Origin of the sequence: Brevundimonas sp. TWP2-1, assembly GCF_049897645.1 — a bacterium.
Classification (GTDB): Bacteria; Pseudomonadota; Alphaproteobacteria; order Caulobacterales; family Caulobacteraceae; genus Brevundimonas.
In genome coordinates, this window is the sequence record NZ_JAFCWR010000001.1 from 1 (window position 1) to 56,502 (window position 56,502).

At 67.1% G+C, this 56,502-nt stretch carries 50 protein-coding genes, 1 tRNA gene, 1 rRNA gene and 1 pseudogene (1 of these 53 only partly in view); 27 read left to right on the plus strand and 26 right to left on the minus strand.

Going from position 1 to position 56,502, the window contains the following annotated elements:
* The first annotated feature begins 144 nt into the window (after positions 1-144).
* The 12 genes and pseudogenes from rrf to ACP7BH_RS00060 all read left to right on the plus strand — a co-directional run bounded on the left by rrf (position 145) and on the right by ACP7BH_RS00060 (position 11,827).
* Positions 145-259 (plus strand): 5S ribosomal RNA (rrf, locus tag ACP7BH_RS00005).
* 87 nt (positions 260-346) lie between these two features.
* A tRNA-Met gene (locus ACP7BH_RS00010) sits at positions 347-423 on the plus strand.
* A 152-nt stretch (positions 424-575) separates the two neighbouring features.
* A pseudogene (locus ACP7BH_RS00015) lies at positions 576-1,516 on the plus strand (IS3 family transposase); the annotation flags it as partial.
* A 207-nt stretch (positions 1,517-1,723) separates the two neighbouring features.
* Positions 1,724-2,995: a cation:proton antiporter gene (locus ACP7BH_RS00020; protein WP_425984754.1), complete on the plus strand. Its 1,272-nt coding sequence runs from the start codon at positions 1,724-1,726 to the stop codon at positions 2,993-2,995.
* A 104-nt stretch (positions 2,996-3,099) separates the two neighbouring features.
* The gene (locus tag ACP7BH_RS00025) at positions 3,100-3,222 is read left to right on the plus strand and encodes a hypothetical protein (protein WP_409719776.1); all 123 of its coding nucleotides are present in this window, start codon (positions 3,100-3,102) and stop codon (positions 3,220-3,222) included.
* On the plus strand, positions 3,219-3,308 hold the full coding sequence (locus ACP7BH_RS00030) for a potassium-transporting ATPase subunit F (RefSeq protein ID WP_346495235.1): 90 nt from the start codon (positions 3,219-3,221) through the stop codon (positions 3,306-3,308). The genes ACP7BH_RS00025 and ACP7BH_RS00030 overlap by 4 nt, the downstream gene beginning before the upstream one ends.
* A gap of 18 nt (positions 3,309-3,326) precedes the next feature.
* On the plus strand, positions 3,327-5,036 hold the full coding sequence (kdpA, locus tag ACP7BH_RS00035) for a potassium-transporting ATPase subunit KdpA (RefSeq protein WP_425984752.1): 1,710 nt from the start codon (positions 3,327-3,329) through the stop codon (positions 5,034-5,036).
* A gap of 18 nt (positions 5,037-5,054) precedes the next feature.
* Positions 5,055-7,121, plus strand: a complete 2,067-nt coding sequence (gene kdpB, locus ACP7BH_RS00040) for a potassium-transporting ATPase subunit KdpB (RefSeq protein ID WP_425984750.1) — start codon at positions 5,055-5,057, stop codon at positions 7,119-7,121.
* 23 nt (positions 7,122-7,144) lie between these two features.
* Positions 7,145-7,861, plus strand: coding sequence for a TorF family putative porin (locus ACP7BH_RS00045; RefSeq protein WP_425984747.1), 717 nt, complete (start codon positions 7,145-7,147; stop codon positions 7,859-7,861).
* A 10-nt stretch (positions 7,862-7,871) separates the two neighbouring features.
* Positions 7,872-8,450, plus strand: a complete 579-nt coding sequence (gene kdpC, locus ACP7BH_RS00050) for a K(+)-transporting ATPase subunit C (protein WP_409719766.1) — start codon at positions 7,872-7,874, stop codon at positions 8,448-8,450.
* Positions 8,451-11,138 carry a DUF4118 domain-containing protein gene (locus tag ACP7BH_RS00055; RefSeq protein ID WP_425984745.1) on the plus strand — a complete coding sequence of 896 codons (2,688 nt, stop codon included), beginning with the start codon at positions 8,451-8,453 and terminating at the stop codon, positions 11,136-11,138.
* Positions 11,138-11,827: a response regulator gene (locus ACP7BH_RS00060; RefSeq protein ID WP_425984743.1), complete on the plus strand. Its 690-nt coding sequence runs from the start codon at positions 11,138-11,140 to the stop codon at positions 11,825-11,827. Before ACP7BH_RS00055 ends, ACP7BH_RS00060 begins: the two co-directional genes overlap by 1 nt.
* Positions 11,828-11,902: 75 nt before the next feature.
* On the opposite strand, the gene ACP7BH_RS00065 is transcribed toward ACP7BH_RS00060, so the two are convergent.
* From ACP7BH_RS00065 to ACP7BH_RS00080, 4 genes are all read right to left on the minus strand, one after another.
* The gene (locus ACP7BH_RS00065; RefSeq protein WP_425984741.1) at positions 11,903-13,990 is read right to left on the minus strand and encodes a catalase; all 2,088 of its coding nucleotides are present in this window, start codon (positions 13,988-13,990) and stop codon (positions 11,903-11,905) included.
* A gap of 200 nt (positions 13,991-14,190) precedes the next feature.
* The gene (locus ACP7BH_RS00070; protein ID WP_425984739.1) at positions 14,191-16,122 is read right to left on the minus strand and encodes a methyl-accepting chemotaxis protein; all 1,932 of its coding nucleotides are present in this window, start codon (positions 16,120-16,122) and stop codon (positions 14,191-14,193) included.
* Positions 16,123-16,187: 65 nt separating this feature from the next.
* Positions 16,188-17,588, minus strand: coding sequence for an OprO/OprP family phosphate-selective porin (locus ACP7BH_RS00075; RefSeq protein ID WP_425984737.1), 1,401 nt, complete (start codon positions 17,586-17,588; stop codon positions 16,188-16,190).
* 156 nt (positions 17,589-17,744) lie between these two features.
* On the minus strand, positions 17,745-19,154 hold the full coding sequence (locus ACP7BH_RS00080) for an SLC13 family permease (protein ID WP_425984735.1): 1,410 nt from the start codon (positions 19,152-19,154) through the stop codon (positions 17,745-17,747).
* Positions 19,155-19,243: 89 nt separating this feature from the next.
* On the opposite strand from ACP7BH_RS00080, the gene ACP7BH_RS00085 reads away from it, so the two are divergent.
* On the plus strand, positions 19,244-20,083 hold the full coding sequence (locus ACP7BH_RS00085; RefSeq protein ID WP_425984733.1) for a hypothetical protein: 840 nt from the start codon (positions 19,244-19,246) through the stop codon (positions 20,081-20,083).
* A 36-nt stretch (positions 20,084-20,119) separates the two neighbouring features.
* Here ACP7BH_RS00085 and ACP7BH_RS00090 read toward each other — a convergent pair whose 3' ends face one another.
* The 5 genes from ACP7BH_RS00090 to ACP7BH_RS00110 form a co-directional block, all read right to left on the minus strand.
* The gene (locus ACP7BH_RS00090; protein WP_425984731.1) at positions 20,120-22,315 is read right to left on the minus strand and encodes a GumC family protein; all 2,196 of its coding nucleotides are present in this window, start codon (positions 22,313-22,315) and stop codon (positions 20,120-20,122) included.
* 79 nt (positions 22,316-22,394) lie between these two features.
* Entirely contained in the window at positions 22,395-23,678 is a 1,284-nt protein-coding gene (locus tag ACP7BH_RS00095; RefSeq protein ID WP_425984729.1) for an outer membrane beta-barrel protein, read from the minus strand.
* A gap of 18 nt (positions 23,679-23,696) precedes the next feature.
* Positions 23,697-24,671: an SDR family NAD(P)-dependent oxidoreductase gene (locus ACP7BH_RS00100; RefSeq protein WP_425984727.1), complete on the minus strand. Its 975-nt coding sequence runs from the start codon at positions 24,669-24,671 to the stop codon at positions 23,697-23,699.
* Positions 24,671-25,993 carry a UDP-glucose dehydrogenase family protein gene (locus ACP7BH_RS00105; protein ID WP_425984724.1) on the minus strand — a complete coding sequence of 441 codons (1,323 nt, stop codon included), beginning with the start codon at positions 25,991-25,993 and terminating at the stop codon, positions 24,671-24,673. The genes ACP7BH_RS00100 and ACP7BH_RS00105 overlap by 1 nt, the downstream gene beginning before the upstream one ends.
* Positions 25,994-26,118: 125 nt before the next feature.
* Positions 26,119-26,910, minus strand: coding sequence for a PhoH family protein (locus ACP7BH_RS00110; protein WP_425984831.1), 792 nt, complete (start codon positions 26,908-26,910; stop codon positions 26,119-26,121).
* A 311-nt stretch (positions 26,911-27,221) separates the two neighbouring features.
* Here ACP7BH_RS00110 and ACP7BH_RS00115 point away from each other — a divergent pair, with 311 nt between their 5' ends.
* A complete protein-coding gene (locus ACP7BH_RS00115; RefSeq protein ID WP_425984722.1) occupies positions 27,222-27,749 on the plus strand; it encodes a gamma carbonic anhydrase family protein in 528 nt (175 codons plus the stop codon).
* 3 nt (positions 27,750-27,752) lie between these two features.
* Here the strand turns inward: ACP7BH_RS00115 and ACP7BH_RS00120 are convergent, their stop codons facing one another.
* The 5 genes from ACP7BH_RS00120 to ACP7BH_RS00140 all read right to left on the minus strand — a co-directional run bounded on the left by ACP7BH_RS00120 (position 27,753) and on the right by ACP7BH_RS00140 (position 33,454).
* Positions 27,753-28,682 carry a bifunctional riboflavin kinase/FAD synthetase gene (locus ACP7BH_RS00120; protein WP_425984720.1) on the minus strand — a complete coding sequence of 310 codons (930 nt, stop codon included), beginning with the start codon at positions 28,680-28,682 and terminating at the stop codon, positions 27,753-27,755.
* Positions 28,682-29,143, minus strand: a complete 462-nt coding sequence (locus ACP7BH_RS00125) for a MaoC family dehydratase (RefSeq protein WP_425984718.1) — start codon at positions 29,141-29,143, stop codon at positions 28,682-28,684. Before ACP7BH_RS00125 ends, ACP7BH_RS00120 begins: the two co-directional genes overlap by 1 nt.
* A gap of 39 nt (positions 29,144-29,182) precedes the next feature.
* Positions 29,183-30,052 carry a TIGR01459 family HAD-type hydrolase gene (locus ACP7BH_RS00130; protein WP_425984716.1) on the minus strand — a complete coding sequence of 290 codons (870 nt, stop codon included), beginning with the start codon at positions 30,050-30,052 and terminating at the stop codon, positions 29,183-29,185.
* 71 nt (positions 30,053-30,123) lie between these two features.
* A complete protein-coding gene (locus ACP7BH_RS00135; RefSeq protein ID WP_425984714.1) occupies positions 30,124-31,575 on the minus strand; it encodes a sigma-54-dependent transcriptional regulator in 1,452 nt (483 codons plus the stop codon).
* Between the two features lie 106 nt (positions 31,576-31,681).
* Positions 31,682-33,454, minus strand: a complete 1,773-nt coding sequence (locus ACP7BH_RS00140) for a DUF4153 domain-containing protein (RefSeq protein WP_425984711.1) — start codon at positions 33,452-33,454, stop codon at positions 31,682-31,684.
* A 97-nt stretch (positions 33,455-33,551) separates the two neighbouring features.
* Here ACP7BH_RS00140 and ACP7BH_RS00145 point away from each other — a divergent pair, with 97 nt between their 5' ends.
* The 7 genes from ACP7BH_RS00145 (at position 33,552) to ACP7BH_RS00175 (ending at position 39,451) form a co-directional block, all read left to right on the plus strand.
* Entirely contained in the window at positions 33,552-35,345 is a 1,794-nt protein-coding gene (locus ACP7BH_RS00145) for a M3 family oligoendopeptidase (RefSeq protein WP_425984709.1), read from the plus strand.
* A gap of 76 nt (positions 35,346-35,421) precedes the next feature.
* On the plus strand, positions 35,422-35,694 hold the full coding sequence (locus ACP7BH_RS00150) for an aa3-type cytochrome c oxidase subunit IV (protein ID WP_425984707.1): 273 nt from the start codon (positions 35,422-35,424) through the stop codon (positions 35,692-35,694).
* 139 nt (positions 35,695-35,833) lie between these two features.
* Positions 35,834-36,973 carry a Re/Si-specific NAD(P)(+) transhydrogenase subunit alpha gene (locus tag ACP7BH_RS00155; RefSeq protein ID WP_425984705.1) on the plus strand — a complete coding sequence of 380 codons (1,140 nt, stop codon included), beginning with the start codon at positions 35,834-35,836 and terminating at the stop codon, positions 36,971-36,973.
* Complete coding sequence (locus ACP7BH_RS00160; protein ID WP_135195131.1) at positions 36,973-37,332, plus strand: NAD(P) transhydrogenase subunit alpha; 360 nt, start codon at positions 36,973-36,975, stop codon at positions 37,330-37,332. Before ACP7BH_RS00155 ends, ACP7BH_RS00160 begins: the two co-directional genes overlap by 1 nt.
* Positions 37,329-37,595 carry a hypothetical protein gene (locus tag ACP7BH_RS00165; protein WP_159850074.1) on the plus strand — a complete coding sequence of 89 codons (267 nt, stop codon included), beginning with the start codon at positions 37,329-37,331 and terminating at the stop codon, positions 37,593-37,595. Before ACP7BH_RS00160 ends, ACP7BH_RS00165 begins: the two co-directional genes overlap by 4 nt.
* A 13-nt stretch (positions 37,596-37,608) precedes the next feature.
* Positions 37,609-39,030 carry an NAD(P)(+) transhydrogenase (Re/Si-specific) subunit beta gene (locus tag ACP7BH_RS00170; protein WP_425984703.1) on the plus strand — a complete coding sequence of 474 codons (1,422 nt, stop codon included), beginning with the start codon at positions 37,609-37,611 and terminating at the stop codon, positions 39,028-39,030.
* A gap of 1 nt (position 39,031) precedes the next feature.
* The gene (locus ACP7BH_RS00175; protein ID WP_425984701.1) at positions 39,032-39,451 is read left to right on the plus strand and encodes a hypothetical protein; all 420 of its coding nucleotides are present in this window, start codon (positions 39,032-39,034) and stop codon (positions 39,449-39,451) included.
* Here the strand turns inward: ACP7BH_RS00175 and ACP7BH_RS00180 are convergent.
* Both ACP7BH_RS00180 and ACP7BH_RS00185 read right to left on the minus strand, forming a co-directional pair.
* Positions 39,448-39,729, minus strand: a complete 282-nt coding sequence (locus tag ACP7BH_RS00180; protein ID WP_425984699.1) for a DUF2442 domain-containing protein — start codon at positions 39,727-39,729, stop codon at positions 39,448-39,450. The two genes, ACP7BH_RS00175 and ACP7BH_RS00180, sit on opposite strands and share 4 nt — an antisense overlap.
* On the minus strand, positions 39,722-39,988 hold the full coding sequence (locus ACP7BH_RS00185; RefSeq protein WP_425984697.1) for a DUF4160 domain-containing protein: 267 nt from the start codon (positions 39,986-39,988) through the stop codon (positions 39,722-39,724). The genes ACP7BH_RS00180 and ACP7BH_RS00185 overlap by 8 nt, the downstream gene beginning before the upstream one ends.
* Positions 39,989-40,070: 82 nt before the next feature.
* Between ACP7BH_RS00185 and ACP7BH_RS00190 the strand changes: the two genes are divergently transcribed.
* Positions 40,071-41,177: an acyltransferase family protein gene (locus tag ACP7BH_RS00190; RefSeq protein ID WP_425984695.1), complete on the plus strand. Its 1,107-nt coding sequence runs from the start codon at positions 40,071-40,073 to the stop codon at positions 41,175-41,177.
* A gap of 4 nt (positions 41,178-41,181) precedes the next feature.
* Here ACP7BH_RS00190 and ACP7BH_RS00195 read toward each other — a convergent pair whose 3' ends face one another.
* Complete coding sequence (locus ACP7BH_RS00195; RefSeq protein WP_425984693.1) at positions 41,182-41,418, minus strand: hypothetical protein; 237 nt, start codon at positions 41,416-41,418, stop codon at positions 41,182-41,184.
* 91 nt (positions 41,419-41,509) lie between these two features.
* On the opposite strand from ACP7BH_RS00195, the gene ACP7BH_RS00200 reads away from it, so the two are divergent.
* Both ACP7BH_RS00200 and ACP7BH_RS00205 read left to right on the plus strand, forming a co-directional pair.
* Positions 41,510-42,499: a helix-turn-helix transcriptional regulator gene (locus ACP7BH_RS00200; protein WP_201304418.1), complete on the plus strand. Its 990-nt coding sequence runs from the start codon at positions 41,510-41,512 to the stop codon at positions 42,497-42,499.
* Between the two features lie 72 nt (positions 42,500-42,571).
* A complete protein-coding gene (locus ACP7BH_RS00205; protein WP_425984691.1) occupies positions 42,572-44,005 on the plus strand; it encodes a hypothetical protein in 1,434 nt (477 codons plus the stop codon).
* A gap of 59 nt (positions 44,006-44,064) precedes the next feature.
* Here the strand turns inward: ACP7BH_RS00205 and ACP7BH_RS00210 are convergent, their stop codons facing one another.
* Positions 44,065-44,286: a hypothetical protein gene (locus tag ACP7BH_RS00210; protein ID WP_425984688.1), complete on the minus strand. Its 222-nt coding sequence runs from the start codon at positions 44,284-44,286 to the stop codon at positions 44,065-44,067.
* A gap of 110 nt (positions 44,287-44,396) precedes the next feature.
* Here ACP7BH_RS00210 and ACP7BH_RS00215 point away from each other — a divergent pair, with 110 nt between their 5' ends.
* Complete coding sequence (locus tag ACP7BH_RS00215; RefSeq protein WP_425984686.1) at positions 44,397-44,936, plus strand: hypothetical protein; 540 nt, start codon at positions 44,397-44,399, stop codon at positions 44,934-44,936.
* On the opposite strand, the gene ychF is transcribed toward ACP7BH_RS00215, so the two are convergent.
* From ychF to ACP7BH_RS00255, 8 genes are all read right to left on the minus strand, one after another.
* Positions 44,929-46,023 carry a redox-regulated ATPase YchF gene (gene ychF, locus ACP7BH_RS00220; protein ID WP_135195140.1) on the minus strand — a complete coding sequence of 365 codons (1,095 nt, stop codon included), beginning with the start codon at positions 46,021-46,023 and terminating at the stop codon, positions 44,929-44,931. The genes ACP7BH_RS00215 and ychF overlap by 8 nt on opposite strands.
* A 70-nt stretch (positions 46,024-46,093) precedes the next feature.
* Positions 46,094-46,594: a copper chaperone PCu(A)C gene (locus ACP7BH_RS00225; protein ID WP_425984684.1), complete on the minus strand. Its 501-nt coding sequence runs from the start codon at positions 46,592-46,594 to the stop codon at positions 46,094-46,096.
* A 13-nt stretch (positions 46,595-46,607) separates the two neighbouring features.
* Positions 46,608-47,951: a PepSY-associated TM helix domain-containing protein gene (locus ACP7BH_RS00230; protein ID WP_425984682.1), complete on the minus strand. Its 1,344-nt coding sequence runs from the start codon at positions 47,949-47,951 to the stop codon at positions 46,608-46,610.
* A complete protein-coding gene (locus ACP7BH_RS00235) occupies positions 47,941-50,010 on the minus strand; it encodes a TonB-dependent receptor family protein (protein WP_425984680.1) in 2,070 nt (689 codons plus the stop codon). The genes ACP7BH_RS00230 and ACP7BH_RS00235 overlap by 11 nt, the downstream gene beginning before the upstream one ends.
* A gap of 67 nt (positions 50,011-50,077) precedes the next feature.
* Positions 50,078-50,464: a hypothetical protein gene (locus ACP7BH_RS00240; protein ID WP_425984678.1), complete on the minus strand. Its 387-nt coding sequence runs from the start codon at positions 50,462-50,464 to the stop codon at positions 50,078-50,080.
* Between the two features lie 49 nt (positions 50,465-50,513).
* Positions 50,514-51,134: an aminoacyl-tRNA hydrolase gene (gene pth / locus ACP7BH_RS00245; RefSeq protein ID WP_425984676.1), complete on the minus strand. Its 621-nt coding sequence runs from the start codon at positions 51,132-51,134 to the stop codon at positions 50,514-50,516.
* A gap of 87 nt (positions 51,135-51,221) precedes the next feature.
* Positions 51,222-51,863 carry a 50S ribosomal protein L25/general stress protein Ctc gene (locus tag ACP7BH_RS00250; RefSeq protein ID WP_425984674.1) on the minus strand — a complete coding sequence of 214 codons (642 nt, stop codon included), beginning with the start codon at positions 51,861-51,863 and terminating at the stop codon, positions 51,222-51,224.
* 133 nt (positions 51,864-51,996) lie between these two features.
* Positions 51,997-54,285, minus strand: coding sequence for an ATP-binding protein (locus ACP7BH_RS00255; protein WP_425984672.1), 2,289 nt, complete (start codon positions 54,283-54,285; stop codon positions 51,997-51,999).
* 147 nt (positions 54,286-54,432) lie between these two features.
* Here ACP7BH_RS00255 and ACP7BH_RS00260 point away from each other — a divergent pair, with 147 nt between their 5' ends.
* A complete protein-coding gene (locus tag ACP7BH_RS00260; protein ID WP_425984670.1) occupies positions 54,433-55,830 on the plus strand; it encodes an ATP-binding protein in 1,398 nt (465 codons plus the stop codon).
* Positions 55,831-55,969: 139 nt separating this feature from the next.
* On the plus strand, positions 55,970-56,502 hold the 5' portion of the coding sequence (gene pstC, locus ACP7BH_RS00265) for a phosphate ABC transporter permease subunit PstC (protein WP_425984668.1). Its footprint extends 898 nt past the window's final position; the window shows 533 of its 1,431 coding nt (coding positions 1-533); its start codon is at positions 55,970-55,972; its stop codon lies beyond the right edge, outside the window.

Consider the following 56,502-nt stretch of genomic DNA (forward strand, 5'->3'; position numbering starts at 1 on the left):
GGAAGTGGGGCGACCCATGAAGCTTACTGGTACTAATAATCCGATCGGTTTGATCGTTTCTCAGCAAAACTCATTCGATGATTGCTCCTTGACCGAAGCAATCTCAGACAATGTCTTCTCATCATCCGCTGTCCGCCTGGTTGACCTGGTGGCTATGTCGGAGGTTCCCCACCCGATCCCATTCCGAACTCGGTCGTTAAGCCCTCCAGAGCCAATGGTACTTCGTCTCAAGGCGCGGGAGAGTAGGTCGCCGCCGGGTCTACCAGGCGGACAGCAGATGATGATAAAAAACACCGCAAACGCGGTCCTTCTCGAACCGTTCTTCCTTCACGACACTACCGCTTGCCGCGGGATGGAGCAGCCCGGTAGCTCGTCAGGCTCATAACCTGAAGGTCGTAGGTTCAAATCCTACTCCCGCACCCAAGAATACCTCACATTCCGGCGTGAGACTCTGATCTGAAGAAACCCCACGCGCTACGGCCGTGGGGTTTTTCTGCGTCATGGGCGCTCCCCAAACCAACAGGACGGCGGCTGTGACGTGACACCCTGAAACTCCTCCAGCAATAGCTGGAGGGCGCGTAGGCAGCAGGGACGTGTCGGAGGCCAGGCGTCTGAAGGCGCTGGAGGGTGGAGAACGCCAAGCTCAAGCGGATGCTGGCGGACTCGATGCTGGACAACGTCGCGCTGAAAGATCTGCTGGGGGAAAAGTGGTTACGCCCGCTGCGCATCGAGCGGCGGCGGCGCACCTCCAGTCGGTCTATGCGATGAGCTAACGTCGGGCCTGCCGGGTGCTGGGCGCTGATCGGACGAGCGTGCGCTATCAGGCGACGCGACCGAACGACGGCGTCCTGCGGGATCGACTGAAGGCTCTGGCTCGGGAGCGTCGGCGGTTGGGCTATCGCCGCGTGCACGTGATTCTTCGGCGCGAGGGCCATGCGGTCAAGAAGCGGGTCCAGCGGATCTACCTCGAGCAGAAGTTGACCGCGCGTCGGCGCGGCGGGCGCAAACGGGCCATGGGAACTCGGCGTCCGCTGGCGATTCCTCTGGCCGCGAACCAGCGCTGGTCGCTCCACTTCGTATCGGATCAGATGACTGACGGGCGGCGCTTCCGCATCCTGATGGTGATCGAACCGAAGGCCGGCGTAGCCACAACTGCACGCGGGAATACCTCGGCCTCGTCGCCGACACCTCGCTGTCGGGCCGACGGGTAGCGCCCGAGCAGGACGCCATTATCCTTCGACGAGGGCGACCTGAGACGATCATCGGCGACAACGGCACGGAGTATAGGTCCAAAGTCATCCTGGCCTGGGTCGACGACGTCGGCGTGGGCTGGCACTGCATGGCCCGGGCAAACCCTGGCAGAACGGCTTCAACGAGAGCTTCAACGGCCGGCTGCGCGACGAGCCGCTTCCGATCCCTGCCGCACGCCCGTGGCGTGCTTGAGGCCTGGCGGCGCGACGGCAACGAAACCCGGCCGCACTCGAAGCTAGGATGGCTGACGACCAAGGCCTACGCACAGGCGCTCACAGGACAGAGCGGCCGGTCTGGTGCGCTGGTTAATAGCTGCTCAGACCAGCCTATTGCCAACCCCGCCAACACCAGTTCAGATCACCAAAGGACCCTCATTATGGCTGGATGAGAAACGGGGGTCACGTCACTTCTTCACCCGTTTTGACGGAAAGTTGCTCCGCGCGCACCGTGCTTCCAAGGGGAGGAAAAAGGCATGACGAATGCGGAACTGAGCGTGGCCTTCTTCCTGCAGATGGCCGTGATCATCGCTGTCTGCCGCATCGTCGGCTGGCTGGCCAAACGTTACCTCGGCCAGCCGCAGGTGGTGGGCGAGATGATCGCCGGGGTGATCCTGGGTCCGTCGCTGTTCGGCCTTCTGGCGCCCGATCTTCAGGCGGCCCTGTTTCCCAAGGAATCGAAATCCATCCTGTTCGTCGGCGCCCAGTTGGGCGTGGGCCTCTATATGTTCCTGGTCGGGCTGGGCTTCCGGCGCGATCACTTCAAGGCCAATGCGAAAAGCGCGGCGGCCGTGTCGTTGGCGGGGATGGCGGCGCCCTTTCTGATCGCGGTGGCTATTGCGCCCTGGCTGGTCAGCCAAGGCCTGTTAGGTCAGGGCATCCAGACCTGGCAGGCCATGCTCTTCATGGGCGCGGCCATCTCGATCACCGCCTTCCCCATGCTGGCGCGCATCATCCATGAGCGGGGTCTGAGCGGTACGCGGCTGGGTTCGCTGTCGCTGGCAGCCGGGGCCATCGACGACGCCGGCGCCTGGTGCGTTCTGGCCATCGTCCTGGCCAGCTTCGGCGCAGGGCCGATGGTGGCGGTGATGGCCATCGCGGGCGGCGGCGCGTTCGCACTGTTCATGCTGACGGTCGGACCGAAACTGCTGGCGCCGCTGGGCCGCATCGTCGAGCGTGAAGGGCGGTTGAGCCCCACGGTGCTGGGGATCGTGCTGATCCTGTTCATGCTCAGCGCCTGGGCCATGGACGCGGTCGGCATCCACGCCGTCTTCGGCGGCTTCATCCTGGGCGTCGCCATGCCGCGCGGCCTGCTGAGCCAGGAGGTCAAGCTTCAGTTGGAGCCGTTCGCGGTGCTGGTTCTGTTGCCGATGTTCTTCACCTTCTCAGGCCTGAACACCCAACTGACCATGGTCAACAGCCTGGGCCTGCTGGCCGTGACCGCCGTCATCCTGCTGGGTTCCATACTGGCCAAGGGCGGGGCCTGCTGGGCCGCCGCGCGCCTGACGGGCCAGGACAACGCCACGGCCATGGGCATCGGCGCCCTGATGAACGCCCGGGGCCTGATGGAGCTGATCATCATCAACATCGGCCTGCAGCGCGGCATCATCGGCCCGGCTCTGTTCTCGATCCTCGTGCTGATGGCCATCATCACCACCCTGATGGCCTCGCCCCTGTTCGAATGGGTTTACGGCAGGAAGGCGCGCCGGCGAGGGGAACTGTGCCAGGTGGCCGACGAGGAATCCTGAGGCGATAGGACCACGCCGGCCTTCGATTTCCGTCCAGGCGCCCTCAATTTTATGAATCCTTTAGGCGCACGGCGAGGACTCACATCGCGCCATTACGTGGCTCCATGGTCCTGTCCCGCTCCAACTTGAGCGAGGAGGCCGGATTGGCCGACGTGATCTTTCTGGCGGTGGGGGCAGGGGCGTTCGCCGCCTTCGCCCTGCTCGCCACAGCATTGAAACGGGTATGACGATGATCGCCATGCTCTGGGGAGCGGGGGCGGTCGCCGTCGCCGTTTACATGGTCGCGGCGCTGCTGCGGCCCGAGCGGTTCTGAAGAACCGGGACGGAATTCATGAACATTCAAGGATGGGGCGAGATCGCCCTGACCCTTGGGCTGGCCGTAATGCTCGGCTGGCCCATCGGCATTTATATGTCGCGCGTCTGGAACGGCGAACGGACCTGGCTGGACCCGGTGCTGAAGCCGGTGGAGGCCGTCTTCTATGGCGCGGCCGGCGTCGATCCCAAGCGCAGCCAGGGGTGGCTGGGCTATGCCGGCGCCCTGCTGGCCTTCAACCTGGCGGGCTTCGTCCTGCTGTATGCCATCCTGCGTTTGCAGGGCGTGCTGCCGATGAACCCGCAGGGGTTTGAGGGCGTGTCGCCGCACCTGGCCTTCAACACCGCCGTCAGCTTCGTGACCAACACCAACTGGCAGAGCTATGGCGGGGAGACGACCCTGTCGACCTTCAGCCAGATGGTGGGCCTGACGGTGCAGAACTTCGTTTCGGCCGCAACCGGCGCGACCATTGCGGCCGCCCTGGCGCGGGCCTTCGTCGCCAATCGGGGCGAGGGCGTCGGCAACTTCTGGGCCGATCTGACTCGGACCACCCTCTATGTGCTGCTGCCCGCCGCCCTGATCCTGGCCGTGACCCTGGCGGGTCTCGGCATCGTCCAGAGCCTGGCGGCCAACGTCCATGCGACCGGCGTCGAGGGCGGGTCGCAGACCCTGCCGCTGTTCCCGGCGGCCAGCCAGGTCGCCATCAAACAGTTGGGCATCAACGGCGGCGGCGTGTTCAACGTCAACGGCGCCCATCCGTTCGAGAACCCGAGCGCCATCACCAATCTGCTGAGCGCCGTCGCGATCAACGTCATGGGCTGGGCTGCCTTCTTCGCCTTCGGCCGCACGGCCCTGGCGGGACGCGACATCAAGGCCTTGGCTGCGGCGGCCCTGATCATCCTGACCGTCTCAAGCGCGGCCATGTATGTGATCGAGACCCAGCCGGCCCCGTCCCTTGTCGCAGCCCAGGTGGACGCCTCGGTGAACATGGAGGGCAAGGAGGTCCGCTTCGGCGCGCCGGCCTCCACCGTCTGGTCCGTCGTCACGACCGGCGCCTCGAACGGCTCGGTCAACTCAATGCACGCCAGCTACATGCCGCTGGGCGGGGCCTTGCAGATGTTCCTGATGCAGCTTGGCGAGATCCTGCCGGGCGGGATCGGTTCGGGCATCGCCATCATGGTGGTCATGGCCCTGCTGTCGGTCTTCGTCGCCGGCCTCATGGTCGGGCGGACGCCGGAATATCTGGGCAAGAAGATCGAGGCGCGCGAGATCCAGTTCGCCATGATCGCGGTGCTGATCCTGCCGCTTTCGGTGCTGGGGTTCTCGGCGATCTCCGCCGTTTTCCCGACGGCGCTGGCGGGCCTGCTGAACAAGGGGCCGCATGGGTTGTCCGAGATCCTGTACGCCTACACCTCGGCGGCGGCGAACAACGGTTCGGCCTTTGCGGGCCTGACCGCCAACGCCCCCTGGTGGAACACGACCCTGGGGCTGGGGATGCTGTTCGGACGGTTCGTTCCGGCCGTCGCCGTCCTGGCCATCGCCGGCAGCCTGGTGGTCAAGCCCAAGCTGGCGCCCTCCACCGGCACCCTGCCCACCGACAACGGCCTGTTCATCGGCCTTCTGATCGGCGTGATCCTCATCCTCGGCGGCCTGCAGTTCCTGCCCGCCCTCGCCCTGGGACCGATCGTCGAGCACTTCCAGGTGCTCGCGGCGGTCGCCGGCGCCTGATTCCCCGGACATAGAGACATGACACAACTCACATTGGACCCACGCGAGGGCGGCCGTTCGTCGCCCCTCGCGGGCGGGCTATCGGGACAGATGATCGGCCGGGCCGTGGGCGACGCCTTCGTCAAGCTGAACCCCGTCAAACTGATCAAGAACCCGGTCATCTTCACCACCTGGATCGTGGCGCTTCTGTCCACGATCTCGGCTGCGGCGGCCATCGCGGGCGGTCAGTCGGCGGGCTTTGCGGTGCAACTGGCCGTATGGCTGTGGGCCACGGTCCTGTTCGCCAACGTCGCCGAAAGCATCGCCGAAGGGCGGGGCAAGGCGGCCGCCGACAGCCTTCGCGCCACCCGCGTCACGACAAAGGCCAAGCTGATCGTCGATCCCAAGACCGGCACGGTGGTCCCGACCAACGCCTCCGAGCTTGAGGTCGGGTCGATCATCCTGGTCGAGGCCGGCGACGTGATCGCCTCGGACGGCGAGATCATCGAGGGCGTGGCCTCGGTCAACGAGGCCGCCATCACCGGCGAAAGCGCCCCGGTGATCCGCGAAAGCGGCGGTGACCGGTCCGCCGTGACCGGCGGCACCACCGTCGTCTCAGACTGGATCAAGGTCCGCATCACCGCCAAGCCCGGCTCGACCTTCCTTGACCGGATGATCGCCATGGTCGAGGGCGCGGACCGCAGGAAGACGCCGAACGAACTGGCCCTGGCCGTGCTTCTGGCCGGTCTGACCCTGATCTTCCTGATCGCGGTCGTGACCCTGGTGGGCCTTGGCGCCTATTCCGGCGTCGATCTGGATCCCATCGTCCTGGGCGCCCTGTTCATCACCCTGATTCCGACGACGATCGGCGGCCTGATGTCCGCCGTCGGCATCGCCGGCATGGATCGGCTGCTGAAGGTCAATGTGCTGGCCACCTCGGGCCGCGCGGTGGAGGCGGCGGGCGACGTCGATACCTTGCTGCTCGACAAGACCGGCACCATCACCTTCGGCAACCGTATGGCGACCGAGATCATCCCGGTTCCCGGCATGCGTCCGGAAGCCGCTCTGGCCGCCGCCGTCATGGCGTCCCTGGCCGACGAGACGCCGGAAGGCCGGTCCATCGTCGAACTGGGCCGCAACGCCGGCGTCTCGGTCGATCAACCGGCCGGCGCCGTCGCCATCCCCTTCACCGCCGTCACCCGCCAGTCAGGCCTGGACGTCGGCAAGGACAGCTGGCGCAAGGGCGCGGTCGATGCCGTGCTTAAAGACCTGAACCTGACCGACGGTTCGGCGCCGGCCGAGTTCCGCCAGGCCGTAGACCGGATCGCCCGCTCGGGCGGCACGCCCCTGGCCGTCACCCAGAACGGCGCCCTGGTCGGCGTCATCCACCTGAAGGACGTGGTCAAGCCGGGCGTGAAGGCGCGCTTCGCCGACCTGCGCCGCATGGGCCTGCGCACCGTCATGATCACCGGCGACAATCCGGTCACGGCGGCGGCTATCGCCTCGGAAGCCGGGGTCGACGACTACCTCGCCGAGGCGACGCCCGAGGACAAGATGCGCCTGATCAAGGCCGAACAGGCCAAGGGCCGGCTGGTCGCCATGTGCGGAGACGGCGCCAATGATGCGCCTGCCCTGGCTCAGGCCGACGTCGGTGTGGCCATGCAGACCGGCGCCCAGGCCGCCCGCGAGGCGGGCAATATGGTCGATCTCGACAGCGACCCGACCAAGGTCATCGAGATCGTCGAGGTCGGCAAGCAGTTGCTGATCACGCGGGGCGCCCTGACGACCTTCTCGGTCGCCAACGACGTGGCCAAGTATTTCGCCATCATCCCGGCGATGTTCGTGGTCGCCCTGCCGTCGCTGGGCGCGCTGAACGTTATGCGTTTGCACAGCCCCGAGAGCGCCATCCTGTCGGCGGTGATCTTCAACGCCCTGGTCATCGTCGCCCTGATCCCGCTGGCGCTGAAGGGCGTCAAATACCGGGCCATCGGTGCGGGCGCTCTCCTGGGTCGCAACCTGCTGATCTACGGCCTGGGCGGCCTGATCGCCCCGTTCGTCGGCATCAAGCTGATCGATCTCATCATTTCCACGCTCGGCCTGGCCTGATGCGTGTGTCCAAGGACATCTCCATGCGTAAACCTCTCTCCAAAGCTTCCGGCCGCAACGACGCCTGGTTCGCCGCCGCCTGCATCCTGGGCATTGCGGGCCTGGGTCTGTGCAGCGAGGCCAAGGCTCAGGACGTCTCGGCGAACGTCGCCCTGACTTCCGACTATGTCTTCCGCGGCGTCAGCCAGACCCAGGAAAACCCGGCCATTTCGGCCGGGGTCGATCTGACCAAGAACGGCTTCTACGCCGGCGGCTGGGCCTCCAACGTCGATTTCGGCGACGACACCGACGCGGAGGTCGATCTCTACGCCGGCTATCGGCCCGAGGTGGCGGGCTATGCCCTGGACTTCGGCGTGGTCGGTTACCTCTACGCCGGCCAGCCGGACGGCGCCGACTATGACTATGTCGAGCTGAAAGCCGCCGCCTCGCGCGCCGTCGGTCCCGCCATCGTGGGCGCGGCGATCTATTATTCGCCCGACTTCTTCGGCGCGTCGGAAGACGAAGCGACCTATGCCGAAATCAACGGCGCCATCAGCCCGGCCGACAAATGGACACTCTCGGGCGCCGTCGGGCGTCAGTGGGTCTCGTGGGACCTGGACTACACCACCTGGAACCTGGGCGCGGCCTATCAGCTGACCAGCAATCTGGCCTTGGACGTCCGCTATCACGACACCGATCAACATGACTTCGGCGACATCTACGGCGAACGCGCCGTGGCGACGCTGAAGGCCAGTTTCTGAGGCGACGACCATGGTCAACCAACTTCGCCCGGCCCTCGTCATGACGGCCCTGTTCACCCTGCTGCTGGGGCTGGCCTATCCGCTCGCCGTCACGGGCGTGGCACAGGTCGCCTTCCCGGATCAGGCCAACGGCAGCCTGGTGCGCGACGCCGGCGGTCAGGTGGTCGGTTCCTCGTTGATCGGGCAGCCGTTCGCGGGCGCGACCTATCTGCATCCGCGCCCCTCGGCGGCGGGCGACGGCTATGACGCCGCCGCCTCGTCCGGCTCGAACCTGGGGCCGCTGAATCCGGACCTGACGACGCGGGTCGCCGAAACCGCCCAGGCCATTCGCGCCGAGGACGGTCCGGGCGTCATCCCCGCCGATGCGGTGACGACCTCGGGTTCGGGCCTCGACCCGGACGTGTCTCCGGCCTACGCTCGGCTTCAGGCCGCGCGGATCGCCCGCGCCAGAGGCGTTCCCGTGCAGCAGGTCCAGAGTATCATCGACGAGCGGACCGAGGGAGCCTTCCTCGGCTTTATCGGCCAGCCGCACGTCAATGTCCTGATGACCAATCGCGCGCTGGACGCCCGCTTCGGCGCGGAGGGCTGATTGCCCGAGACCGAGGCCGAAACGCCCGCGATTTCAGCCGTTCCGCGCCGCAAGCGCGGGCGGCTGAAGGTGTTTCTGGGCATGTCGCCCGGCGTGGGCAAGACCTACGAAATGCTGCGCGCCGCGCGCCGGCGAAAGGCCGAGGGGCTGGATGTCGTCGTCGGCGTGGTTGAGACCCACGGCCGCAAGGAGACGATGAGCCTGCTGCGCGGCCTGGACGTCATGCCGCGCGCGCCGATCGATCACCGCGACCGCGCACTGATGGAGTTCGACCTGGACGGCGCCTTGGCGCGGCGACCCGAACTGCTGCTGGTCGACGAATACGCCCACTCCAATGCGCCGGGGTCGCGCCATCCGAAACGGTGGCAGGACGTGGAGGAGTTGCGCGACGCCGGGATCGACATCTGGACGACGCTGAACATCCAGCATCTGGAGAGCCTATCCGACGTCGTCCTGCGCATCACCGGGGTGCGCCAGCGCGAAGCGGTGCCCGACAGCGCCCTGAGCGAGGCCGACGACATCGAGGTGGTGGACATCACCCCCGAGGATCTGCGGGCGCGTCTGGCCGAGGGCAAGGTCTATGTGCCCGAGACGGCGCGGGTCGCGTCCGAGAACTTCTTCAAGATCGAGAACCTGACGGCCCTGCGCGAACTGGCCCTGCGCCGCGCGGCCCAGACAGTGGACGATCAGTTGCTGTCGCATCTGCGCGAGCGCGGCGTATCGGGGCCGTGGGCGGCGAACGAGCGAATCCTGGTCCTGGTCGGCGGCGACGCCATGACCGCCTCGCTGGTGCGGACCGGGCGGCGGATGTCGGACATGATGATGGACGCCCCCTGGTCGGTCGCTCATGTCGAACGGCCCAGCGGATCGCGCGCCGACGCCCGCTCGGCAGGCCGCCTGTCCGAGGCCTTCAAGCTGGCCGAGCAGTTGGGCGGACGGCCGGTGACGATCAGCGGCGACGACGTGGTGCGCGCCGTCCTGGATCACGCCCACCGCAACAACGTAACCCAGATCGTCATCGGCAAGACGCGCGGCGGGCGGTTCGCCGAGTGGACCGGTCGGGCGCTGGCGACCGAACTGTTGCGCAAGGCCCAGGGCGTGGCCGTCCACGTCGTGACCGAAGGCGATCTGACGGCGCCCGAAGCCGCGCTCAAGCCCGGTCCCCGAGCGGCGCTGGAATGGCGCGCCTATACGACCGGCGCGGGCTTCGTCGGGGCCGCGACCGGCGTCGCCCTGTTGCTGGACACGCGGTTCGAGCGGGTCGATCTGGGCGTCATCTATCTGGCGGCCGTGGTGGCGGCGGGGGTTCTGAACGGCTTGCGGCCTGCGCTGGCGGCGGCGACCCTGGCCTTCCTGACCTACAACTTCCTCTTCCTTCAGCCGCTCTACAGCTTCCTGATCGGCTCGCCGACGGACGTGCTGACCCTGATCCTGTTCTGGGCCGTGGCCCTGGGGACCGGCGCCCTGGCGGGAAGGGTGCGCGAACAGGCCAGGGCGGCCCAACGTCGCGCCGCCGCCGTCTCGGCACTTCTGGCGGCCAGCCAGACCCTGTCGGCGGGCCAGGATCGCGCGACCACAGCCCGAACCCTGGCTGAACAGGCCTCGGCCGCCGCCGGCGCCGGGGCGGTGGTGCTTCTGCCGGACGAGGACGACCTGGTCCTGACGGCCGCCAGCCCCGAAGGCGTCACCCTGGCCCCCGACGCCATGGCCGCCGCCCGCTGGGCCTGGACCCATGGCGAGGTCACGGGACATGGCACCGGCACCCTGCCGCAGACCCATTGGCGGTTTCAGCCTTTACAGGGCGTGAGCGGCCGGGCCGGCGTGGCGGGCATCGACGCCTCGGCCGTGGCGGCGGGCTCGGACGAGGAACGCCTGGCCATGGCCCTTCTGGATCAGGGCGCGGTGGCGTTGGAGCGGGCCGACCTGGCGGGTCAGGCGCTGGAGACCGAGACCCTGCGTCGCGCCGACCGTTTTCGCGCCGCCCTGATGAACTCGGTCAGCCACGACCTGCGCACGCCCCTGTCCACCGTCCTGGGCTCGGCGACGACCCTGATCGACTATGGCGCGACCCTGAAGCCCGAGGTGCGCGACGACCTGTTGCTCAGCATCCGCGAGGAGGCCGAACGCCTGTCGCGCTATGTCGGCGACCTCTTGGACATGACCCGGCTGGAGGGCGGGGGGCTGAACGTCCGCACCGACTGGAGCGATGTGCGCGACATCCTCAACGCCGCCGCCGACCGGGTGTCGCGCCGCCTGGGCCAGCGCCGCATCACCCGCGACTTCCCGGCCCAGCTCAGCATGGTCGAGGCCGATCCGGGCCTGCTGGAACAGGCGGTGGTCAACATCCTGGAAAACGCCATCGCCTACAGCCCCGACGGCACGACCATCGAACTGGCGGCCTATGAGGATCGCGGCGCCGTCGTCATCTCCATCGAAGACGAGGGGCGCGGCATTCCCACGGCCGAACTGGAACGGGTGTTCGACAAGTTTCGCCGCATGGAAGAGTCCACCGACCGCGCAAAAGGCGCCGGCCTGGGCCTGGCCATCGCCAAGGGCTTCGTCGAGGCCATGCGCGGCCGCATCGCCGCCGCCAGCCCGATCCAGGATGGACCGGACGGCGGCAAGCTGGGCACCCGAATCCTGATCAGCCTGCCCAAGTCCATCGCCACCCACCCGGATCTGCTCTGATGTCCGCCGTTCGCCCCCAGGTTCTGGTCATCGACGACGAGCCCCAGATCCACCGCTTCCTGGCCCCCGCCCTGGACGCCGCCGGCTATGAGCCCCGCCGCGCCGACAGCGGTCAGGAGGGCCTGCGTGCCATCGCCCTGTGGAGCCCCGACGCGGTGGTGCTGGACCTCGGCCTGCCCGACATGGACGGCAAGGACGTGCTGACGCGGGCGCGCGACTTCTACCAGGGACCGATCATCGTCCTGTCGGCGCGAGACCGTGAGGCCGAGAAGATCACGGCCCTGGACCTGGGCGCCAACGACTATGTGGAAAAGCCGTTCGGCGTCGGCGAACTACTGGCCCGCATCCGCGCGGGTCTGCGTCAGGGCGCGCTGACGCCGGTCGCGGGCGGCGTGGTCACGGCCGGCGATGTCGTGATCGACCTGGACCGCCGCATCGTCACCCGCGCCGGCGAGCGGGTGAAGCTGCGGCCCAAGGAATACGACGTCCTGGCCTATCTGGCGCGCAACGCCGGCAAGGTGCTGGGCCATGTCGATCTGCTCAAGACCGTCTGGGGCGCCGGCCATGCCGACGACGTCCAGTATCTGCGTGTGGTCGTGGGCCAACTGCGGCACAAGCTGGAGGCAGACCCCGCACAGCCCGCTCTGCTCGTGACAGAGCCGGGCGTGGGTTACCGGCTAATGAGCTGAATTCACCCAAGACTGCATTCAGTCTGACCCAGACGCCGTCATGAAACAGGCGTCCGGGTCAGGATGTGCAACTCATCAGGCCAGCATGCGCACCTTGGGCTCGCGATCCCACTGGCGGGTGCGGGCGGGGGCGAGGAAGGCCTCGGCGTCCTTGGACAGATCGATTACGCCTGCGTCCGGCTCGACGCCCGCCTTGTCCAGCAGGGGCTGGGCCTCGGGGGTGTGGCCGACAGCCTTGAGGTGACCGAAGGCGTCTTTGGCGAAATCCACCGCGGCGCCTTCCTTCAGCAACTGGGCGCAACCGACGTCGGACAGGACGATGGCGACCGCGTCGAACAAGACAGAAGGGCTGCCGGCCAGCTGACCGTCGGCGGCCAGGGTCTTGCCGCCCTTGAGCTTGGCACCGCCGATCTTGGGCGCGACGATGAAGACCGAGCCGCCGTCGCCCTCGACAGTCGCACGCACGGCGTCGATGACCGCGCCGTCCGAGCCGTCGGCGACCAGGATGGCGACCTTTCGCCCCTTCAGGGTGTCGGGATATTTGCCGACGATGCGAAGCGCAGGTGAGGCGTCCAGATCGATGGGGGCGACGGCTGGTTCCGACGCCTTGGGCAGAGGCAGATTCAGGCCGTCGGCGACGCGCTGGGCCAGCGTCTCGTCGACGTTCTGCAGATTGGCCAGAACGCGCTCACGGACGTGGGACAGAGACACCTTGGACAGTTCGAACACGATGGCGCTGGCCAAGTGGGCCTGTTCGATCTCGGTCTGCGAGCGGAAGAACAGCCGAGCCTGGCTGTAGTGGTCGGCGAAGGTTTCGGCGCGCAGCCGGACCTTTTCGCCTTCGACCGGAACGGGCGCGGTGCGGAAGCCGCCCTTGGGGTCTTCGCGCGGTCCGCCGTCCTCGCCCGCCTCGGCCAGGCTGTTTGGTTCATAGTTGGCGCGGCCCTTGGGGACGGCCATCTGCATATGGCCGTCGCGCTGGAAGTTCTGGAAGGGGCAGCCCTTGGCCTGGTTGATAGGGATCTGGTGGAAGTTGACCGTGCCCAGGCGCGACAGCTGGGTGTCCTGATAGGAGAACAGCCGGCCCTGCAGCAGCGGGTCCTCCGAGAAATCGATGCCCGGCACGATATTGGTCGGCAGGAAGGCGACCTGTTCCGTTTCGGCGAAGAAGTTGTCGGGGTTGCGGTTTAGGACCATGCGACCGATCACGCGGATCGGATGATCCTCCTCCGGCACCAGTTTGGTGGCGTCCAGGATATCGAAGGGCAGGGCGTCGGCCTGTTCCTGGGTGAACAGCTGAACCCCGAACTCCCATTCCGGGAAGTCGCCCTGGTCGATGGCTTCATAGAGGTCGCGGCGGTGATAGTCGGGATCGGCGCCCGCGATCTTGACCGCCTCGTCCCAGCAGGTGGATTGCGTGCCCAGCTTGGGCCTCCAGTGGAACTTCACCAGGGTGGCGACGCCCTCGGCGTTCAACAGGCGGAAGGTGTTGACGCCGAAGCCTTCCATCATGCGCAGGCTGCGCGGGATGCCGCGATCAGACATGGCCCACATGACCATGTGCATGCTCTCGGGCATCAGCCCGATGAAGTCCCAGAAGGTGTCGTGGGCGCTGGCCGCCTGGGGATAGCCCTTGTCGGCCTCCATCTTCACCGAATGGATCAGGTCCGGGAACTTGATCGCGTCCTGGATGAAGAAGACGGGGATGTTGTTGCCGACCAAATCCCAATTGCCCTCGGTCGTATAGAATTTGACTGCAAAGCCGCGCACGTCGCGCGGCGTGTCCACCGAGCCCGCGCCGCCGGCCACGGTTGAGAAGCGTGTGAACAGCTCGGTCTTCTTGCCGACCTCGGTCAGAATCTTGGCCGTGGTGAAGTCCGACAGGCTGTCGGTCAGTTCGAAGAAGCCGTGCGCGGCTGATCCGCGAGCATGAACAATCCGTTCGGGGATACGCTCATGGTCGAAATGCTGGATCTTCTCGCGAAGAATGAAATCCTCCAGCAGGGTCGAGCCGCGCGGTCCGGCCTTCAGCGAGTTCTGGTTGTCGCTGATCGGCACGCCGTGATTGGTGGTGGTGCGGGTCTGCGGCGTGGCGGCGGTCTGGTGAAGCTCGCCGGCGTTGCCGAGCGAGGACGCACCGGCGGGGGTGGGGGTCTTGGCCATCTGGAAACCTTGGGGCGACGGCGTCCACAAAGCGCGGCGCGCATCGTGACCGTAACGTCCCTCAGGGTCGATGGTTCTGCGCGGCATCGTTCATAACGATCGATGCCGCAGAGAGATGTCACTCAAGCCTTCTGACCGTCAGTGTTAGCGTGATCGGTTTCACCTCTGGCAGCAGCGGCTAAATCGCGGCGCTCACCGTGTCAGAACTCTTCCCAGCCATCGCTGTTCGCGCCGACCGCGATGTCCCGGCCGCCGGCGACCTTGATCACGCGCTGTTCGATGCGAGGCGAGGGGCGCGTCATGCTGCGGCTTGACGCCGCGGCGGGCGCATTGCGCGCGGCGCCTTTTCCAGCGGAGACCTGGAAGAAGGCGACCTCGGATGACAGTTCGGCGGTTTCCTGACGCAGGGCGGTGCTGGCGGCGGTGGCCTGTTCGACCATGGCGGCGTTCTGCTGGGTCACCTGATCCATCTGGTTCACGGCGACATTGATCTCCTGAAGGCCGGTCGCCTGTTCCTTGGCGGAGGCGGCGATCTCGACGACCAGGGCGCTGATGTCGTCGACCTGCGAGGCGATGGCCTGCAGGGCCGAACCGGCCTGGCTGACCAGGCGCACGCCGTTCTCGACTTCGGAGCTGGACTTGGAGATCAGGGTCTTGATCTCTTTCGCGGCCTCGGCCGAACGCTGGGCCAAGGCGCGGACCTCGGAGGCCACGACGGCGAAGCCGCGACCCGACTCTCCGGCCCGCGCCGCCTCGACGCCGGCGTTCAGGGCCAGCAGATTGGTCTGGAAAGCGATCTCGTCGATGACGCCGACGATCTGGCTGATCTGTCGCGAGCCGTCCTCGATCTTCTGCATGGCCTCGACGGCGTTCATGACGACTGCGCCGGAGGCCTCGGCGCTCTTGCGAGCGCCATTGGTGACATCGGCGGCCTGGTTTGCGGCCTCGGCGGTCTTCTTGACCGTGACGGTGATTTCGTCGAGCGCGGCGGCGGTTTCTTCCAGGGCGGCGGCCTGCTGTTCGGTGCGACGCGACAGGTCCTCCGATGCCTGGCTGATCTCGCCGGCGCCGGAATCGATGCCCTGAACCGAACCCAGCACGCCCGTGACGGTCTCTTCCAGGCGGGAGATGGAGCGGTTGAAGTCGGTTTTCAAAATCTCGCTGCGGTCAGGGAAGGGGGCGTCGATGCGGTAGATCAGGTCGCCTTCGGCCAGGGCCGACAGGCCCTTGCCCAGGCTTTCGATGACGACGGTGTTCTCGGCGGCTTCCTGCTGAGCCATGGCTTCACGGCGGCGACGTTCGACTTCGGACTGGTCACGCATCGATTCCGTTTCCGTCTCCAGCGCCTTGGCGCGCAGGCCGTTGTCGCGGAAGACCTGCATGGCCTGGGCCATGGCCCCGACTTCGTCCTTGCGGTCGGTGTCGGGAATGGCGACGTCCAGCTTGCCGTTGGCCATGACCGACATGGCCCCGGTCATTCGGCGGACGGGCGCGACCATCAGGATGGACAGTTGCACGCCCAGGAAGACGGCGGCGGCGACCAGGATCAGCCCCCCGACCGCCAGGGCGATGAAGGAGGCGGTGATCGCCGACGCCTGTTCGGCGTCGCGCACGTTCATCCGCTCGACTTCCATATCGCGAAGGTCGGTGATGGCCTTGGTGATGTGGGTGACGCGCACCCTGTCGCCGGAATCGATCACGACGCGTCGCGCGGCCTCGATACGGGCAGGGTCCAGCGCCGCCTCGGTCAGCGGCGTGCCGAACTCGGTGCGCCAGGCGGCGGCGTCGGCCTGGGCCTTCTCGACCAGCGCCTTCTCTTCGGGCGTCAGGTTGGCGGCGCCGAGAGCGGCCACCGAGGCTTCGAACTGTTCCCAGCCCTTTTTGTAAACGTCCAGATAGTCGGCGTTCCCGGTCAGCAGCACGCCGCGCATCTGCGAGTTCAGGCGAATGAAACCCTTCTCGGCCACATGGGTGTGGTCGATGATCGACTTGCTTTCGGCGTTCAGTTCGGCCGCCGTCTTCATCGCCGACAATTGGAAGAAGACCGCCCCGATCATGGCGGCCGCTACAGTCAGCAAAAGGGCGAAGGCGATCGCCAGTTTCCGCTGCATCGGGATGTTCTTCGGGTTCATGCGGTCATCTCGGCGGCTTTGGGGCGGAAGCCCGGAACGGCGGACCGTTCCGGGCAAGATGTAGTCTAGAAGGCGGTCTGGACGCGGACGGTGGCGGTGTTGCCGTTGTCGTCGCCGATGAAGGTCCCGGTGCGGTTATCGACCGACCAGGCGCTCCAGTGGGCGGAGACGCGGGTGTTGTTCGTCGGGTACCAGTTGACGCCCAGCAACCAGGTGTCGGCTTCGCCGCCGGTCGGGTTGTCGCTGTAGTCGGCGGTGTCGTAGCGGCCGACGATCTCGACCGCGCCGTAGCCGTCGGTTCCCAGCGGGTTCAGCACCTTGGGTCGGCCCCAGGTTCCGGTGCGGGGCGAAAGCGGCGGTTTCTCGCCGGTGATGAAGAAGCCGGCGGAGAGGCTGTAGGCGTCCTGATCGAAGTCGCGCGCGGCGGTCTCGACCACGCGCTTGCCGCCTTCGGCCATCAGCCAGCCCGAGCGATGCACGCCGCCCAGTTCCAGCCCCAGACCCTTGCTGCCCTTGGGATCGGCGATCGTTCCGCCCGACAGGCGCAGATTGTCGTTGCCGCGCGACGAGAGGACCAGGCTGCGCGATGCGATCGAGGCGTTCGGCGTCAGATCTTCAACAAAGGCCCAGCCGCCGAGATGCAGGAAGCCGGCGTCGGTCTTGATGGGCGACAAGTGGGTGCGGCCCATCAGGGTGACGCTGTCATTGGCTGTGCCGGTGCTGATGGCGTCGCCGGTCACCGAGAGCGAGGCGTGCCAAACGCTGCCGGTCAGTTTGGAGGTCACGCCGACACCATAGGCGCCGCGTTCCGGGCCGATGGTCGAGACCATCAGGCTGCGTTCCAGGAAGGGAACCACGTCTTCCGCCGTCCCGCCCTCGACGCCGCGGTCGTTCAGGCGCTGGCCTGCCGAGACCTCCAGGTCGCGGCCGCCGATCTTGGTGTTATAGGCGACGAAGGCGTTGGCGACGCTGACGGCGTTGTCCGCGAGGTCGGCTTCGATCCAGTAGGTGAAGCCGCCGGCGATCTTGCCTTGGCCGCCAAGGCGCAGGCCGCGCAGCTCGGTCGTGGTCAGATTGCGGTTGTCGAAGTCCGAGCCGAATGTGTTGGACAGGTCGGCCGTGACGCGGATGCGCGGCTTGAAGGTGAAGCCGCCGTCCGGGCTGCGCAGTTCAGGCAGGCCCGTGGCCCAATCGACAGGCGCCGGAGCCGGCGAGGCCGTGGTGGCGGCGGTTTGAACCGAGCGCGGCGCAGATGCCGTGAGGGCGGCCGGGCTTCCAGCGACGACGGGCCCGGCTTGAGCGGCAGTCTGCGACTGCGCCTCAAGCTGTTCGAGGCGTGCGGACAGGGCCTGCACCTGAGCGCGCAGAGCGGCGATCTCGTCGGCGGACGGCGCCGACTGGGCAAAGGCGGAGGTGGCGAGCGCGGCAAGGCCGACACCCGCCGCGAAAGTGCGGTGAATGTGCATGAACAACACGTCTAAAGGACGATTGTTAAGGAGCCCCCAAATCGCGATACGGAAAACTGCGTAGCTTGGGAGCAGCGCCGCCAGAGGTTTGCAAGCGCGCCGGGATCACGCAGGTGCGAACTCACCGCCTCTACCTGGGCGCGCGGGTCTCATCGATCAGAACGGGAAGAAGATCGGGATCGCCACCATGGCCGCCACCCAGGTGACCAGGTTCAGCGGCAGGCCTACACGCACGAAGTCCATGTAGCTGTAGCCGCCCATGTTGAAGACCAGCACATTGGTCTGATAGCCGAACGGCGTGGCGAAGGCGGCGGAGGCGGCCATCATCACACAAACCAGGAAGGGCCGGGGATCGACCCCCAGGCTCTCGGCCAGGGCCACCGCGATGGGGGTGATCAGCACCGCGACCGTGGCGTTGGACAAGAGTTCGGTGGCGAACAGGGTCACGCCGTACAGCACGATCAGCGCGCCCAGCGGACCCATGGGCCGGATCACGCCGATGAGACGATCCGCGCCCGCAGAGGCCAGGCCGGTCACCTCGATGGCCGTGCCGACGACCACCATGCCGGCGATAAGCAGCAGGATTTCTGGCCGTAAGCCGGCATAGGCCTCTTCTGGCGTGATGACCCTCAACAGGATCAGCCCCACCGCGCCCGCGAAGGCCGAGGCGGCGATCGGCGCCCAGCCCAACGCGGCCGAGGCGATCACCAGGACGAAGATGGCGAGCGAGATCATCGCCGGTCGCAAGCGGAACGGCCGGTCCGCCGCGCCATACAGTTCGACGTCGCCCAGGTGCGCATCGCCGGAGCCGTCGGCTTGGTTGCGAGAGCCGCCCATACGCGGCAGACCGAAGGGCAACAGGCGTTTGCGATGCGATATGGCCTCGGCTTCGGTGCGTCGGCGGGCGTCCTCCATCTCGGCTAGGCGTGCAGTCTCCGCCTCATCCCTGGCGACGGATCGACCCAGTTGGCGGGCACCGACGAAATAGAGCCATAGCCCGCCGACGATGGCGATGAACAGGCCCACGGGCGTGATCTCGAACAGGCCGAAGACCGGCTGGCCGGCGTTGCGCGCCATGTCGTTGACCAGAAGGTTGGTCGAGGTGCCGATCAGGGTCAGCAGGCCGCCCATGACCGTGACGTGGCTCAGCGGCATCAGGAAGCGTTTGGGCGACAGGCGCAGCGACTGTGCCACATCCCGGATCACCGGGGCCGCCAACACCACCACCGGCGTATTGTTCAGGAACCCGCCGACCGAGCCACACAGGCCGATGACGATCCAGATGCCCCTCGCGCCGATCCGGGCGGCCAGTTGCGTCGCCTGACGGATCAGCCAACCGAGCAGGCCGGACAACTCGATCGCATAGGCGATGACGAACAGGCCGGCCAAGGCGATGACTGCCGGGCTGGCGAAGGCGCCCTGCACCTCGACGGGGCGCACGACGCCCAGCAGCAGAAGCACGGCGGCGCCGGTCAGGGCGACGACGTCGGCGCGCACCTTGCCGTGGATCAGTACGCCGACCACGCCGACGAGCACCGCAAGGGCTGCGATCTGATCGAATGTCATGATCCCGTGCAGACCGCCCCCCGCCACGCTCGTCAACCTTTTTCGGATGGCCGCCCCCAAAACAGCGAACTGCGTGCTAGAGTGGTTCCATGCTCGAACCGATCGCGTCGCCTCGCCCGTCGGTCGTCGCGCTCGCGGCGTCCCTTCTCCTTTTCGGTCCCGTTCTCGGTGGTTGCCAGCGCGAGGAGGCCGAGCCTGCGCCACAGCCCGCACCCGTTGCGGCGCCGACGCCTGTGGTCACCGTCGCCTCCCCACCGACCCTGGATCGCGCAAGCCTGCTTCAGGCTATGGACCTCGCCGCTTCGGCCTTTGCGGCGGGGCGTGAGGTCGGGGGCGCGTCCCTGGCGGGCCGACGGTTCGTCGTGCGCCAGGCCTTTGGCTGCGGCGGTCCGGCCTTGACATCCGGTCAAAAAACTTCCGGCGATGGTTTGCCGGCCCTCGCATGGGGCGCGCGCAATCAAAGCCTGAAACTGAGCCTGGCGCCCGGCGACTGGTCGCAATCGGCCCTGATCGCCGATGACGCCGAGACCTGGGAGGCGGCCGAAGGCTTCTGGCTGGCGCGTCCCTGGTTGCGGACCGAGGGGTGTCCGGCCGCGCAGGGCGATCCTCTGACCCAGGGTCAGGCGTCGCCGCAGTCCATGGGGCTGGCGGCCGTCTTCAACGAGGGCGGTTCGCGGACCGGGCGTCGCAACGGCCGCGCCTATGAGTTCACCGTGCGGGGCGAGGGCGACCAGCCGCCCGCCGCGCCTGCCCAAGGGTATCGACTGGTGCTGGAGGGCCGCATGGCCGCCTTCGCAGACGGTCGCGCCGTCCGCTGCCGCGCGTCTGGCCCGGATCAGCGGCCGATCTGCATCGGCGCCGTCCGACTGGATCGCGTCGCCTTCGAAGACGCCGACGGCAAGATGTTGAGCGAATGGCGCGACGGCTGAGGGCCTGGTCGGCCGTCAAGCGGGCCAAGGTCGCCATCAGGCAGCGTAGTATTTCCGGTAGGCCTGATAGTCGTAGCCGGCATGGCCGTAGTCCTGTTTCGCCTGCTCCCTGACATCGACCTGGGTCAGGGTAACGCCCAGGGTGCGAGCGCCGGACTGGTTCAGGATGCGGATTGCGGCGGCGACGGCGCGCGCGGGGGTCTTGCGCCAGCGGGCCAGCAGAAGGACGCTGTCGGCCTTGGCCGCCAGAACGCGAGCGTCGGCCAGAACCAGCACAGGCGCGGTGTCGATGACGATCAGATCGAACGCCTGACGCAGCTCGACCAGCAGGGCGTCCATGGGCGGGGCGGCGAAGAGGTCGTCCGCCGACAGGCCGGAACCCGACAGAGGCAGGACGTGCGCGCCGGAGGCGGGGTCCAGAACCAGAAGGTTTCGCCAGGATGCCGCGCCATGCAGCACCTCGGCCAGGCCCGCATCGGGATCGAGGCCCAGTATCCGCGTGACGCCGCGCCGACGCGGGTCGCCGTCGATCAGCAGGATGCGGCCGCCCGACCGGGCTGCGACGCGGGCCAGGCAGACGGCGGCGGTGGTCTTGCCCTCGCCGGGCAGGGCGGAGGTGACGGCGACGATGCGGCCGGCCGGCTCGCCCACGACGCTGACGATGGGAGTGATCGAGGTGCGCAGGGCGCGGAAGGCCTCGGAGAAGACCGACAAGGGGCGGTGTAGCACGAGGTCGATGGGATGCAGGTCGCGATCTTCCAGCGCGGCGACGGAGGAGGCCAGCGGAATCGCGCCGATGGGGGGCAGACCCAGCTTACCTTCGATGTCTTCGGGACCGCCGAGGCCGGTCTGCATCGTATCGGCGACGAAGACGGCGAACGCGCCCGCGCCGACGCCCAGCACCAGCCCCAGCGCGAGGCTGAGCATCAGGTTCGGCGCGCTCTGCGAGGTCGGCGGCGTGGCGCGCGAGACGATGCGGGCGTCGGCCTGTTCGACGCCGGTCTGGGCGCTGGTTTCGCGATAGCGATCCAGGAAGGCGCGGTAGATGGCGCGCGCGGCCTCGGCTTCTCCCTCCAGTTCGCGCAGGCGGACCGAGGCGGCGTTGTTGTCGGCCAAGACGCTGCGCGCGGCGTTCAGGCTGGCCTGGACGGAGGCTGCGCGCTGCTGGGCGACCTGGGCCTGGGCGTCCAGGTTGGAGACGACGCGGCGGATCTCGGCCTGGATCTGGGCGTCGATGTCGGCCAGTTCCTGACGGGCGCGGATCATGTCGGGGTGAAGCGGACCATAGCGGACGGACAGGTCGGCGACGCGGGTGCTGATCGCGGCGCGCTGGGCGCGCAGGTTCTGGACCACGGGCGAGGTCAGGGCCTCGCCGACATCGTCGCCGTTCGATCCGGCCGCCATCTGGGACCGAGCGGTGTGCAGGCGGGCGTCCTGTTCCGCCTGTTGTGCGCGGGCGGACGCGAGTTGCTGATTATAGACCGAGATTTCCTGTTCGGTCAGGGTCGCGCCCTGGGCGCTGAGCAGGCCGTTTTCGATGCGGTAGAGGGAGACGGCGGCGTCGGCGATCTCGACCTGGCGACGCAGGTCCTCCAGACGGGCGCCGAGGAAGGCGTTGGCCTGGCTGTTGGCGTCGAACTTGGCCGTCAGCTGGGACTGGAGGTAGCGTTCGGCGAAAGCGTTGGCGATGCGGGCCGCCTTGGTCGGGTTTTCGGAAGTGAAGCCGACCGCCATCGAATAGGTCAGGCCGACGCGGCGCACGGTCAGGCGGCGGCTGACGGCGTCGATGACCTGCTGGCGTTCGATCTCGCGGTCGGGGATCGCGGCGCGGCTGACCCGGTCGGTGAGGACGGCGAAGGGCGAGCTGCGCAGTCGGGCGTTGAACTCGGGATCCTGGGTCAGGTTCAGCGCGTCCACGACCGCGGCGGCGAGCTGGGGCGACTTCAGCACCTCGACCTCGGTGTCGACAATGGCGGCCTCGGCGTCGAGGGCGGACAGGACGGCCGGGCCGGCGATCACCTGTTCCTTGCGGGTGTTGATCTGGAGATTGGCGGTGGCGGTATAGACCGGCGTCTGGCCCAGCATCAGGGCGAGAACGATCAGGCACACGATAGTCGAGACCGTCGTGAGCAGGACGAAGCGACGACGGAAAGCGGCGATCAAACCGTGGATATCGATGGCGTCGTCGGCGTGCTGGATTGAGGTGCCCAAGGCGTGGTCGTTCTGTGTCATCGCGCCATCGAACGGTGATCGTCAGCCTCAGTCGTGCGATGTCGCCTTCAGGTTGTCAATGTTCGCGCTGTGGCCGTTGTCAGAACTGGGCAACGGTCGCGACATAGAAGCGGGTCGAACGGTAGCTGGGGCCTTGGGCGGCGCCGGACGAGGACTGGTCGAGCCAGGTCAGGCCGGCGGTGAAGCCGTAGCGACGATTGATCCGGTAGGCGGCGCTGACGCCGGCGCCGAAGCGCGTGTCGGTACGCGCCAGACCGTTGTAGACGTCGTCGGCATAGGTCGCCTGTGCCGTCAGGATCAGGTTGCGCAGCAGCTCGTGATCGACGCTGAGCGACAGGTCGGTGCGAAGGGCGCCGGCCGCGCCGATGACGCCCGTATCCTCGACGGTTCGCGCTGCGGCCGCCGTGACGGTGGTCAGCTGCGTAGGGAACCAGGACAGCTTCGCCCGGCCGCCGAAACCGTCCAGGTCGCCGAACGCCGCGTCCTCGAAATCCTGGCGAATATAGCCGGCGGCGATCTTGCCCCGGATCAGGGCGCCCAGTTCGAAATCCACGCCCGCCAGGGTCTGATGGCCCGACGAGGTCCGCAGGGGCCGGCCGGCGATGCGGTCGTAGTCGCGGTCGTCGCTGACAACCTGCAGGAAGATCGCCGTGGCGGGGGAGAGGGCGTAGTCGGCGCGGCCGGTCAGGGTGAAGAGCGTGCGGTCGCGGTCGTCCTGTTCGATTATGGCGCCCGTCTCGCCGAAGCCGTCGCGATAGTCGTAGCGATGAACGACGGCCCGGGCCGAGACGCGCAGGCGTCCCCTGGCCCGTTCGGCGCCGAGAGACGCGGAGGCCAGGTCGAAGGCGATGGGACGTTGGGCGGTTGAATCGGCGCCGGAGGCGGTGCGGGCCTCGTGGTCATGGGCGTAGTCGGCAGCGAAGGTGATGCTGGAACCGCGAACGATATCGAGGCGGCCTGTGCCGCCCAGATTCCAGTCGATGGTATTCTCGCTGTCGAAGTCGAGATTTCGGTCGATCTGGGTGCGGGCTTGGGCCTGGAGTGCGTGGCGGGACCAGTTGGATTTGGCGGCGATCTTGGGGCGCAGTCGCAGGGTCGTGGCGGCTTGGCGGTCGTCTTCGGCGGCGAAGACGTTGTCGTCGTGGGCGATGTCGAACTGAAGCTGAGGAAACACCGTGAAGCCGCCGGTGCGGATGCCCAGGGCGTCGTAGGCGGGTTGCGGACGGTCGCGGACGGCGACAGCGCGGTCACGGGCGAACAGGTCGGTCGTGCGATCCTGGGCTGCCCTGACGGACTGGGCCGAGGCTTCTGACCCGCCGAACAGGGCTAGGGCGGCGGCGGCCGGAAGGATGTCGCGTCGCATCGGCCCCCGCCTTTCGCTTCAGCCGTTCTCGTATTGCCGCCACCAGGCGACGAACGTCTCCAGCCCGGCTTTCAGCGGCACCTTGGGCTGGTAGCCGCAAAGGGCGTTTAGCTTGGAAATGTCGGCATAGGTGGCGGTCACGTCGCCCGGCTGCATCGGACGCATGACCATCTTCGCCTCGACTCCCAGGGCGTTCTCCAGCGTCGAGATCATGTCCATCAAGCCGACCGGCTGGCTGTCGCCGATGTTGTAGACCTCATGCACGCCCCGAGCCGGCGGGTGGTCCAGCACGGCGACCACGCCGTCGACGATGTCGTCGATATAGGTGAAGTCGCGCGCCATCCGGCCCTCGCCATAGACCTCGATGGCGTCGCCGCGCACGATCTTCTGGGTGAAGCTGAAATAGGCCATGTCGGGCCGACCCCAGGGGCCATAGACGGTGAAGAAGCGCAGGCCGGATTGCGGGAAACCATAGAGCTTGGCGTAGCTCTGGCTCATCAGTTCGCACGAGCGTTTGGTCGCGGCGTAGAGCGAGACGGGATTGACCGTCGGGTCGTCCTCGCGAAATCCCGCACCCTCCAGCGGGCGATCGCCATAGACGGAGCTGGACGAGGCATAGACCAGATGGGTCACGCCATTGTGCCGCGCGGCCTCCAGTATCGACAGATGGCCGGCCAGGTTGGACCGTTCATAGGCGAAGGGGTTCTCCAGCGAATACCGCACGCCCGCCTGGGCCGCGAGATGGACGATCCGCTTAACCCCGGCGTCCGCGACCAGGGCGCGCATCTGCTCATGATCGGCGATGTCGCCGCGCACCATGCGAAAGCCGTCGCGCCCTTCCAGCCGGGCGGCGCGGGCCGCCTTCAGGCGCGGGTCGTAGTAGTCGTTGAAGACATCGACGCCGATCACCTGTTCGCCCCGGTCCAGCAGGCGCTCGGCGACGTGCATGCCGATGAAGCCGGCCGCGCCGGTGACGAGGATCGGCGACCCCATCAGCCGCGCCCGATGCCCATGTAGCGGAAGCCGCGGCTCTTCATGTCTTCGGGCCGATAGATGTTGCGCAGATCGACCAGGACCGGCTGCTTCATCAGAAGCTTGATGCGGTCCAGATCCAGGGCGCGGAACTGGTCCCATTCGGTGACCAGGACCACGGCGTCGGCGCCGACGACGGCGTCATAGGCGCTGTCCTTCATCTCGACATCCTGCAGCAGTTTGGCGGCCTCGTGCATGCCCTCGGGGTCGAAGGCCTGGACCTTGGCGCCGGCGGCGATCAGGGCGGGCGCGATGTCCAGGCTGGGCGCGTCGCGCATGTCGTCGGTGTTCGGCTTGAACGTCAGGCCCAGCAGGGCGACGGTCTTACCCTGGACGCTGGTGCCCAGGGTCGCGGCGACACGTTCGGCCATGGCCTTCTTGCGGGCGTCGTTGACCTCGACCGTGGCCTCGATCAGCCGGGTTGGGGCGCCGTACTGCTGAGCCGTGCGGACCAGGGCGATGGTGTCCTTGGGAAAGCATGAGCCGCCGTAGCCGGGGCCGGCGTGCAGGAACTTCGAGCCGATCCGCTTGTCCAGGCCGATGCCGCGCGCGACCTGCTGCACGTCGGCGCCGACGGCCTCGCACAGGTCCGCCATCTCGTTGATGAAGGTGATCTTCATCGCCAGGAAGGCGTTGGCGGCGTATTTGATCAGCTCGGACGTGCGCCGGCCGACGAACAGCAGCGGGCTCTCGTTCAGGTTCAGCGGGCGGTAGAGTTCGCTCATAACCTTCTGGGCCCGCGACCCCGTATCGCTGTCGATATCGTCGACGCCGATGACGACGCGGTCGGGCCGTTTGAAGTCGCCGATGGCGGCGCCCTCGCGCAGGAACTCGGGGTTGGAGACGACGGCGAAGTCGGCGTCCGGATTGGTCTTCCTGATGATGGCCTCGACCTCGTCACCCGTGCCGACCGGCACGGTGGACTTGGTGACGATGACCGTGAAGCCCTCGATCAGGCCCGCGATCTCCTCGGCGGCGGCGTGGACGTAGGAAAGGTCGGCGTGACCGTCGCCGCGACGCGTGGGCGTGCCTACAGCGATGAAGACGGCGTCGGCGTTACGGATAGCCTCGGCGCCGTCCAGGGTGAAGAACAACCGGCCTTCGCGCACATTGGCGGCGACCAGATCGTCCAGCCCCGGCTCGAAGATCGGGATCTCGCCCCGTTCCAGCCGTTCGATCTTGGACGGGTCCTTGTCGATGCACGTGACGACGTGCCCGAAGTCGGCGAAACAGGCGCCGGACACCAGGCCCACATAACCCGTCCCAATCATCGCTACGCGCATCGAAATCCCTCATCAGCGGCGACGCGACCTTTAGCGGGGCGGTGCGCTTGGGGACAATGGCTTTTGGTTTCTTGGTGCAACCGGATGCAGCCGACGCCTCGCGGCGCCGGCTGCAGGCAACAGGCCTAGAGGACGCCGATCATCGAGGCGACCAGCGGGTGACGGACGATGTCGCGTTCGGCCAGGCGAACCACGGCGATGTCCGGCACGGCCTCAAGACGAGCGGACACATCGGAGAGGCCCGAGATGCCGGGCAGCAGGTCGGACTGCTGCGGGTCGCCCGTGACCACCATCGTCGAGTGCCAGCCCAGGCGTGTCAGCAGCATCTTGAGCTGGACGTAGGTGCAGTTCTGCGCCTCGTCCACGACGATGAAGGCGTTGTTGAGCGTGCGGCCGCGCATATAGCCGATGGGCGCAATCTCGATCAGACCCTCGGCCATCAGGGCCTTGACCCGCTTCATCGACAGGCGATCCGACAGGGCGTCGTAGAGCGGCCGCAGATAGGGGGCCAGCTTGTCCTCCATATCGCCGGGCAGGAAGCCGATGGATTCGCCGGCTTCGACGGCAGGGCGGCTGAGGACGATACGGCCGATCTTGCCGGCCTCCAGCGCCTCGACGGCCTTGGCGACGGCGAGATAGGTCTTGCCGGTGCCTGCGGGACCGAGCGCCATGACCAGGTTGTGGTGGTCGATAGCCTCCATCATTTCGATCTGGCCCTCTGATTTGGGCTTCAGGGTCTTGAGGTAGCCCTGTTCCCGGTCGTCGTTGGACGGGTTGGGCGACCAGCCCGACCGTTCATTGTGCGGGGCATGGAGCCGGCGAACTTTCGACTCCTCCATGAAGTCACGCGAATCCAGAATTCCGTGTTCACGCGTTTGACGCTTGGTTGCAGCACGCTTGGTCATGGACGCCTCCAGGGCATGAAAAAAGGCGGACCCGAACGGGCGCCGCCTTGGATGGTCTTGGGGAGGAAAGGGTCGCGGCCCGCATCGCAGCGACCGCCCGGATCGACAGCAGGGCCGTCTGCAACGGGACAGGCCCGCCGCCGAACAACCGAACCAGGATCCCAACGCGCCACGCGAAAGCCCCGACAATGACCGGATCGGGCTTGATCCGGTTTCGGATCCGGGGCCGAAATGACGACCTACGAATCGCATCAACAGTTTGATGCTATCGTGGTTAGCGATCCGTTAAAGCCCTCATTTTTCAAAGATTAGGCGGTGCACTGATGACCATTTACGCATTGGGCGACAGCAAACCGCAGCTTCCGCCGCCGGGCGAATACTGGGTGGCGCCGAGCGCATCGGTGATTGGGAATGTGATTCTGCACGCCGACGCCAGCGTCTGGTTCGGCGCCGTGCTGCGCGGAGACAATGATCCCATCACAGTGGGTCCCGACAGCAACATTCAGGACGGCAGCGTGCTGCACACCGACATGGGATCGCCCCTGACCTTGGGGCGCGGGGTGACGGTGGGGCACAAGGCCATGCTGCACGGCTGCGAGGTCGGGGACTACAGCCTGATCGGCATCGGGGCGGTGGTGCTGAATGGGGTGAAGATCGGGCGCAACTGCATCATCGGGGCCAACGCGCTGATCACCGAGGGCAAGGTCATTCCGGACAACAGCCTGGTCGTCGGCCAGCCTGGCAAGGTGGTGCGCGAACGCGATCCGGCGCACATCGCCGTCCTGCAGATGTCGGCCGAACACTATGTGCAGAACTGGAAGCGGTTTGCGGCGGAGTTGAAGGAGGCCTGACGCTCAGGCTGCGAGAACCGCCCGCGCCGCCGCTGCATCGGCGTCGATCTGGGCCTTCAGCGCATCGAGCCCGTCGAAGGTTTCCTCGCCGCGCAGCCAGGCGACCAGTTGGGTGTCCAGCGTCTGGCCGTACAGGTCGCCGTCGAAGTCGAACAGCCAGACCTCCAGCAGCGGGGTCTCCAGCGCATACATGGGCCGCACGCCCAGGCTGGCGACGCCATCCACGATGCGGCCGTCCGCCAGCCGGCTGCGGGTCGCATAGACGCCGTAGGCGGGGCGCATGTAGTCGCCCAGAGCGATATTGGCGGTCGGCACGCCGATGGTGCGGCCGCGCTTGTCGCCGTGGACCACCTCACCCCGGATGGCGAAGGGGCGGCCCAGGATGGCGGCGGTGCAGGCCATGTCCCCGGCCTTCAAGGCTTCACGCACGGCGCTGGACGACAGCTTCAGACCGTCGGCGTCGTCCAGACGTTCGGCGACGGAGACGGTGAAGCCCAGCCGTTCGCCATAGGTCCGCAGCGCCTCGGGCGAGCCGGAGCGGCCCTTGCCGAAGGTGAAGTCGAAACCGACGGCGGCGTGGCGGACGCCCAGGCCGTCGGACAGCACGCGCTCGGCGAAGGCGGCGTCGGTCATGCCGGCCATCTCGGCGTCGAAGGGCAGCAGATAAAGGATGTCCACGCCCAGCGGGGCAAGCGCCTCGGCCATCTGCTCGGCGGTCATCAGGCGGAAGGGGGCGGCGTCGGGCTGGAACCAGCGGCGCGGATGGGGATCGAAACTGACCACGCCGAGCGGCGCGCCCAGCCGTCCGGCGGCGTCACGCGCGCCGTCGATGACGGCCTGATGCCCCCGATGCACGCCGTCGAAGGCGCCGACGGCGACCGCCGCGCCCTTCAGGGCCTCGGACAGGCCGCGCCAGTCGCGGACGATCTGCATCAGCGCTGGGACGGTTTGCGCCGGCGGGGAACGCGGACGACGGCGACGCCGTCCATGATCATGGACTCGCCGACGAAACCTTCGCAGCTGAGCTTGACCCGCGCGCTCTCGGCCTCGACCTCGATCACGGTGATCACGATGCGAACCACGTCGTCGATACGCACCGGCTGATGAAAGGCCAGGGTCTGAGAGATGTAGATCGATCCCGCGCCCGGCAGCATGGTGCCGACCACCGCCGAGCCGAACGAGGCGCTGAGCAGGCCGTGGGCGATCCGGCCGCGATAGGCGGTCTTGGACGCGTAGGCCTCGTCCAGATGGACGGGGTTGAAGTCGTCGGACGCCTCGGCGAACAGCCGGATACGATCCTCCGTGGCGACGACGATTTTCTCGGCGGCCATGCCGACGTGAAGTTCGTCCAGGATGTAACCACCGGACGGATGCTGCTGAACCAATTCGACCATGAAGCAGGCTTTAGCTGCGGTGCGACAAAATGGCGAGCCTTACCAGGCGAGTTCGAGCGCGGCGTATCGCGCATAGGTCGTTTCGGCCTTCAACAGGTCGCCGGCGCGGGCGGGATCCAGCGCCCCGTCCTCGCCCTTGGCCTGGTCGCCATGGATGCCCTGGGCGATGAACAGGCAGTCTAGGGCCTGGGCGTTGGCGCCCATGACGTCGGTGACGACGCCGTCGCCGATGCACAGGACGCGCGAGCGATCGACCGGCCGGCCCAGCAGGGTTTGCGCCTCGTGGAGGGCCAGGTTGTAGATGGGGGCGAAGGGCTTGCCTGCCATGACGACGCGACCGCCCAGGGATTCGTAGAGGTCGGCCAGCGACCCGCCGCAGTAGATCAACTGGTCGCCGCGCTGCACGACGCGGTCGGGGTTGGCGCAGATCAGTTCGATGTCGCGCGCCGCGCCGACGGCGAACCGCTCGCGATAGTCCTCGGGCGTATCGACCGTGTCGTCGAAGGGGCCGGTGACGGAGATGAAGGCGGCGTCCTGGGCGCTGTCGGCGCGCTTGAGGTCCAGGCCGGCGTAAAGAGGAGCGTCACGCTCGGGGCCGACGATCCAGGCCGGGCCGGGCGCGCGCTTGGCAAGTTCGGCGCGGGTGGCGTCGCCGGAGGTGACGAAGGCCTTCCACGCCTCGCGCGGCACGCCCAGCCCGTCGAGCTGTCCGATCACGTCCGAGGCCGGACGGGGCGAGTTGGAGATCAGCACGACATGGCCACCCTCGCGATTGAACTGCATCAGTGCCTCGCACGGCGCCGCCCAGCTTTCGCGGCCGTTGTGGATCACGCCCCAAACGTCGCAGAGCAGGATGTCGTAGTCGCCGGCGACGGCGCCGAGGTGAGGCAGGGCGTGGGGGAGGGTCATGGGAGGCAAGTAGAGGTTCGGGGCCTCGCGCGAAAGTCTCCTCCCTATGAAATGGGGAGAAGACGGTCAGGTCAGCCCGCTTCCTTCAACTGACCTTCCAGGCCCTGTTCGCGGACCTTGCGGTACAGGGTCGAGCGGCCGATCCCCAGGCGGCGGGCGATCTCGCTCATATGGCCGGCATAGACCTCAATGGCGTGCTGGATCAGGTCGCGTTCGATATCTTCCAGGGTTCGCAGATGCCCGCGGTCGTCCAGGATGCGGATCGGCTGGTCCGCCTGGCTGGCGTGATCGGCCTGGGCGCTGGCGGCCGTGGCGGCATACAGGGGCTGGGCGTCCGGCATGGGGGCGGCGATGCCCGAGACGGCGGGGAAATCGTGCGGTTGCAGGAAGGGCGCATCGGCCAGGACGATGGCGCGGAACACCGCGTTTTCCAGCTGGCGCACATTGCCGGGCCAGTCAAACCCTTGCAGCAGGGCCAGGGTCTCGGGCGCGCAGCCGGCGATCCGCTTGCCTTCCTCGGCGTTGAAGCGGGCGATGAAATGATCGACCAGGGGCGCGATGTCCTCGCGCCGATCGCGCAGGGACGGGGCCTCGATCGGAAACACGTTCAGGCGATAGAACAGGTCCTCACGGAAGGCGCCGTCCTTGACCTGCTGGGCGGGGTCGCGATTGGTCGCCGAGACGATGCGCACGTCGATCTTGACCGGCCGCTTGCCGCCGACAGGATCGATCTCGCCTTCCTGCAGGGCGCGCAGCAGCTTGACCTGCATGTCCAGCGGCAGTTCGCCGATCTCGTCCAAGAACAGGGTGCCGCCGTCCGCCTCGCGGAACTTGCCCAGCGTCTTGTCGACGGCGCCGGTGAAGGCGCCTTTCTCGTGCCCGAACAGGATGGATTCGATCAGATTGGCGGGCAGGGCGCCGCAGTTGACGGCGATGAAGGGCTTGCCGGCCCGGTCGCTGGCGCCGTGCAGGGCGCGGGCGATGACTTCCTTGCCCACGCCGCTCTCGCCGGTGATCAGGACGGGGATCGAGGATTTGGCGGCCCGGGCGCCCAGCGCCTTGACCATCCGCATCGGCGCGCTGTCGCCTACGATGTCGTCGAAACTGGTGCGGCCCTGGACGCGCTTGGTCAGGCGTCCGACCTCGGCGGTCAGACGCTTCATCTGCATGGCGTTGCGAACCCCGACCAGCAGCCGCTCGGGCCCGACCGGCTTGACGAAGAAGTCCTGGGCCCCGGCCTGCATGGCCTTGACCACCATGTCGATGCCGCCGTTGGCCGTCAGCACGATGACCGGCTCGTTGATCCCGGCGCTGCGCAGTTCGGCCAGGCACTCCAGCCCCGACATCTCGGGCATGATCATGTCCAGCAGGATCAGGTCGGCCCCGCCGCCGCGCACCATCCGGTCGATGGCCTCGCCGCCGCTGGCGGCATGGACCACGGCGTTGCCGTCCCGCTCCAGCACGGCCTGGATCAGCCGGCGCTGGGTCGGATCGTCGTCAACGACCAGAATGGTCTTGGCCATGAAAGCCCCTTGTGCTGTCGCCACCCCTGTCGCGGATGGATCGTTTCGGGACGATTTCTAGGAAGTCGAGGTGAAAATCGAGTGATGGGTCATGGTGTCCGCCGCGTTAACGGCCGCTGGGATCGTCGCACCGAATCTCGGGCGTCGCCTGTAGTTTCTGACCACCGACGATCAGGTCCGGCAGGGCGGCTGGAGCCGTGGTCACGCCTGTCGAGAGGGCTCCGTCCAGGGCCTCGGCATTGCGGCTGCACGCGGCCTGATACTGCCCGACCTTGCGCCACTGCCCGTCGTCGCCGTTCTGCTTAAACGCCAGGACCGTTCGCGCCATCGCAACCAGCAAGTCGTCTAGGCCGTCGCCGTTCAGATCCAGCGTCCGCACCGTGCACGGACTGGCCACGGAGCAGCCGAACAGGACATCGGCCTGGCTTTCGATCTGCGTTTGGAAGCTGGTGGGAATGGTCTGACCTGCAACGGCTTGCAGACGAACGGCCGCCGCGCGATCCCGACGCGCCTTGGGCGTGTCGCCGGACCGGTAGGTTCTGGCCTTGGCCGCGCGGGCCAGGCGCGCGGTTTCGGCATCGCCGGATCGCGTCAAAGTCTCCAGCGCGGCTGCGCCGACCTTGCCGCTCTCGAACCTCAGGAAATCATAGTCGAAGTCCCGAGCCGAGACCGCGCCGCGGTCCAGCCGCGCGATCTGATCCTTCACCGACATCCGGGCGGGATCGGCCAAGGGGCTGAACAGGGCCAGGATGACCAGCACCGACAGGACGGCGGCGACGACATTGGTCCGCTCCAGCGGCTTCATCCACCCGCCAGGCTTCGCTGCCGCCAGCAGATAACCCGCGCCATAGACCGTCCCGACCAGGGCGCAGGCGGCGGCGATGATCCGGTCGGGCGTCAGGCCGTGCTGGCCGATCCGCAGGCCCAGTCCCCACAGGGCCAGGATGACCAGAGGCGCGATCAACACCGAGGCGGCGCGGACGCCGTATTTCAGCACGACCGGCGGCACATTGTCGGGTCGCCCGTCCTGATAGGCCGTGTTGATCAGCACGATCAGGGCGGCGGCGGCTGACAGGACCAGGGCCGTCGCGCTGCGCGTCTCCCACAGGCCGTCCAGTCCGGTGAAGGGCAGGGCCGCCAGGAAGCCGCCGACCAGCACGGTGATCACCAACAGCAGCCAGGACAGCAGCATCAGGGCCACGGTCCGCACGCCCCGGATCAGGCCGTCGCGCACATCGGTCAGCTGGACCGCCGTGGCGAAGATCAGGACCGTGACGGGAATGGAAAACCACGCTTCGCCCAGGATGTCCTGCAGGAAGCTGAGGCCGATCATCTTGAACAGGGCCGCGCCCAGATGCAGCAGCACCCAGAAGGCGCCGGTGAAGCCCAGCGACAGGGCCAGTTGCACCCCTGCCTTCCAGGCCACGTCGAAATACTCGGGATAGTCGACGATCCAGCGCCGTTCGCGGATCGCCGGAACGATCAGGTGATGGGCGATGAACAGGGCCGCCGCGCCAAACGCCAACACCGGGAAGCTAAGGAAGGGCGCCTGCCGGAAGGTTTCCACCGCCTGACGCGCCACGTCGTGCGCGCCCAGCAGGGCCAGAACCAGGGTGGCGACGGCCGTCCATAGAACTAGCGCCGCCGGCTTGATCCGCCCCGCCGCCGCCAGCACGACGACAGGACCATAGCCTGCGGCCAGGGCCAGGGCGCCGAACACGGCCGGTTGGGTTTCAGGCCAGACATTCTTGTCCGCCGCCAGATACAGCAGATATAGCGCCAGTCCCTGAACCAGGCCGGTCGCCAACCGAATCGCGAACAGGCCGGACGCCCCGCCCAGGCCTGTGCGGCCGGTGTCTTGATGCGTCGTCTCGGTCATTCACGTGTCTCCAAAATGCAGGATCGCACGGCCGGCGCCGTCGAGAAAGCGTGACGGAAGGTTGCGACTGTCGTCTGACATCCCCAGAACAGGGGTCATGAACGCTCCTTTCAAGACGCCCAGCACCGACGCCCCGCTGTGGGACCTGACCGATCTCTATGCGTCGCGTGACGACGCCAAGGTCGCGGCCGACCTGGAAAAGGCGCGGGGCCTGGTGGATTCGCTGAACGGCCTGAAGGGAAAGCTGGCCGCCGAACAGGACGCCGCCAGCCTGGGCGCCGTGCTGGACCGGGCCATCCATCTGTATGAGCAGGCGTCGGACGTGCTGGGCGCGCTGGGCGCCTACGCCTTCCTGTCGGCCTCGACGGCGCGCGACGATGCGACGGCGCAGGGGTTCGAGGCGGATGTGCGCGAGAAGATCACCGCCATCGCCACCCCGACGGTCTGGCTGACGCTGGAGATCAACCAGATCGACGACGCCGCGCTGGAGGCCGCCCTGACCGCCCACGCCGGCGCGGCGCGCTGGCGGCCGTGGTTGCGGCGGGTGCGGGCGATGAAGCCGCACGAGCTCTCGTCCGAGCTGGAGACCTTCATCGCCGAGCGCGGGCCGATCACCGCCCAGTGGCCGCGTCTGTTCGACGAGCAGCTGGCTGCGTTGCGCGCCAAGGCGGGCAGCGAGAGCCTGACCCTGGCCGAGGCGCTGAACCGCCTGTCGGACGCCAAACCCGCGCGTCGCAAGGCCGCCGCCGAGGGCCTGTCGGAGGCCCTGGCCGCCCGCGCCCCGACCCTGGCCCTGGTGCTGAACACGGTCGCCGCCGACAAGGCGATGGAGGATCGCTGGCGCGGTTTCAAACGTCCCGCCGACAGCCGCCACCTGGGCAATGAGGTGGACGGCGAGGCCGTGGACGCCATGGCCGAGGCTGTCGCCGCCGCCTATCCGCGCCTGTCGCACCGCTATTATGCGCTGAAGGCCAAGGCGATGGGCAAGGCGCGGCTTGATCACTGGGACCGCAACGCCCCCATCGAGACCACGACGCCGCGCGCCTTCACCTGGACGCAAGGGCGAGAGATCGTGCTGGACAGTTTCTCTGACCTGGGCGGCGACTTCGCCGACCGGGCGGGCGGCTTCTTCGACAAGCCGTGGATCGACGGCCGGGCGCGGGCGGGCAAACAGTCCGGCGCCTACGCCCACCCCGTCACCGCCGACCGCCACCCCTATGTCTTCCTGAACTGGATGGGCGAGCGGCGCGATGTCCTGACCCTGGCGCACGAACTGGGGCACGGCGTTCACCAGACGCTGGCGGCCGATCAGGGCACGCTTCTGGCCGACACCCCTCTGACCCTGGCCGAGACCGCCTCGATCTTCGCCGAGGGACTGACCTTCGACCGTCTGCTGGCGACGGCGCCCAAGGCCGAGCAGCGCGGCCTGCTGGCCGGCCGCATCGAGGACGGGCTGAACACCGTCGTGCGCCAGATCGCCTTCCACCGTTTCGAGACCCGCTTCCATGACGAACGCCTGCAGGGCGAGGTGTCGCAGCAGCGCATCAACCAGCTCTGGCTGGAGGAAATGGCCGGCTCGCTGGGCCCGTCGGTCAAGCTGAACCCCGGCTATGAACACTGGTGGGCCTATGTCAGCCACTTCGTCCATTCGCCCTTCTATGTTTACGCCTACGCCTTTGGCGACCTGCTGGTCGCGGCCCTGATGGAGGCGCGGCGCAAGGATCCGGCGGGCTTCACGCCGCTTTATAGCGAGCTGTTGGCCGGCGGCGGATCGCGGACCTATGTCGAGGCGTTGAAGCCGTTCGGTCTGGACCCGCGCGATCCGGCCTTCTGGAGCGTGGGCTGCCAGAGGCTGGAGCGTCTGGTGGATCAGTTCGAAGCGCTGGCCTAATCAAGGCATGACTGCAGGCTTGAGCGGGGCGGGCGCCTCGGTGTAAGTCCGCCATAACGACGAGGGGATTTAACGCATGGCCGACCTGCACGACACCGCCAACTCACCAGCGGATTCCGACGCGCAAGCCTATCTGCATGGCCATATGGAAGTGCGCGAGCAGGTTTCGACCTACCGCCTGTTCCTGAACCTGGCCAAGTGGGGCAGCCTGGCCATCGCCGTCCTGCTGCTGTTCCTGACCCTGTGGTTCCATCCGGGCGGCAGCTTCATCGCCGCCGTCATCGGCGCTGTCGTCCTGGGCGGCGCAGGCTTCGTGGCGCTGAAGTCCAAGCCGGACGCCGCGCACTGATCCCTTCATCGGTTGCGTGATTTCCCGCTGCGGCGGTCTGAAATCACGCGACCTGGCCAAGCTTTGGCATAACCGTGCTTTGACGGCTTGCGTCGGAACGGCCTAACCTTCGTTCAACGAAAAGAACGAGGGGATTCGCTTGGCCGTCGCTATCGCCGTCACGAGAGAACGCCGCGAAGGCGAGACGCGCTGCGCCGTCACGCCCGAAACCGTCAAGAAGCTGATCGCCCTGGGGGCCACCGTCACGGTCGAGGCCGGTACCGGCCTGGGCTCCTCCATCCCCGACGCCGACTACGTCGCCGCCGGTGCGACGGTGAAGCCGGACACCCGCACGGTGCTGGAAGATGCGGACGTCGTGCTGAAAGTGCGCGGCCCCACGGCCCAGGAGACCAGCGCGCTGAAGCCCGGCGCCATCGTCATCGCCATGCTGGACGCCTGGCGCGACAAGGCTACGGTCGAAGCCCTGACCGGGGCGAACGCCACCGCCTTCGCCATGGAGTTCGTGCCCCGCATCACCCGCGCCCAGGTCATGGACGTGCTGTCGTCCCAGGCGAACCTGGCCGGATATCGGGCGGTGATCGAGGCGGCCTATGCCTTCGGCAAGGGTTTCCCGATGATGATGACGGCGGCCGGCACGGTCGCCCCCGCCAAATGCTTCATCATGGGCGTCGGCGTCGCCGGGCTTCAGGCCATCGCCACGGCGCGGCGGCTGGGCGCCGTCGTCACCGCCACCGACGTCCGCCCCGCCACCAAGGAACAGGTCGAAAGCCTGGGCGCCAAATTCCTCGCCGTCGAGGACGAGGAGTTCAAGAATGCCCAGACCGCCGGCGGCTACGCCAAGCCCATGTCGCCCGAGTACCAGGCCAAACAGGCCGAACTGACCGCCAGCCATGTGGTCAAACAAGACATCGTCATCACCACCGCCCTGATCCCCGGCCGCGCCGCCCCGGTGCTGTTGACGGCGGCCCATGTGGCCTCGATGAAGCCCGGCTCGGTCATCATCGACCTGGCGGTCGAGGCGGGCGGCAATGTCGAGGGCTCGAAACTGAACGAGGTCGTGACGACCGCGAACGGCGTGACCATCGTCGGCTGGTCCAACCTGCCGGGCCGCATCGCCGCCGACGCCAGCGCCCTCTACGCCCGCAATCTGTCGGCCTTTGTGGGGCTGATGATCAAGGACGGCGTGCTGGCGGTCGATCTTGAGGACGATATCCTCAAGGCGGCGGTGGTCACCAATGCTGGGGCCGTGGTGCATGAAGGGCTTAAAGGAGCAAGCTGATGGAACACGTCGATCCCACCGTCTTCCGCCTGGCCATCTTCGTGCTGGCGATCTTCGTCGGCTATTATGTCGTCTGGAGCGTCACGCCGGCCCTGCACACACCGTTGATGGCCGTGACCAACGCCATCTCCAGCGTCATCATCGTCGGCGGCCTGATCGCGGCGGCCGCCGTATCGGGCGACGTGACCGGCCCCAATGCGTGGATCGCCAAGGGGGCGGGCGTGCTGGCCGTCACCCTGGCCAGCGTCAACATCTTCGGCGGCTTCATGGTCACGCGGCGGATGTTGGCCATGTACAAGAAGAAGGAGCGGCCGGCGCCCAAGGCCGCGCCTGATGCGTCGTCCGGGGCGTCTTCGTGACCGACGCCGCGCAGATCGCCATCACCGGCTCCTGGGTCGCCACCGGCGTCGGTTTCGGCCTGTGGCTGTACGGCTGGTTCGGGACCAAGATTCCGATCAAGCGCCAGCGGCTGCACGACTGCGGCATCGCCCTGGTCTTCTCGGCCATTCTGGTCCGCGTCGTGACCCAGGACCGGCCGCTGGGCGTCTTCGAATGGGCCCTGTTCTTCATCGGCCCGCTGTTCATCGCCGCCGCCCTGTGGCGGCTGGCGCGCACGTCTTGAGGGGAGGGGCGTGATGAACGCATCGCTGGCCGCATTGGCCTATCTGGTTTCGGGCGTCCTGTTCATCCTGTCGCTGCGGGGGCTGTCCAGCCCCGAGACCAGCCGCCAGGGCAACACCTTCGGCATGATCGGCATGGCCCTGGCCATCGGCGTGACCCTGCTGACCCTGGGCACGACGGGCGCGCTGGACACCGTCACCCTGGCCTTGATCGCGGGCGGCGTCATCGTCGGCGGCGGGACCGGCGCCCTGATCGCCAAGCGGGTCGCCATGACCGACATGCCGCAACTGGTCGCCGCCTTCCACAGCCTGGTCGGCATGGCCGCCTGTCTGGTCGCCATCGGCGCCGTCTATGCGCCAGAGGCCTTCGGCATCCTGTCAGACGACGGAACGGGCATCAAAACCCTGTCGATCATCGAGCTGAGCCTGGGCGTCGCCATCGGCGCCATCACCTTCACCGGTTCGGTCATCGCCTTCGCCAAGCTGAACGGCAACATGAGCGGCGCGCCGATCATCCTGCCGGCGCGGCACCTGATCAATGTCGGCCTGGCGCTGGGTCTGGTCTTCCTGATCGGCATTCTGATCGGGACTAACGGCGCGGCGACCTGGGCCTTCTGGGGCGTCTTCCTGATCGCCCTGATCCTGGGCGCGACCCTGATCATCCCCATCGGCGGCGCCGACATGCCGGTGGTGGTGTCGATGCTGAACTCCTATTCCGGCTGGGCGGCGGCGGCCCTGGGCTTCACGCTGGAGAATATCGCCCTGATCATCACCGGCGCCCTGGTGGGGTCGTCGGGCGCGATCCTGAGCTACATCATGTGCAAGGGCATGAACCGCAGCTTCATCAGCGTCATCCTGGGCGGCTTCGGCGGCGCGGACGCGGCGGCCGGTCCCGCCGGCGCCAAGGAGACGCGGCCGGTCAAACAGGGCTCGGCCGAGGACGCCGCCTTCATCCTGAAGAATGCGTCCAAGGTCATCATCGTGCCCGGCTACGGCATGGCCGTGGCCCAGGCCCAGCATGCGCTGCGCGAAATGGCCGACAAGCTGAAGGAGGAGGGGGTCGAGGTGAAATACGCCATCCACCCCGTCGCCGGCCGCATGCCCGGCCACATGAACGTCCTGCTGGCCGAGGCCAACGTCCCCTATGACGAGGTGTTCGAACTGGAGGACATCAACGCCGAGTTCGCCAGCGCCGACGTCGCCTTCGTCATCGGCGCCAACGACGTCACCAACCCCGCCGCCAAGACGGACCCCACCAGCGCCATCTACGGCATGCCGATCCTGGACGTGGAAAAGGCGGGGACCGTCCTGTTCATCAAGCGCGGCATGGGCTCGGGCTATGCTGGCGTGGAGAACGAGCTGTTCTTCCGCGACAACACCATGATGCTGTTCGCCGACGCCAAGAAGATGGTCGAGGGGATCGTGAAGGGGCTGTGAGATGAGTTCGACCGTGGCGCTGACGGCCGTTCTGCCACTTGTCGGCATACTTATCGGTGCGGGCCTCCAGTATTTCTTTGGCCGCTCCCTTGAACTTCGGAAGCATATCCAGACGCAAAAGGCTCAAGCCTATGCGGACTATTTCGAAGCGTTCTCGCAGATCGCTGCTGTTGGCCGCACGAAAGCCGCCTTATCCGATCTCACCGACGCCAAAACGAGGATATGTATCTACGGATCAAATCTGGTTCTCGAGCGGCTTGCCGTATTCGAGCGGTCCGGGCCATCCACGACCTCGCCGGAGAGCCATAAGCAAGTGGCCATGCTGTTGGATGCAATGCGAAAAGATCTCGGTGCCTCGGTGAGATCTGCGAAGGCGGCGGATATCGGGGTGATCGTATTCGGCCCCGATTGGAAAGGCTAAGCCGCCTCGCTCACCGGCCTCAACGTCCCCGCCTCACGCATCAGCCTGTGCGCATTAATCGGATCGATGTCGCAGCCGTTGGGCCAGGTCGGAACGCCCATCTCGACGAAGACGCGGGCGAAGAAAGCGGCGTCTTTCAAGGGCTCGGTCATCGGCCCCAGGGCCGTGAATTCGCTCAGATCGATGACGCCTAGGGTGTCGTCGTCGAACACGATTTCCAGGCGGTGGTCGGCCAACGCCCGAACGCGGCGGGCCCGGACCATGTTGATCTCAGTCATCCGACAGACCCTCGATCCTGAACGTCGGCTGTCCCGACACGGCCAAATCCCAATTCCGCATCAGATCGACGCGGTTCTTCACCAACCATTCTACCACATAGCGCGTTTCGCGTCGCGCCAGGCGTCCGGCGATGACCTTGCCTGTCCGAATGTCGAACAGGGCCTCGGCGTCGCCATAGGCGGCATGCAGATGTGGCGGTGCATGATCGAAGAAGTTGATGCGGATCACGATGCCGAAGAAGATCGAGATGATGGGCATAGTTGGAGCTTAACCGTTCTCTCGTCCTCGCCAATCGCCGAAACCTCTATCGCCCAACCTTGACCGGCGCTATCACGCGTCCGTGAACGCCCTGTCCAAACCCGCCCCTGTCGCCCACCGCCGTTTCGAGGCCTTGGATTCCCTGCGCGGGGTGTGCGCCATCCTTGTGGTGATGTTCCATATGCCGGTGGCAAGCCATTGGCGCGATTGGGGTTTCATTCAGCACTCCTATCTGTTCGTCGATTATTTCTTCGTGCTGTCGGGCTTCGTCATCGCCCATGCCTATGCCGACCGGCTGAAGTCGGGGCGGGATGCGGGGCGGTTCATGGTGCGGCGGTTCGGGCGGATATGGCCGCTGCATCTGCTGATGCTGGCGGCGTTCGTCGGGCTGGAGCTGGCGCGGCTGGCGTTCCAGTTCGACAGTGCGCCGCCCTTCACGCGGGACCGGTCCATCGAGGCGATCTTCACCAACCTGGCGCTGATCCAGGCCTGGCATGTGCATCCCTATCTGACCTGGAACGGGCCGGCCTGGACGCTCAGCGCCGAATGGGCCTGCTATCTGATCTTCGCCGGCCTGGTGCTGATCGCGCCGAAGCGGTTCCGCTGGATCGGCCTGGTCCTGGCGATCATCGGGGGCGTGCTGGTGGTCAGCTACGCCCGGCGCTGGATGAACACGACCTATGACTTCGCGGTGCCGCGGGCGGTCTATGGCTTCTTCCTGGGCTGCCTTTTGCAGGGGCTGTGGACGCGGATTCCTCGGCTCAAGGGCGGCGCCGCGACGGTGCTGGAGATCGCCGCCATCATGGCGGCCTGCATCTTCATCGGCTATGCTCAGGGGCCGATCACCGTGGCCGTGACCCTGGTCTTCGTGGTCCTGATCTGGGTCTTCGCGGGCGAGGACGGCGCCCTGTCACGCGTGCTGGATCATCCGGCGCTGGTCACCCTGGGGCGGTGGTCGTTCGCCATCTACATGGTGCACATGTTCATCCTGACCGTGATGATGATCGTGGCCAGGAAGCTGGACTGGCTGCCCGTGCGGCGGATCGATTTCGGCTCGGTCTGGCTGAACGACCTGTTCGCCGTCGCCATGTTCGGCTTCATCGTGGCGGTCGCGGTCGTCGCGCACCGACTGGTCGAACAGCCGGCGCAGCGGATGATCGACCGCTGGACCAAGCCGAAAACGGCCTGAGCCTTTAGGCCGCCATCCGCCATTCCGACGCCCAGCCCGACGCCATGTCGCCCGCGCGACCTTCGTCCCACAGCATGTCCTCGTCCGAGTAGCGGCTGCTGGCGGCGGCCGAGATGACGTCGACCACCTGTTCCTCCAGCCGGTCCCAGATCACGGCGAGGTCTGACGAACCGTCGGCCTCGCAGGGCACGATGATGTAGCGGCTGGCGTTGATCGTCTGGGTAGGTTGGAAACGAGCCATGATGTGATCTCCTGAAGCGACGGCCTCTTGTCGATGATTGGGTTATGAAGCACTGTTGCGTCAGAAACGGACGTATGGATCGGCGGCGACGGTGAGACACGACAAGGCGGCGATGGTGATCGAACTGGCGCGGCGCATGGCCGCCAGCGCCGAAGGCCTGTCCATCGACGAAATGGCCCGCGACATGCGGGTGGGGCGCCGCACCGCCGAACGGATGCGCGACGCGGTCATGATGCTGTTCCCCCAGGTGGACGAGGTGTCGGATCCGCCGTCGAAACGCTGGCGCATTCGCGGCGGGTTGTCGGCGTTCGAACAGGCGCCGACCGCGACCGAAATGCTGGAACTGTCCAAGGCGGCGTCCGCGCTGCGGGCCGCAGGAGAACCGGCGCGGGCGACGGCGCTGGAGGGGCTGGAACGCAAGCTGAAGGCGGCGATGCGGTCCACCACCCTGAACCGGATGGCGCCGGACCTGGAGGCCCTGGTCCGGGCCGAGACCATCGCCGTCCAGGCCGGGCCGCGTCCTTCGGCGGACGAGGCCATGCTGACCGCCATTCGCGGCGCCGTGCTGGCGCAGCAGCCGTTGGGCTTTACTTATTCCCGGCCGGGCGCCGAACCGCGTCGGCGCAGTGTCGCCCCGTGCGGCGTCATGTTCGGCCGCGCCAACTATCTGGTCGCCGCCGACCGCGAGACCGGCCGCATCCAGACCTTCCGCCTGGACCGGATGAGCCACGTCGCCCCGCAGGAGGGGCTGGCCGTCCCGCCGGCCGATTTCGACCTGGGCGTCTTCGCCAGCCAGTCCTTCGGCATCTATCAGGACGAGATCGAGGATGTCGTGCTGCGGATCACGCCTCAAGGTGCGGCCGAGGCGAAGAGCTGGCGCTGGCATCCGACCCAGAGTTTCGAGGATCAGGCGGACGGCGCGGTCGTGGTGCGGTTCCGCGCCTCGGGCATGCGCGAACTGGCCTGGCATCTATTCACCTGGGGCGAGCAGGCGCAGATTCTGGCGCCCGAGCGACTGAAGGCCGTCATGGCCGGGGAACTGGCGGCGGCGGGGCGCGCCCTGGAACGGGCGTCAGCTTGACGAAACCGTAAGCTGACGCGGCGCGTTCAGCACCGCTAGGCTTCGCGCCGACCATCCTTCAGGAGATCGCCCTTGCGCGTCCACGCCTTCGCTTCGTCCGCCATCGCCGCTGTCGTTCTCATGGGCGGCGCCTGCGCGGCCGGCCCGATCGTCTCGCGGCAAGCGGCTCTGGATGAAAGCGCCCCCCAGGTGACCGTGACCCGCGACGGCGACCATCTGAACATCGACTATCGGTTCGGTCGCGACGTGCCGGTCTGGGCCTTCATGGATTCGGCGTTGGAGACGGACTCGCGCCAGCCCTGGCGGCCTCGCCAATGGACGGTGCAGACGCCAGGCGTGGTGATGGAGCGACGCGGGTACTACGACATCATTCGCAGCACAGACGGCGGCCCCGTACCGCGCGAGGTGCGGTTCCGGGTCAGGCCGCAAGCGGTGGACCTGGAGGCCGAATATCCGACCCTGCTGTTCTCCAACGGCGCGGTCGCCCTGCCGACGCGGCAACTGGACCTCTTCGCCCTGCCGTCGGCCCAGGCGGCGGAGGCGGTGCCGGACGACCTGAACCGGGTGACGCTGGACGGCGGATCGTCGCGCGTGACCTGGCGCGACGATAATGGGCCGGTGCTGTTCAATGGGCGTCGGCATCACCAACTGACCACGATGGACGAGCGCAGCTATGTCCTGCTGGGCGAGGCGACGGTGACGCCGGGCGAGGGGTTGTCGACCGTGATCGACCCCAACCTGCCGCCCTGGATCGGCGAGGAGATTCGCGGCTTCGCGCCCCGCGTCGGCCAACATTATCGCGACCGGCTGGGCGCGCCCGGCTCCGGCGGCGACACCCCGATCGTCATGGTGGCCTGGAACGGTCCGACCGAACAGATGACCAGCATGGGCGGCAGCGTCCTGCCCGGGCTGATCGTCATGTCGTTCGAGGGGCGGGGCGTGACCACGGCCCAGCCCGACATTATGGAGCGGTCGCGCTGGTTCATCGGCCATGAGGCGGCGCATTTCTGGCTGGGCCAGACCGTCCGTTATCAGTTCGCCGACGAGGCCTGGATCACCGAGGGCGGGGCCGACCTGATGGCGGTGCGAGCGCTGAAGCGTCTGGACCCCGCCTATGACGACCGCAGCGAGCTTCAGTCCGAGGTGGACGACTGTGTGAACCTGGCCCGTAAGCCGGTGGCGCAGGCGGGCGCGCGGGGCGAACACCGCGCCTATTATGCGTGCGGCGCCGTCTTCGCCATGGCGGCCGAGGGCGCGCAGAAACAGCGGACGGGCGGCGACTGGCTCGACTTCCTGAAACCTCTGCTGCGCCAGCCGGACGGCGTGCTGAGCCGCGAGGAATGGCTGACGGCCCTGACGCGGACCTCGCGTGATCCGTCGTTGCGCGGGGATATGGAGCGTCTGCTTGACCAAGGCGCCGCCGATCCGTCCGCCGTGATCGCACGCCTCTTCCAACGCACCGGCGTGGCTTTCCGCCTAGACAACGGCCGCATCGTCCTGAGCTGAAACGAAAAACGGCGACTGGATGAACCGGCCGCCGTTTCACGCTCCGCGCTGGGGGATGGTCAGCGCGGCGTCGTGGCCTCGGTGATCAGGATGCGCGACTTGGCGACGGCCTCGGCTTCGGTGGTTTCACCATCCGCGATCTGTTGCGCCAGGTCCATCAGCGGCGTGCCGGTGACGGACCCCGTCTCGCCGATCTCCTGCAGGTGGATGCCGTCATGGGCGACGATCAGGGCCGAGCCGACGGCGGCTGCGGCGGTGGAGAGGAGGAGAAGGTTACGCATGAATGGCCCCGCTTGATGACAGGCAGGCGTATTTGTGCGAACGATTATCAGAATCAACCGCAATGACTGTGAGGTTTGAACCGGAACCTTGGCCGTGACGTTGTGGCGTGATGAAAACAGCCCTGTTCCCGATGGTGGCCGCCATCGCCGCCCTGGCCGCCTGCGGCGATCAGCAGGTCAATCCCCCTAACGAGCCGGCAGCGCCGCTGAGAACACCCGACGCGATGCAGCAGGTCGAGCCGCCGGGTCCGTCGTCGCTGGCCATGCGTGGGCCGCGCAGTTTCGTGGGGGTGTGGGCGGCCAATCCGCAATGGTGCGCCCGGCCTCAGGGCGAGCGCAGCCCGATCACCCTGACGCCGCTACGGTTCGACGCCTATGGGCACAACTGCGACATCGCCAGCATCGACGAGACGGGTTCGGGCTATGTCGCGGCCTTGCGGTGCGCGACCCAGGGCCAAACCAAGACCGAGCGGGTGCATATGAGCACGACCGGCGATGTGATGAACCTGACCTACATCGACCGGGACATGACGACGGTGAAACTGGCGCGCTGCCCCGGCTCGCCGCGTGCGCCCGATCCCGCCAATCCGCTGGAAAAGATGATGAAGAAGGACGGGGCCGAGACCCCGCCCGCCGCGCCGCCTAGTTGAACAGGAAGTTCATCACGTCGCCGTCCTTGACGACATAGGTCTTGCCTTCGGCGCGCAGCTTGCCGGCTTCGCGCGCCTTGGCTTCGCCGCGCAGGGCGACGAAATCGTCATAGGCGATCGTTTCGGCGCGGATGAAGCCCTTCTCGAAGTCGGTGTGGATCACGCCGGCCGCCTGGGGGCCGGTGGCGCCGACGGGGATGGTCCAGGCGCGGGCTTCCTTCGGGCCGACCGTGAAATAGGTCTGCAGGCCCAAGAGCTTGTAGGCCTCGCGGATCAGACGGTTCAGGCCGGGTTCTTCGAGGCCCAGGGTTTCCAGGAACTCCTTCTGCTCCTCGTCATCCAGCACAGCGATCTCGGATTCGATCTGGGCCGAGATGACGACCGAGTTGGCGTTGTCCTGGGCGGCGCGCGCGGCGACCTTGTCGGACAGGTCGTTGCCCTTGTCGGCCGAACCTTCCTCGACGTTCGATACATAGAGAGCGGGCAGGGCGGTCAGCAGTTGCAGCATGTGCCAGGCCTTGGCGTCCTCCTTGGACACCTCGGCGGTGCGGGCGGGCTTGCCGGCGTTCAACTGGGCCAGGGCCAGATCGACCAGCTTCAGCGTCAGGCCGGATTCCTTGTCGCCGCCCTTGGCGCGCTTTTCCAGCTGGGGCCGACGGCGCTCCAGGCTCTCCATGTCGGCCAGCATCAGTTCGGTTTCGATGATCTCCAGGTCGGCGATCGGGTCGATACGGTCCTCGACGTGGGTGATGTCGTCGTCGACGAAGCAACGGGCCACGAAGGCCACGGCGTCGCAGTCGCGGATATTGGCCAGAAACTGGTTGCCCAGGCCCTCGCCCTTGGACGCGCCGCGCACCAGGCCGGCGATGTCCACGAAAGTGATGCGCGAAGGGATGATCTCTTTGGACCCGGCGATCTCGGCCAGGGCTTCCAGACGCGGCTCCGGCACCGCCACGTCGCCGGTGTTCGGCTCGATGGTGCAGAACGGATAGTTGGCCGCCTGGGCCGCCGCCGTCTTGGTCAGGGCGTTGAACAGGGTGGACTTGCCGACGTTGGGCAGGCCGACGATCGCGACTTTAAGAGCCATGGTATTCCTCGTGAGGCGCGAGCCTTTACCCGGTTCGAACCGGTTTGTCAGGCTCGCGCTTCAACTGAGGTCAGTGGGCGCCGTGATCCATGCCTGCCATGGCCGGCTGACGCACTTGCGCCTGCACCGTGATCGCCGGCGCCGAGGCGAATTGGAAGGTCAAAGGCACGGTTTCGCCTGCGACCAGCGGGGCGGTCAGGTCGATCAGCATCAGGTGGTTTCCGCCGGGCGCCAAGGCTACGGCCTGACCGGCTGGCAAAGGCAGACCCGCCGTCAGTTCGGCCATCTTCATCATGCCGTTCTCGGTCTTCATCTCATGCACCTGAAGCGATCCGGCGCGGGGCGTCGAGCCGCCGGTCAGCCGATCGTCGGTCGCTGCGGTCAGGGTGACGTAGCAGCCCCCGGCCTTGGCCCCGTTCGGCGAGGGGCGGCACCAGGCGTCGGTTGCGGTCACGGCGGCGGCGGCCGTCGTTGGGCCGGATGTCTCGGCGGCCGGCGTCTTGGCCGGCTCGGATGGATTGCAGGCCGTTAGCGAAACGGCGACGGCGGCGAGAGCGAGTTTGATTTTCATGATGTCGGGTCTTTCACGAGGCGGCGGAACGGCGCCGGATCATCGGTCGTACGGCTCGATCGAGCAACACGGCCGCGACCAGGCTCAGTCCTGTCAGAGGATAGAGGATGGCGAGGGGAAGGACGATGCCCAGGACGGCGGCGCGAACGCGCGGTCCTGGCGGGGCTGGCGGCGCGCCCAGGCGGCGGCGCGAAAGGTTCGGCGGACGGCGCTTCCACCACATGACCAGGCCGCTGATCGCCAGCAGCCAGACGCCGATACAGCCCAGCAGCATGACGATCCGGTTGGCCTGTCCGAACTGCGTGCCCTGGTGGGTGTAGATGCCCAGTTCGATGGCCTTCGCGCCCGCGCCGAACTGATCGTAGCCGATGTCGCCCAGCAGCCGCCCTGACGCGCCGTCGATATAGAGCGAGCGGCTGTCCTGAACGCGCGTAGCCTGGGTCGTGACCGTATAGGCCGTTGCGTCGGCCGCCGGTATGTTCACGGCATAGGGGCGCGCCAGACCGGCCTGATCCGCGATGTGCAGCACCTGCGCAAGACCGCCGTGACCGGCGTGGTCGTGCGTCATCACCATGCCCTCCATAGTCCACCCGGCGCCGACCGGTGCGTCATGGTGCTGGGCGCGTTGCCATGCGCCGGCGACGGGGGCGGGCGGTCGCCCCAACCCCGTCTCCTTGATCAGCCCCATGACACGGTCGCCCCAGACCGCCGACCAGGGCATGCCCGTGACCGCCAGGAACAGGACGACACCCCCGACATAGACTCCGGTCAGCGCATGCAGATCGCGCCAGAACGGCCGACGACGGCTGTCGGTCATCTTGGGCGTGAAGGTCGCGACGGCTCGGCCGCGCGGCCACCACAGATAGAGACCGGTGGCGAACAGGATGATGGTCCAGCCGGCGACGATTTCGACCAGAATGTTGAACGGCCGACCCAACAGCGCCAGGCTGTGCGTCTTCTTGACCAGTTCCATGAACCCGCCAGCCGGAATGACGCCGGTGGCGCGACCGGTGTGCGGATCGACGAAGACGGTCTTCTGGTCCCCACTGGGCCGATCGACCCTCAGCCGGATCGCCTGGTCGTCACGAGCGGGCATGACCAGATTGGCGACCCGCCCGCCGCCCGCGGCCTGAGCGGCCGACGCGACCCAGGTTTCCGGCGCCGCCCGGGTTTGAACGGCCGGCACACGGATCATGTCGCGATACAGAAACCCGTCGATCTCGTCCTTGAACAGATAGAGGCCGCCGGTCAGGGCCAGCAGCATCAGCACCGGCATGACGAACACGCCCGCATAGAAATGCCACCGCCACACGGCGCGGTAGGGACCGGACAGGTCGGCCGTTGGCTCAGAACGCATAGCGAACTCCCACATAGGCCGAGCGTCCCTCGCCGGGCACGAACACAGCCGTCGGGGCGACTCGCGCATCCGTCACGGCGTTGACGGAGGAGATGTAGTTTTCGCCTGTCAGGTTTCGCGCATCCAGGAACAGGGACACGCCATTGTCGAACCCCCAGCCCGCATTCAACGACAGGATGGCGTAGCCCGGGGCCGTCAGGGTGTTGGCATAGTCCACGAGGACATCCGACGGCGACCACTCCAGGCTGGGCGCGACGAACCAACCGGCAGGATGGACGTATTTCAGCTCGGCCCGGTACAGATGTTCGGGCACGACCGGCAGGCGATTGTCGCCGTAAGTCCGATCACCGTCGAAGACGAAGTCGGACCAGGCGTAGGTCTGTCGCAGGGTCAACCGGCCGTGGGGGCCGGCCATGATCCGCCAGTCCAATCCGGCTTCGATTCCCTGGTGAACCGTGTCGCCCGCATTGAATGTGGAGGCGGGAATGTCCGGGGTGACGATGAAGTTCAACAGTTCGCCGGTGATCTCGGCGCGATAGGCCGACAGATCGAAGGTGAGGGGACCGCGACGTCCTCGGGCGCCGATTTCAGCGGTCCAGGCATCCTGAATATCGACATCGACAAAGCGCGGTATCGCGCCTTGAACCAGCGCATTATAGCCGGGCGCCTCCACCGAACGCGTCAGGTTGGCATAGACCTGCGTGCCCGTCTCGTCTTCCCAAAGCAGACCGATGCGCGGGGAGAACCAGTCGAAGGTCACGTCGGCATTGTTGCTCGGGGCCAGATTGTTGGTGAAATCCCGCTCTGCACGGCCATAGCTGCCGCCCGCGACCAGGGCCAGTCGGTCGGTCACAAACAGGCGGCCCTCCGCGAAGACATCCAGGCCGACGGCGTCCTGAACCGAATCGCCGATCCTGGCGCCGGGTCGTGCGCCGCCCGCCGCCACGAAGGTGAAAGCGTCCGTCGCGCCGCCGCGATAGCTGACGCCGGCATAGGCGTCGGCGCGCAGCCCCATCACCTGTCCGTTCCAGTCCACGCGGCCATAGCCGCCCCATTGCAGGCTGTTCTGGTCGATGACGATGGAGATCGGGTGGTACAGATCCTTGTCCACGACATAGGCCGCGCCCTCGAACATCAGACTGTCGTCGATCCTCCAGCGGCCCAAAACGGTGGTGCGCAGGGACTTCACGTCTCTGGCAAAGGCCAGGGTGCGATTGTTGGCGGGCACGTCTCGCGGCTTGGTCAGGGCCTGTTGCCGCGTCACGGTGGATGACACGGACTGGTCCAGATCATTGCCCTGGACGATCAGCCGCAGCTCGCGGTCCGTGCCGAACGTACGACCCAGGTTCAGGGTCAGGCGTTTGGAGTCCGAGTTTTGATTGTCCCGGAAGCCATCGGAACGGGCGACCGTGGCGGCGGCGTAGACGTCCCACTCGCCTAGATCGCGGGCGATTGCGACGTGGCCGCGTTGTGTGTCGAACGATCCACCTTCGATGCGGATCAGGTTGCGGCTGGCGGCTGTCCGACCGGTGGGGGTCACCACATTGATCGCGCCGCCCAAGGCTGCGCCGCCAAAACGAAGGGCGTTCCCGCCCTTGTACACATCGATATGGCGCGCGATCAGGGGGTCGATCTCCTGGAACTCGCCGAACCCGTCGGGCGCGTTGAAGGGCACGCCGTCCTGAGCCAGCAGGACGCCGCGCAGATGGGCGCTGTTGCCGATGCCCGAGCCCCGAATCGAAAGCCGCACTTCCTCGCCCCAGCGACGCTGGGCGAAGACGCCGGGCACGCCGCGCAGCGTATCGGCGAAGCTGAGCGCATAGCGGTCCTGATAGGTTTCCGACGCCACGACGGCCACGGCGCCGGGGGTGCGCGACAGCAGGGCGCGGGCGTCTGCGACGACAGCGGGATCTTCGGCGTTGCGACGGCCGGTAACGATGACGCTGTCGAGCACGGCGGGCTCAGGGGTTTGCTGGGCGAAGGCGGGACTGGCCCATCCAGCGCTCGCCAAGGCGGCGAGCAGCAGCGCGCAGGGCGCTGCGGTGGTCTTGAAAGACATGATGATCCTGAAATCAGAACAAGAAAGACGCGCGGGCGTGAAGGCCGGCGCGGGCTCGGGGTCTGGTTCAGGCCTGGGGTGGTGCGGTGGAGGGCGGGCGCGGCGGGGCGCGCGCTGGCGGCGGCGGGCTGACGCTGGCGACGACGTAGACGACGCGTTCGGCGATACGAACGACCGGGGCCGGTTGCGGCGCGGGCGGACAGGGCAGGGCGGCGGCCAGAGGCATGAGGCAGGCCGCGCACTTGGCCCCGACGTGCTTGTTGACCGGGCCGTCCATCCCGCCGGACTGGATCGTCTGCGGCCCTTCAGCCGAACAGATGATCAGGGGCTGGCCCGGTTGAACCGCCGCCAGGGCCGCGAAAGGCAGCAGGCTTCCAAGCACGAGCGCGAAGACCGCCGCCAGGAAGGCGAGCGATTTCGAGGTCGACCAGTTATCGGCCTGGGAACGGGTCACGCCTCGCCTCTACGGCGTTTCGCGACGATGGGATAGGCGGCGGTTTGTCCTAAAGCTCGCCGCGCGCTGCCTGACGCGGGCTGAACTTGGGCGCGGGGGCCAGGCGCAGAACCTCACCCTGATAGCGTTCGTCATCGCCGGCGACGGCGAAGGGCAAGGCATCCGCGCAGGCTTGGAGCATCGCGTCCAGCCAAGGCTGTTCGGCCTTGTGGAAGTCGCCCAGGACGTGGGGCATGACCAGCTCCTTCTCGCCTGGATGGCCGATGCCCATACGTGCGCGGCGAAAGTCGGTGCCCAGGTGGCTGATCAGCGAACGGACGCCGTTCTGGCCCGCTGCGCCGCCGCCGGTCTTCATGCGGAAACGGCCTGGCGCCAGGTCGATCTCGTCGTGGAAGACGATGATCTCACTGGGTTTGATCTTGTAGAAGCGCGCTGCCTCTCCGACCGCACGGCCGCTTTCGTTCATATAGGTCTGAGGCTTCATCAGCAGCACCTTGACCGGGCCGTCGGCCGTCTCGACCTGGCCCTCGCTGACGATCGACTGGAACTTGGCCCGCTCGGGACCGAAGCGCCATCGGCGCGCGATCTCGTCGGCGGCCATGAAGCCGATGTTGTGGCGGTTCTTCTCGTATTTGCCGCCCGGATTGCCGAGCCCAGCGATGATGATCATGGCGTTCTCATGCCGTGTGCGTCAGGCAAAGAAAAGCCCCGCCGCGGCGAACCGGGCGGGGCGCAATCTTCTCGAAGAGCCGAAGGATCAGTCTTCGGTCTTCTCGACCGGAGCGGTTTCGGCAACGGCTGCGTCGGCGGCTTCGTCAGCGGCTTCAGACAGGGCGGCCGACGAGATCTTGATCGTGGCGATCACGAAGTCACGGTCGGTGATGGTGGCTTCCGCGCCCTTGGGCAGCTTGATGTCCGAGATGCGGATGGTGTCGCCAATCTCGGCCTTGATCAGGTCGACGACCAGCTCTTCCGGGATCTGGTCGGCGCGAACCAGGATTTCGACGGCGTGGCGCACGACTTCCAGCGAGCCGCCCTGACGCGAGAAGGGCGCTTCGTCGGCGTTCAGGAAGTGGACCGGCACTTCGATCTTGAGCGGGGCCTTCGCGTCGACGCGCATCAGGTCGAAGTGCAGGGGACGGTCCGACACGGGGTCGAACTGGATGTCCTTGGCGATGACCGGCTGGGTCTCGTCGCCGTACTTCAGGGTCACCAGGTGGCCCAGCAGCTTGCCGGTGTAGAGGGACTTGCGGAAGTCCTTCTCGTTCACGGAGATGGCGACGGGGGCTTGTTCGCCGCCGTACAGGACGCCCGGCACGAAACCGGCGCGACGCGCGGCGCGAGCGCCGCCGGTGCCGACGCCATCGCGGACGTCCACGTTCAGAATGATCTCGGCCATGTGGCTCGCCTCAACAACAACGGAAACGCCGCGCCAACCCTGGGCTCTCGCGGCGGGGGTGATGAACCCTCGAATTCAAGAGCGCGGGCTATTACACGCATCAAGCCCAGGGCGCAACCGTCAAAGGTTCCGCTTAAGCCGCCTGCGCCCGGTCCTTCAGCAGCGAAGCGGGCGCTGCGACGATGCCCAGCAGTTCGGCGGCGTTGAACGGCTTGGCCAGGTGGTGGTCGGCTCCGGCCGCGCGTCCAGCGGCCACGTGTTCGGGCATGGCGTTGGCGGTCAGCATGACGATGGGCGTGCGATCCATCCCCATCGTGGCCTCGTGCAGGCGAATCTCTTGCGTGGCCGTCAGCCCGTCCATGAGCGGCATCTGCATGTCCATCAGAACAAGGTCGAACGTGTCGGCCCGGAAGGCCTCCAGCGCCTGGACGCCGTTCTCGGCGATTACGATCTGGGCGGAGGTCTGGGCGAGAATCAGTTCGATAACGCGGCGATTGGTCGGGTGGTCGTCCGCCACCAGCACCCGCACGACGCGCTGCTCCTCGTCGCTATAGGTCTCTGTGGCCCGAGGCTCGCGGCGCGTCGGGGCTTCGCATTGCCTCAGCGGTAGGGTCAGGATGAAGGCCGCCCCGCCGCCCGGCTCGCTTTCGCACCCCAGGTCGCCGCCCATCATTTCCGCCAACTGACGGCAGATGGACAGACCCAGGCCGGAGCCGCCGAACTTGCGCGTGATGCCGCCGTCGGCCTGTTCGAATCGGCTGAACAACCGGCTGCGGGTCGCGGCGTCGAAGCCGATGCCGCTGTCCTCGACGGTGAAGCGCAGCACCGGCCGCCGGTCCTGATCCAGGCCGCGCTGGACGATCAGTCCGACGAAGCCCTGGCTGGTGAACTTCACCGCATTGGAAATCAGATTGGTCAGCACCTGTTTCAGGCGCACCGCGTCGCCCAGCACCCAAACGCCGTCTTCCAGATCAATGTCGACGTGGAAGTCCAGGTGCTTCTCGCGGGCGTTCTCGGCATACAACTGAGCCGCCTCGCGCACGACGGTCGCCAGTTCGAAGGCGTCCTCGGTCAGTTCCAGCTTGCCCGATTCGACACGCGCCAGATCCAGGATGTCGCTGAGCAGGGTCTGCAGCGTCTTGCCCGAGGCCTGCATCAGATCCAGCATCTCGCGCTGCTCCGGCGTCAGTTCGGTTTTGGACAGGGCCTGCGACAGGCCGATCACGCCATTCAGAGGCGTGCGAATTTCGTGGCTCATATTGGCCAGGAACTGGCTCTTGGCGACGTTGGCGGCCTCTGCGGCGTCGCGCGCCTCGGCTAGGGCCTGGGCGTCGCGTTTCAGGTCGGTGATGTCGTTGCAGACGGTCACCGTGCCGCCTTCCGAGGTGCGCCGATCCTGGATGCGCAGCCAGCGACCGCCGGCGATCTGTTGTTCGCCGTTGGACGACAGCTGACGTCGCGCCGCGATACGCTCGTTCAGCCATTCTTCTTCGCGCCCCAGCGCCTCGGCGTAGCGGCCTTCGTCGATCCCGATCCGCAAGGCCTCACGGAAGGGCAGGCCGACGACGAGATGGGGTTCAAGCTCGGGGTTCACCTCGGCATAGCGCGCGTTCCACAGGACCAGCCGATCCTTCGAATCATAGAAGCCCAGCCCGTCGGGCATCGCATCGACCGCCTCTCGAATGCGGCGCAGCGCCGTTGCGCGCGACATATAGGCCATGACTCCCAAGGCGGAGGCGACGCCGCAGATCAGCAGCAGGATGGCGCCCAGCAGCACGCGCATGGCTTCAGTGGAAATGCCCTGATCCGTCGAAACGCTGGGGCTAGGGGTGACGGTGATCGCCGCCATTCCGACGAAATGAAGCACGATCACCGCCATTGCGAGGCCGGCAGCCGTGACGACCAGCCTGACGATCCCGCCGCGACGATAGAAGAAGGCGGTCGTGCATCCGACAGCCATGGCGCCGATGATGGAGGCCGCCACCATGCCGGGATCCCAGCCGATAAGCGCCGGCGCCCTGATCGCAGCCATGCCGAGGTAATGCATGGCGCCGACGCCCGCGACGGCGATCACGGCGGCCAGGACGCGCCAGATCCGACCCTTGCCCATCATCGTGGAGCCGATCGTCAGGCCGATCATGGCGAGGGCGACGCCGAGCGAAGCCAGTGTCAGAAACAGGTCGTAGCGCACCGGTACGCCGGCGACGAACCCCTGCATGGCCACAAAATGGGTGGCCCATATGGACAGGGCGCCGATCAGCGTCGCCATGAGGACCGCACGTCGGCGTCGAACAGGGTCGCGCGCGCTCATCCGCTGCATAACATGGGTCGAAACACCCATACCGACCAGGCAGATCAGGGCGGCGAACACAGTGATCCGCCAGTCGTGATCGCGCGTGATGCAAAAGATGATGCGGTCCACGAGGCTTCTCCTTGGCGAATACGCTCGCAGAAAATCCTAAAGAAACCGTGCGGCGAAGCTTGCTCAATCAGCAGGCTGTCGGAGCGCCGTCACAGAATCCGTGCAAGGATCGCAAAACGCGTTCCAGAACGAGGTCGCCCTTACTCCATGCCTTACGAAGTCTCGCCATCGCCCGTCGCGCCGGTTTCCACCTCGCGCCTGTGGACGGTAGGCGCCAGCATCGGCATCGCCATCGTGATCCTGCTGGTCCTGGCGATCCTGCATCCCGAGCTGGCGAACTGGCTGGTCGGCGGGGCCGTGGTCGTGGCGGCTTCGGCCTGGCTTCTGAATATGTCGGAAACGGCGGCGACGGCTCCGACAGCGAATGACTCCGCCGCAGCGGAGTCTTCCACGGATGTAGTGACGGGCGACCTGCTGGATCGGGTGTTCGAGGCGCTGGACGACCCGGTGCTGGTCGTCAGCGGGGGCGAGCCGGACGACATCGCCGGCCGGCGCATCGTCATGGCCAATGGCGCCGCGCGCGACCTGTTGCGGATTCAGCGTCAGGGCGCCCTGCTGGTTCAGGTCATTCGTGAGCCCGGGGTGCTGGAGGCGGTCGACGAGGCCCTGTTTGGCGGCACGGCGCGCACCACGGACTATGCCACGGGCGGTCAGAGAGATCGACGCTGGCGGGCCTGGACCCGGCCCCTGTCGGTCGAGACAAGCACGGCGCCGGGGGCGGAACTGGCCCTGCTGATCCTGCGTGACGAGACCGACGCGCGGCGTACCGAGATGATGCGCGTCGATTTCCTGGCCAACGCCAGCCATGAACTGCGCACGCCGCTGGCCTCGCTGAGCGGCTTCATTGAGACGCTTAAGGGCCATGCCCGCGACGACGTCGCCGCAAGAGACCGGTTCCTCGACATCATGTCGGCCCAGGCGGATCGGATGGGTCGTCTGGTGGCGGACCTGCTGTCGCTGAGCCGCATCGAACTGAACGAGCATATTCCGCCCTCGGGCCGGGTCGATCTGGACCGCGCAGCCTCCGACGTGGTGGACGCCATCAGCGTGCTGACGCGCGAAAAGGAGATCGTCATCGTCCTGGATCAGGGCGAGGCGAGGGCGTCGATCAGCGGGGATCGCGACGAGATACTGCAGGTCGTGCAGAACCTGCTGGATAACGCCGTCAAATATTCGTCCCGGAGCGGGACAGTCGAGATTTCGGTCCGTTCGGACCTGTCCTTCGACGAGGCCTGGGCGTCGCGCATGCCCGGCGCGACCCGACTGCCGCTGGTCACGCCGGACCGCGCGTCCGGTATCTCCTATGCCGCCGTGACGGTGCGGGATCATGGACCGGGCATGGCGCGCGAACACCTTCCACGCCTGACCGAGCGCTTTTATCGCGTTGAAGGCCAGAAGAGCGGTGAGCGGCAGGGGACCGGCCTGGGGCTAGCCATCGTCAAGCACATCATCAATCGGCACCAGGGCGGCCTGGTCGTCGAAAGCGCGCCGGGCATGGGCGCCGCCTTCACCGCCTGGTTCCCCCAGCCGATCGAGCGGCGCTAGAGCCGCAGGGACCGTCGCTGTCACCCAACTGTCATCGACCCGTCGTAATCCGCTGAACATTCGCAGGCAGTAGTCGCGCCGCGTCGGTCCCGATGTTCAGGACCTTCGCCGATTCGCGCACGGCGCTTCGGACTTCTGAATGATCTGGATTTATCTGCTGATCCTCATCGCGCTGAGCGCGGCCGCCTTCGTTGGCGGACGCGAGCTTGCGCGTCGTCGCGCGATCGGCGCCAAACCCCATTCCCGGCCCGGCCAGCACGGCGCCTACGCCCTTATCTGGGTCGCGGCGCCCGCTTTGCTGGTGCTGATCCTGGCCTCGGTCTTCTCTGCGCCGTTGCAGCGCCAGTTGACCGCCGTCGGCACGCCTGACGCCGTCGCCGCCCTGGAACACTTCCGCCGCGACGCCTTCTTCGCCGACGCCCACCGCGTCGGTCGTGGCGAGCCTGCCCTGCAGATCTGGGAGCGCCCGCTGGCCGAACATCTGCCGGTCGAGGCGCGCCGCATGGTCCGAATCGAGCGCACCCTGTCCTGGGGCGGCGGGATCGCCGCCATCCTGGCCGCCATCCTGGGCGGCCTGTTCGCCCTGACCCAGATCAAGCCCCAGACCCGCGCCCGCAACCGGGTCGAGGGCTGGATCTACGGCGCCCTGTTCGTCTGCTCGGCCATCGCCGT

What these genes read in the sequence shown, in the direction of transcription:
- ACP7BH_RS00020 (WP_425984754.1), top strand. Translation starts at nt 1,724, where the DNA reads ATGACGAATGCGGAACTGAGCGTGGCCTTCTTCCTGCAGATGGCCGTG.
- ACP7BH_RS00025 (WP_409719776.1), top strand. Translation starts at nt 3,100, where the DNA reads ATGGTCCTGTCCCGCTCCAACTTGAGCGAGGAGGCCGGATTGGCCGAC.
- ACP7BH_RS00030 (WP_346495235.1), top strand. Translation starts at nt 3,219, where the DNA reads ATGACGATGATCGCCATGCTCTGGGGAGCGGGGGCGGTCGCCGTCGCC.
- kdpA (WP_425984752.1), top strand. Translation starts at nt 3,327, where the DNA reads ATGAACATTCAAGGATGGGGCGAGATCGCCCTGACCCTTGGGCTGGCC.
- kdpB (WP_425984750.1), top strand. Translation starts at nt 5,055, where the DNA reads ATGACACAACTCACATTGGACCCACGCGAGGGCGGCCGTTCGTCGCCC.
- ACP7BH_RS00045 (WP_425984747.1), top strand. Translation starts at nt 7,145, where the DNA reads ATGCGTAAACCTCTCTCCAAAGCTTCCGGCCGCAACGACGCCTGGTTC.
- kdpC (WP_409719766.1), top strand. Translation starts at nt 7,872, where the DNA reads ATGGTCAACCAACTTCGCCCGGCCCTCGTCATGACGGCCCTGTTCACC.
- ACP7BH_RS00060 (WP_425984743.1), top strand. Translation starts at nt 11,138, where the DNA reads ATGTCCGCCGTTCGCCCCCAGGTTCTGGTCATCGACGACGAGCCCCAG.
- ACP7BH_RS00065 (WP_425984741.1), bottom strand. Translation starts at nt 13,990, where the DNA reads ATGGCCAAGACCCCCACCCCCGCCGGTGCGTCCTCGCTCGGCAACGCC.
- ACP7BH_RS00070 (WP_425984739.1), bottom strand. Translation starts at nt 16,122, where the DNA reads ATGAACCCGAAGAACATCCCGATGCAGCGGAAACTGGCGATCGCCTTC.
- ACP7BH_RS00075 (WP_425984737.1), bottom strand. Translation starts at nt 17,588, where the DNA reads ATGCACATTCACCGCACTTTCGCGGCGGGTGTCGGCCTTGCCGCGCTC.
- ACP7BH_RS00080 (WP_425984735.1), bottom strand. Translation starts at nt 19,154, where the DNA reads ATGACATTCGATCAGATCGCAGCCCTTGCGGTGCTCGTCGGCGTGGTC.
- ACP7BH_RS00085 (WP_425984733.1), top strand. Translation starts at nt 19,244, where the DNA reads ATGCTCGAACCGATCGCGTCGCCTCGCCCGTCGGTCGTCGCGCTCGCG.
- ACP7BH_RS00090 (WP_425984731.1), bottom strand. Translation starts at nt 22,315, where the DNA reads ATGACACAGAACGACCACGCCTTGGGCACCTCAATCCAGCACGCCGAC.
- ACP7BH_RS00095 (WP_425984729.1), bottom strand. Translation starts at nt 23,678, where the DNA reads ATGCGACGCGACATCCTTCCGGCCGCCGCCGCCCTAGCCCTGTTCGGC.
- ACP7BH_RS00100 (WP_425984727.1), bottom strand. Translation starts at nt 24,671, where the DNA reads ATGGGGTCGCCGATCCTCGTCACCGGCGCGGCCGGCTTCATCGGCATG.
- ACP7BH_RS00105 (WP_425984724.1), bottom strand. Translation starts at nt 25,993, where the DNA reads ATGCGCGTAGCGATGATTGGGACGGGTTATGTGGGCCTGGTGTCCGGC.
- ACP7BH_RS00115 (WP_425984722.1), top strand. Translation starts at nt 27,222, where the DNA reads ATGACCATTTACGCATTGGGCGACAGCAAACCGCAGCTTCCGCCGCCG.
- ACP7BH_RS00120 (WP_425984720.1), bottom strand. Translation starts at nt 28,682, where the DNA reads ATGCAGATCGTCCGCGACTGGCGCGGCCTGTCCGAGGCCCTGAAGGGC.
- ACP7BH_RS00125 (WP_425984718.1), bottom strand. Translation starts at nt 29,143, where the DNA reads ATGGTCGAATTGGTTCAGCAGCATCCGTCCGGTGGTTACATCCTGGAC.
- ACP7BH_RS00130 (WP_425984716.1), bottom strand. Translation starts at nt 30,052, where the DNA reads ATGACCCTCCCCCACGCCCTGCCTCACCTCGGCGCCGTCGCCGGCGAC.
- ACP7BH_RS00135 (WP_425984714.1), bottom strand. Translation starts at nt 31,575, where the DNA reads ATGGCCAAGACCATTCTGGTCGTTGACGACGATCCGACCCAGCGCCGG.
- ACP7BH_RS00140 (WP_425984711.1), bottom strand. Translation starts at nt 33,454, where the DNA reads ATGACCGAGACGACGCATCAAGACACCGGCCGCACAGGCCTGGGCGGG.
- ACP7BH_RS00145 (WP_425984709.1), top strand. Translation starts at nt 33,552, where the DNA reads ATGAACGCTCCTTTCAAGACGCCCAGCACCGACGCCCCGCTGTGGGAC.
- ACP7BH_RS00150 (WP_425984707.1), top strand. Translation starts at nt 35,422, where the DNA reads ATGGCCGACCTGCACGACACCGCCAACTCACCAGCGGATTCCGACGCG.
- ACP7BH_RS00160 (WP_135195131.1), top strand. Translation starts at nt 36,973, where the DNA reads ATGGAACACGTCGATCCCACCGTCTTCCGCCTGGCCATCTTCGTGCTG.
- ACP7BH_RS00170 (WP_425984703.1), top strand. Translation starts at nt 37,609, where the DNA reads ATGAACGCATCGCTGGCCGCATTGGCCTATCTGGTTTCGGGCGTCCTG.
- ACP7BH_RS00175 (WP_425984701.1), top strand. Translation starts at nt 39,032, where the DNA reads ATGAGTTCGACCGTGGCGCTGACGGCCGTTCTGCCACTTGTCGGCATA.
- ACP7BH_RS00180 (WP_425984699.1), bottom strand. Translation starts at nt 39,729, where the DNA reads ATGACTGAGATCAACATGGTCCGGGCCCGCCGCGTTCGGGCGTTGGCC.
- ACP7BH_RS00185 (WP_425984697.1), bottom strand. Translation starts at nt 39,988, where the DNA reads ATGCCCATCATCTCGATCTTCTTCGGCATCGTGATCCGCATCAACTTC.
- ACP7BH_RS00195 (WP_425984693.1), bottom strand. Translation starts at nt 41,418, where the DNA reads ATGGCTCGTTTCCAACCTACCCAGACGATCAACGCCAGCCGCTACATC.
- ACP7BH_RS00210 (WP_425984688.1), bottom strand. Translation starts at nt 44,286, where the DNA reads ATGCGTAACCTTCTCCTCCTCTCCACCGCCGCAGCCGCCGTCGGCTCG.
- ACP7BH_RS00215 (WP_425984686.1), top strand. Translation starts at nt 44,397, where the DNA reads ATGAAAACAGCCCTGTTCCCGATGGTGGCCGCCATCGCCGCCCTGGCC.
- ychF (WP_135195140.1), bottom strand. Translation starts at nt 46,023, where the DNA reads ATGGCTCTTAAAGTCGCGATCGTCGGCCTGCCCAACGTCGGCAAGTCC.
- ACP7BH_RS00225 (WP_425984684.1), bottom strand. Translation starts at nt 46,594, where the DNA reads ATGAAAATCAAACTCGCTCTCGCCGCCGTCGCCGTTTCGCTAACGGCC.
- ACP7BH_RS00230 (WP_425984682.1), bottom strand. Translation starts at nt 47,951, where the DNA reads ATGCGTTCTGAGCCAACGGCCGACCTGTCCGGTCCCTACCGCGCCGTG.
- ACP7BH_RS00235 (WP_425984680.1), bottom strand. Translation starts at nt 50,010, where the DNA reads ATGTCTTTCAAGACCACCGCAGCGCCCTGCGCGCTGCTGCTCGCCGCC.
- pth (WP_425984676.1), bottom strand. Translation starts at nt 51,134, where the DNA reads ATGATCATCATCGCTGGGCTCGGCAATCCGGGCGGCAAATACGAGAAG.
- ACP7BH_RS00250 (WP_425984674.1), bottom strand. Translation starts at nt 51,863, where the DNA reads ATGGCCGAGATCATTCTGAACGTGGACGTCCGCGATGGCGTCGGCACC.
- ACP7BH_RS00260 (WP_425984670.1), top strand. Translation starts at nt 54,433, where the DNA reads ATGCCTTACGAAGTCTCGCCATCGCCCGTCGCGCCGGTTTCCACCTCG.